Source organism: Desulfuromonas carbonis (genome assembly GCF_054658035.1).
Genome location: NZ_BAAHXR010000003.1, coordinates 55,001 through 109,802, shown reverse-complemented (window position 1 = coordinate 109,802; position 54,802 = coordinate 55,001). Strand labels below are relative to the sequence as shown.

The following is a 54,802-nucleotide window of genomic DNA, read 5'->3' as shown; positions in this document are numbered from 1 at the left end:
GCCGACCAGCACCTGCGGCACCCGCGGCAGTTTGAGGCGCGCCATGGTCGACTCGACCACCCCAATCAGCACGGCCAGCCCCAGCAACCCTGCCAGGAAGACGAGCAGGTCGAGCAGGAGCGAGCCGGTCTGCACCGGCAGCGCAACGCGCACCAGCAACGATCCCAGTACCAGCAGTTTCATCGCGGCGCCGTAGAGGATCATGCCGAAAGCCGGGCCGCTGTGATCGAGCACCATCACCTCATGAATCATCGTCAGTTCGAGGTGGGTGTTGGGATCGTCGAAGGGAATGCGCGAATTCTCCACCAGCAGCACCACGAAGAGGCAGACCAGGATCAGGCCCAGCGAGGCGCCCCCATTGCCCTGCCACTGCGCCGCCAGCTGCGGCCCGAGCATCCCCCCGAGGGAGAGGCTGCCGGCGCCGCGGGCCAGCACCAGCAGCGCAAAGAGGACGGTCGGTTCGGCGAGGCAGGCGAAAGTCACCTCCCGGGCCGCCCCCATCCCTTCGAAACTCGAGCCGGTATCGAGGGCGGCAGCGGCGGTGAAGAAACGGGCGAGGCCGAAAAGATAGACGAAGAGAATCAGGTCGCCACTGAAGGAGATCGGGGCGCCCAGGCCGCCGAAGGGGATCAGCATCGCGGCGAGGAGCGGGACCACCAGGCCGACCACCGGCCCGGCGAGGAAGACCCAGGTGGTGGTGCGGCTGATGACGAACCCCTTGCGCCAGAGGCGGAAAAGGTCGAAGTAGGGCTGCAGCAGCGGCGGCCCGACGCGGCCGGCAAAGAGCGCCTTGGTCTTGGTGATCACCCCCAAAAGCAGCGGGGCAAACAGGAGCAGGATGGCAAGTTGCAACAGGATCCGGCCGATCATCGGTGCAATCCTTTCAACGGCTGAGCAGGGTCAGCAGAACGACCACGGTCAAGGCGATGTAGAACAGGTAGCTGGCGACGAGGCCGTTCTGGATGCCGCGCCGCAGCCGGTAGAGGAGCCGGGCGAGGCCGGAAAAGAGCGGGGTCAGGCCGCGATCGAGGACCGGGTCCGGCGTATGCCCGGCCAACTCGGCGCGCTCGGGAAAGAGGCCGGCCACCCTCCCACCGTGCCGTTCACTGCCGAGAACGAAGCGGAACAGCCGGACCAGTCCGTCGGCAAAGGAACTGGCGCTGTACTGCATGCGCGGGGTGGAAAGGGGATAGCCGCAGCCCCAGGTGCCGCATTGGCGCGGCGCCGCGGCACTGCGCCGGCGCAGCCACCAGCCCACGAGCAGGAGGAGGGCGACAAGCAGCCAGCCGGCGCCACCAATGACCGTCAGCGGCGCCAGCTGCGGGGCGAGGGGGGGGAGTGGCAGCGCCCCGGTCCAGGCCTGCGCGGCCCGTTCCAGCAGCGGGCGCAGGCTCCCCGGCAGCAGGCCGATCCCGGCACAGGCGAGGAGGAGCAGCGCCATCGGCCAGAGCATCACCGGCGGCGCTTCCTGGGCGTGCGCGGCAGCCTCGCTGCGAGCCGTGCCGAGAAAACTGAGGCCGAAGACCTTGACGAAGCAGGCCAGCGCCAGCCCGCCGATCAAGGCCAGGGCCGGCGCGGCAAACAGCGCACCGGGAAGGGGCGATCCGCTCACAGCGAGGGTCTGGAAGGCGCCGAGGTAGATCAGCCACTCGCTGACGAAGCCGTTGAAGGGGGGGAGGCCGCTGATCGCCACCGCGCCGCCGAGGAAGAGGAGCCCGGTCCAGCGCTGACGCCCGAGCAGGCCGCCGAAATGACCGATCTCGCGACTGCCGGTGGCATGGATCATCGATCCGGCGCCAAGAAAGAGGAGCGACTTGAAGAGCCCGTGGTTGGCCACGTGCAGCAGGCATCCGGAGAGGCCGAGGAGCACCAGCTCCGGCTGCCCGTAGCTGCGGCCGAGCAGGGCCAGTCCGAGGCCGAGGGCGATGATGCCGATATTCTCGACGCTGTGATAGGCGAGCAGCCGCTTGATGTCATGCTGGGCCAGGGCGAGAGCCACGCCGAGGATGCCGGAGACCGCGCCGAGGAGCAGCACCGTCCATCCCCACCAGGGGGGGATGGCGGCAAAGAAGGAGGTAAGCCGTACCAGGCCGTAGATGCCGGTCTTGATCATCACCCCGGAGAGGAGGGCCGAGGCGTGGCTGGGGGCGGCGGCATGGGCGCCGGGGAGCCAGACGTGCAGCGGCATCAGGCCGGCCTTCATGCCGAAGCCGAAGAGGGCGAGCAGGAAGACCGCACTGCCGGCCGCCGGGAGGCTGCCGGCCGCCGGCCAGATGCCGCTCCCGCCGCCGGGAGGGAGCAGGGCGAAGAGGCCGAAGAGGGCGAGGGTACCGCTGTGGGTGGCGATCAGGTAGATGTAGCCGGCCCGGCGCGCCTCCGCCTTTTCGTCTTCGGTAGTGATCAGGAAATAGCCCGAAAGGGCCATCGTCTCCCAGGCGAGGAGAAAGAGAAGGCTGTTGCGGGCCGTCAGCAGCAGCAGCATGGCGCCGGCGATCAGGCCGTAGAAGAGGCGCAGCTTGCGGCCGTTGCCCGGATGCCGGTGTTGCGGCCAGTAGCCGAGGCTGTAACAGGCGCCGGTGGCGACGACCAATAGCAGCGGTGCGACAAAGGCCGCCGAGATGGCGTCCAGTTCGAGGACGAAGCGGCCGCCGGGAACGGCCCAGTGGGCGTCGAGAAGCAGACTCTGGCCGCAGAAGATGCCGATCAGGGGCCAGGTGCAGATAAGGACCCCGGTCAGGAGCAGGCCGCAGGCGATCCGCTCGCCACCCTGTCCGTCCCGGGGGAGGAAGAGGCCGGGGATTCCGGAGCCGGCGATCAGCAGTAGTCCGAGGAGCAGCCAGAGCATCCTATCCTCCCCGTTCCATCCAGAAGGTCCAGGCGAGCAGCAGAGTGATCGCCGCGAACATGTAGAGGAGGTAGACCGGCAAGCGTCCCTGCTGCAGCCAGCGCAATCGCTGGCAGCGCTCGGCACACCAGGCGAAGAAGGGTTGCCAGGAATGGACCAGCACCGGGTCGAGAAAGGTCAGGCGCAGCGCCGCCGGTTCTGCCGAAAGGCCGCCGACCCGGCCCCCCTCGGCCGCCGGGGCGAGGCTCCGCGGGAGGATGCCGTGGCTCAGCAGGCCGGAAAAGGCGGCGCCGGTGTAGGCCATGCGCGGCGTCGGCACGGGGTAGCCGCAGCCCCAGGTGGCGGCCGTCGCCTGCGGTCGCACCCGGCGCAGCCAGCGCAACAGCACCCCCGCCGTCAGCAGGGCCAGGATCAGGATGCCGCCGGCGTGGCCAAGCCGGGCCAGGGATGGCGGCAGCAGGAAGAGTTCCGGACCGGGGAGCAACTGGGCCAGGGGGCCCTGCAGCAGGTGGAACACCCCCTGCGGGCATAGGGCGATGGCCATACAGCCGCCGAACAGCAGCACCATGGGCCCAAGCATCAGCGGGGTCGCCTCGTGGGCCCGTCTGGCCGCTTCCTCCCGGCCTTCCCCGAGCAGGCAGATGCCGATCAGCCGGACAAAGGTCACCAGCGCCAGGGCGCCGACGGTGCCGAGCAGGCCGATCAGGAGCAGCGCCGGCAGGGCGATGAAGTTGGTCGGCAGCAGGCCGGCCTGCAGCAGGCCGAGGTAGATCAGCCACTCGCTGATCAGGCCGTTCAAGGGGGGAAGGGCACTGATTGCCAGGCTGCCGCCGATCCAGAGCAGGCCGGTCAGCGGCATGCGGCGCAGCAACCCGCCCATGCGGTTCATGTTGCGCGTGCCAGTGGCGTGAACCAGCGCGCCGGCACCCAGAAACATCAGGCCCTTGAAGAGGGCGTGGTTCCAGATATGCAACATCCCCCCGGCGAAGGCGAGGAGCGCGATGGCAGGATGTCCCTGGGCCTGGGCCACCAGGCCGAAACCGAGACCGAGAAAGATGATACCGACATTCTCGATGGTTGAATAGGCGAGGCAGCGCTTGATGTCAGACTGCAGGCAGGCGAGGGCGATGCCGTAGAGGGCGCCGAGGCTGCCGAGGCCGGCGAGGAGCCAGCCCCACCAGGCCGGCGCCGGCGGCAGCAGGGTGAGGATGCGCAGGAGGCCGTAGATGCCGGTCTTGACCAGCACCCCCGACATCAGGGCGGAGATGTGACTCGGCGCCGCCGGATGGGCGTCGGGGAGCCAGATATGCAGCGGCAGCAGCCCGGCCTTGACGCCGAAGCCGAAGAGGGCGAGGAGAAAGAAACCGGCGGCGTTGGCGGCGGGGAGCTGGCCGAGGGGGGTGAAGGCGGCAAAGTTGAAGCTCCCGCAGTAGACCCCGGCCTCGAGAAAGAGGGCGAGGAGGAGCATCAGTCCGCAGTGGGCAGCAAGCAGGTAGAGCCAGGCGGCGCGGCGCGCCTCGGTGTGGCGATGGTCCCAGGCGACGAGAAAGAAGGAAGTGAGGGTCATGATCTCCCAGGCGGCCAGGAAGAGGACGGCGTTGGCCGCGGTGGCCACCAGCAGCATGGCGGCCAGCAGCAGGTTGTAATGGAACCAGTGGGGGGCCAGCGACCGGGATTTTCCCTCCCCCCGCAGGTAGCTGGCGCCGAAGAGGGCGCAGCAGATGCCGAGGAGCGCGATCGGCAGCACAAACCAGGCCGCCAGCGGGTCGAGCCGCAGGGCGAACACCCCCGCCGGGACCCTCCAGGGGGCGGACCAGGTGAGTTCCCTGCCACCGGCCAGTACCGGCCAGGCCGCGGCCAGGGCGAGGAGGCCGCCGCCGACGCTGCTCAGGGTACCGATCAGGGAGGCGAGGTCCGATCTGCGGCCGGTCAGCAGGGCGCAAAAGGCGCCAGCGGCGAGGAGGACGAAACCGGCGGGGAAACAGGTCATGAGCCGGGCACCTCGTCGGGAGGGAAATAGCCCCAACGGTCGACCGGCAGGTCGGCCCGGTGGCGGCGGCGCCAATCGAAATAGGCCAGCCCGGCGAAAAAGCAGCCGAGGGCAGCCGGGACCAGGGCGGGCACCCCGAAGCGGGCGAACCCGTAGCCTCCCAGCAGGCCACCGCAGAAGAAGCCGCTCAGCAGGCTGCAGAGGAGCGCCAGCTTCCAGAATTCGAGGCGCCGGTAGCGAAGCATCTGGCCAAGGAGGACGCCGATGTCGGTGACCATCCCCGAAACATGGGTGGTGCGGATGATCAGGCCGCAATAGCTGCTGGCCATGGCGTTCTGCAGGCCACAGGCGATGGCGGCGGCGGTGATCCCCTTCATGCTGCCGGTGACGAGGAGCAGGAACGAGAGGCCGAGCACCCCCCCCTCGATCATCATGGCGATGCCGTAACGGCGTCCCGGCACCACCTGGGTGCCGCCGATCAGGGCCCCGCCGAGGATGGCGCCGAGGAGAAAGCCGGCGAAGATGCCGAGGGCGCCGTAGAGATCCTTGAAGTCCCCGGTGGAGAGATCGATGGCGAGGCGCGAGGTGGCGCCGGTCATGTGACTGACCGGGACATGGTAGATGCCGAGCAGGACGACATTGACATAACCGGCGCAGCCGGCCAGCAGCGACCCGTAGAGAAAGACCCAGGGGCGTTCCTGAAACAGCGACGATTTGCGTTTTTCGAGAGAATAGGGCATGACCTGCGGATCGATCCTGCTGTCGGTTAGGGGGTAAGGCGCGCCCGTTTGGTCCCGCGCACTGCCGCTTCGGCCTCGGTGAGGGCGGCAAAGATCGGCTCGCGCCCGGCCTGCTCCTGCAGGGCGTTGCGGAACCCCGGGTCGCGGAGGGCAAAACCGAGCAGTGACAGGAGGTGGAGGTGAATCCGCACGGAGGGGGAGAGGACGGTCAGCAGGATTTGAACCGGCGCGCCGTCGAGGGCCTTGAAGTCGACGGGGTTTTCCAGAAAGCAGAGGGTGACCGAGGGCTTGACGATGTGAACCAGGGGTGGATTGCGGGGGTGGGGGAGGGCAATGCCGGCGCCGATGGCGGTTGAGGCCAGTTCCTCCCGGGCGATCAGGACCTTGCGCAGGTAATCGCGGTCGACCTCGTCGGGGAGGCGCAGATGGCCGACCACGTCGGCGAGCACCTCGTCCTGGCTCTTCCCCTCGATGCGGTAGAAGACGCCGCCGGCTTCGAGGGCTTCGCCCAGGCTCGGCAGCGGCTGCGAACCGGTTTCCGGCTCACTGAAGGCCTCCGCGGAGACCCCCATGCGCCGGGAGGTCGCCCACTCGATCAGTTCCGCCCGGTTGAAGCGGTAGCTTTCATGGATCTTGTAGGCCGGAATGATCTCCTGCTTGATCCAGCGGTAGATGGTCTTTTCCGATACCGACAGCAGCGCGGCGGCGCTTTTAACAGAAAGGTTCATTTTTACCTCATGAATCTTATTTGTCTCATGCGCTGGACAATTATGGACATTACTGCAAGGGGGAGACGAATGTCAATCGGTGTTCTTGGCGAAAACCGAAAAATGTGCGCCGGTTTGGCCGTCATCGCCGCCCGGCGCAAAAGATCACTCCGGGCACCCTTGACAAGGGCGGGGGAAAGCCATTAGATTGGCAACGAATTTATCGACCTGGAGGAACCTGTCATGCCCGTTTACGAATACCAGTGTGAAGCCTGTCAGCAGATTGTCGAAGCCCGCCAGAAATTTTCCGATGCGCCCCTCACCGAATGCCGGGCGTGCGGTGGACCCCTGAAAAAACTGATCTCCCAGACCGGTTTTGCCCTCAAAGGGGGGGGCTGGTACCAGCAGGGGTACGCCGAGGGGAAGGCCAAGCCGGCCGCCTGCGGCGGCGAGGCGACCGGCGGCTGTGCCGGCTGTCCCAAGGCGGCCAACGGTTGACCGCTGCCGGCATCCGATCCTCGGGCGGGAATTCATTTGACCTCTGTTGCGTCCAGCGCTGACGCGCTATACTAATCTCCTTTCAAGGGTGAGCCGGAACCGCCCCCAACCGGGCCGGTCGCATAAGGGTTGCTTTGCATTGCCGGGTACTGCCCGAGGAGGAGCCGATGACACTGGAAGAACTCTGTACGACCCTGGACGTTCAGCTCGCCTCCCGCACCAGCGAAGAAGAGCGGATGAGCGCAGCGGTGCAGGCGCTCTGCCAGATTTACAAGGTCAAGCCCGGGGAGGTCGCCTTCTTCCGCTATTCTCCGGAGGGGCAGTCCCTCTCCTTTCGCTGGCCGCTCCGCCTGGCCAAGACGGGCACCATTCCGCTGAGCTCGGCCGATGCCCTGATCTCCCGGACCGTGCAGGAGAAGAAGGGGTTTATCAACAACCACTTCGCGTCGGCCCGCCACGTCGCCATTTTTGAGCAGATTCGCACCGACCCGGATGCCTCCGAAGCGCCCAAGCCGATCCAGAAGATCATGAGCGTTCCGCTCTGGAAAGAGGAGGCAATCATCGGCGTCCTCCAGGTCTGCCGCAAGGGGGCCGACCAGCAGCTGGCTGGCAGCGATTTTGGCAAGGGGGAGCTGCTGGCACTGACCGAGCTGGCCAAGGTCTGTGGCCGCCACCTCTGATCTTCTGCTCGACCTGAGCCCCAACCTCCCAATACCTGCCGGACCGGAAAGGAGCGGACCATGAGGCTGCGTCGCTGGTGCGGACTGCTGGTCCTGCTGCTGGCAGGTCTGTTCCCCCTTGGCCTCGGCGCCTGTGGTGATCTTGGCTACTATCGCCAGGCCGCCCAGGGACAATGGGATCTCCTCTCCCGGCGGCGCGATATCCAGCGCCTCATCGATGACCCGACCACCGCCCCTGATCTGCGCCAGAAACTGACCACCATCCTCGCGATCCGCGAATTTGCCAGCCGCGAGCTCGGTCTGCCCGACAACGGCAGCTATCGCTGCTATGCCGACCTCGAGCGCCCCTGCGTGGTCTGGAATGTGGTCGCGGCCCCCGAATTCTCCCTGGAGCCCCGCCGCTGGTGCTTTCCGGTCGCCGGCTGCGTCCCCTACCGCGGCTATTATGCCGAGGCCGCCGCCCGGGAGTTTGCTGCCGGCCTTGCCAGCGGTGGCGACGATGTCTACGTCTACGGGGTGACGGCCTATTCGACCCTCGGCTGGTTCGACGACCCGGTCCTTAACACCTTTGTCCAGGGTCCGACCGCTGCGACCGCCGGCCTGATCTTTCACGAACTGGCGCACCAGCAGGTCTATGCCAAGGGGGATGCCGATTTCAACGAGGCCTTCGCCATGACGGTGGAGATCGCCGGGGTCGAGCGCTGGCTCGACCGCTATGGCGATGATGCCGCCCGTCAGGCCCATCAACTCCGGGAAGGGCGCCAGGCCGAGTTCCTGGCCCTGGTCAGCGTAACCCGTGGCCGCCTCGCAGCGCTCTACGGCGAAGAGCTGCCGGCGGCAGAAATGCGGCGCGCGAAGGCGGCGATCCTGGCCGACATGCGCGTCGCCCATGAGCGCCTCAAGGCGAGTTGGCAGGGCTATGCCGGGTATGACCGCTGGTTTGCCGAACCGCTCAACAATGGCCGCTTTGTCGCGGTGAATACCTACCGCCGCCTGCTCCCGGCCTTTCAGCAGCTGCTCGCCGAGCAGGACGGGGACCTGCCGCGCTTTTATGCCGCGGTGCAGACCCTCGCCGACCTCCCGCTAGCGGCACGGCGCCAGCGCCTCGCCGCGCTCCTCGAAAAATCGGCGGGTTAGCCGGCAAACCCAGCCAGGGCGGGCATTTGCGCAGCCTTTTTCTTTACAAGCCGGGAGGGGTTGTGTAGAGTTGACTTCCATTTTCAGGGAGGTGTCAGCAGGTGGAAAAGATTATTGACGGCAAGGCAATCGCCGCCCGGCTGCGCGAGGCGATCGCGGCAGACGTGGCACAACTGAAAGCGTTCGGAACGACTCCCGGGCTGGCGGTGGTGCTGGTCGGTGACGACCCGGCGAGCCGCGTTTATGTATCGATGAAGGAGAAGGCCTGCGAGCAGGCCGGGATCTATTCCGACGAGCACAAGCTGCCGGCGCAGACCAGCGAGGCGCAGCTTCTCGCCCTGATCGACGAACTCAACCGCGACCCCCGCATCGACGGAATCCTGGTGCAGTTGCCGCTCCCCGCTCAGATCGACGAGGGGAAGGTACTCGAGGCGATCTCGCCGCAAAAGGACGTCGACGGTTTCCACCCCTACAACGTCGGCCGTCTGGTGACCGGCAATCCCCTCTTCCAGCCCTGCACCCCCTACGGGGTAATGAAGATGCTCGAGGCGACCGGGGTCGACCTGAAAGGGAAGGAAGTGGTGGTGGTCGGTCGCTCCAATATCGTCGGCAAGCCGGTGGCGCTGATGTGCCTTGCCGAGCACGCCACGGTGACCATCTGTCATTCCCGCACCCGTGATCTCGCCGCCAAGGTGGCAGCGGCCGATGTGGTGATCGCCGCCGTCGGCCGCCCGGAGATGATCAAGGGCGCCTGGATCAAGGAGGGCGCGGTCGTTATCGATGTCGGCGTCAACCGGATCGGTGACAAGAAACTGGTCGGCGACGTCGAGTTCGAGGCGGCCAAAGCGCGGGCCAGCGCCATCACCCCGGTCCCCGGCGGCGTCGGTCCGATGACGATTACCATGCTCCTCTACAACACGGTCGAGAGCGCCAAGCGCCGCGCCGCGGCCAAGGCCTAGAAACGGGGCGGCCCCCCCGATAGCCGGATGATTATCAGCGAACAGAAAAATCCCGCGGAGATTCTTGCCGCCATCGACGGGTTGCAACGACTCTTCCTGGTCGGCTGCGCGGCCTGCGCCACCGCCTGCAAGGCAGGGGGGGAGGAAGAGGTCTTCCGGCTCCAGGAGTGGTTGCAGGAACAGGGGCGCGAGGTGACCGGCAGCATGATCGTCGACGAGGCGTGCCACATCCTGCGCGCCGCCCGCGACCTGCGCCAGCATCGGGCCGCGGTCGACAGCGCCGAAGCGCTGCTGGTTCTGGCCTGCGGCTCCGGTATCCAGTCGCTCTCTGCCAATACCGACTTGCGGGTCATCGGCGGCCTCAACTCACTCTTCCTCGGCAATGTCCGCCGCGTCGGGCAGTACGAGGAGAAATGTTCGCTGTGCGGGGATTGCATCCTCAATGAGACCGCCGGCATCTGCCCAGTCACCACCTGTGCCAAAGGGCTTCTCAACGGCCCCTGCGGCGGCATGGAGCAGGGGCGCTGCGAGGCCGACCGCGAGCTCGACTGCGCCTGGAACCTGATCTTTGAGCGCCTCAAGCGCCAGGGGCGCAAGGGGGTCTTCGCCCGCCCGGTCCCGCCCAAGAACTGGGGGAAGGTCCGCAAGCCGGGAAAATTGAACCTCCGATAGCGAGTGGCGAATTCGCCCAGGCCCTTTCCCACTCAGAACCCAGCTCTCCGAACTTTTCCGAGTCTCCATGTCCCTGCTGCAGCAACAACTGGCCGCCGGCAGCTTTGTTGTCACCGCCGAAATCGCGCCCCCCAAGGGGTGCGACGTCGGCGAGGCGCTGGCCAAGGCGCAGCAGCTCTCCGGGGTGACGGCGATCAACGTCACTGACAACCAGGGGGCGAACATGCGCCTCAGCCCGCTGGCCCTGGCCGGGATGCTGGTGCGGGAGGGGTTCGAGCCGATCCTGCAGCTCACCTGCCGCGACCGCAATCGCATGGCGCTGCAGGCCGATCTGCTCGGCGCTGCTGCTCTCGGCATCGAGAACCTGCTCCTCCTCTCCGGCGACCACGCCCGCTTCGGCGATCACCCCCAGGCGCGGGCAGTCTTCGACCTCGATTCGGTGCAGCTGCTGCAGGTTGCCGACGGCCTGGCGCGGGGGAGCGACATGGCCGGCAAGGCGCTGCGCGGAACGCCGCGCTTCTTCGCCGGGGCGGCGGTGACGCCGGAAGCCGAGCCCTTCGAGCTGATGTTCCAGAAGTTCGACAAGAAGATCAAGAACGGCGCCCGCTTCTTTCAGACCCAGGCGGTTTTCGATACCGATCGGCTCAAGACCTTCATGGCGGCCGCGCGCCCCCTGGGCGTGCCGGTGCTGCTTGGCGTGCTGCTCCTCAAGAGCGCCAGGATGGCCCGCTTTCTCAACGACCATATCCCCGGGGTGCGGGTGCCGGAAAGGCTGATCGCCCGCCTCGAAGGGGCTGCCGACCCCCGCGCCGAGGGAGTCGCCATCGCCCGGGAGCTGGTCGCCGCCGCCCGCGCCGAGTGCCAGGGGGTGCACCTGATGACCCTCGGCGGCGAGGAGCTGATCCCGGAGATTCTGGGATGATTCTGAATGTTGAATTCTGAATTTTGAATTTTGAGTTGAACGCGAAATTCAAAATTTTACCTTGCCCTGCCACGGAGGAACCATGCTGAAGAAGACCCCGTTGAATGATGCGCACCGCAAGCTCGGCGCCCGCATGGTCGAGTTCGGTGGCTGGGACATGCCGGTGCAGTACCGCGGGGTGATCGAGGAACACCTGGCGGTGCGCAACGCCGCCGGCCTCTTCGACGTCTCCCACATGGGCGAGATCGAAGTCCGGGGACCGGGGGCGCTGGCCTACGTCCAGGAGCTGACCATCAACGACGCTGCGCGGCTGGTCAACGGCCAGGTCCAGTACAGCGCCTTCTGCTACCCCCACGGCGGGGTCGTGGATGATGTCACCCTCTACCGCTTCGACGCCGAGCATTACCTCTTCTGCGTCAACGCCGCCAACGCCGACAAGGATTTCGCCTGGATGGAGCAGGTCCTCGCGGAGGGGGACTTCCCCGGCGTGACCCTGCGCAACCTCAGCAACGACTTCGCCCAACTCGCCCTGCAGGGGCCGGCCGCCGAAGCGATCCTGGCCCGGCTCACCGCCACCGACCTCGCCGCGATCCGCTACTATCATTTTGCCGAAGGAGTGGTCGACGGCGTGCCGGCGATCATCTCCCGTACCGGCTATACCGGGGAAGCCGGCTTCGAGCTCTACTTCGCCCCCGCCGCCGCCGAGCAGCTCTGGAATGCCCTGCTCGAGGTCGGTCGCGAGGACGGCCTCGTCCCGATCGGCCTCGGCGCCCGCGATACCCTGCGGCTGGAGATGAAGTACGCCCTCTACGGTCACGAGCTTTCCCCGGAGATCTCGCCGCTGGAGGGGGGTATCGGCTGGATCACCAAGCTCGACAAGCCGAGCTTTATCGGCGCCGCGGCTCTGCGCAGGCAGCAGGAGACCGGCGTGCCGCGCCGGCTGGTCGGGGTGCAGATGACCGAAGCCGGGGTGCCGCGGGCCGACTATCCCCTCTTTGCCGGCGCCGAGCAGGTCGGCGTCGTCACCAGCGGCACCATGTCGCCGGTGCTGCGGGTCGGTATCGCCCAGGCCCTGGTGCGCCCCGACTGTGCCGCGATTGGAACCCGTTTGAGCGTCGGTATCCGCAATCGCCAGGTCGGCGCGGAAGTGGTAAAGACCCCGTTCATCCAAAAATAGACGTCACTATGCGGCGATCGGCCGATCGCCCCGGGGCGCTGCTGCCGCCCCCATCGCCAAGGAGGAGACCATGGAATTTCCCGAAGAGTTGAAGTACACCGAGGAACACGAATGGGTTCTGATCGAGGAGGAGCTCGTCACCGTCGGCATCACGGACTTTGCCCAGGACGCCCTCGGCGATGTGGTCTTCGTTGAGCTCCCCGAGGTCGGCACGATGGTCGAGGTTGGCAAGCCCTTCGGCGTTGTCGAGTCGGTCAAGGCGGTCTCCGATGTCTATGCCCCCGTCTCCGGCGAAGTGGTCGAGGTCAACGAAGAGCTCCCGGACGCCCCCGAGGTGATCAATACCTCTCCCTACGAGGATGGCTGGATGATCAAGATCCGCCTCAGCGATCCGGCCCAGCTCGACGATCTCCTCGACGCCGATGCCTACCAGGAATTTGTCGCCGAGCAGGACTGAAACGCCTCGACCCTCTACCGGGAGATTGCCATGCGTTACCTGCCCCATACCGAGGAGGACGTGCGCCAGATGCTGGCGGCGATCGGCGTCACCTCCGTCGAGGACCTCTTCTGCGAGGTCCCGCCCGCGGTCCGCTTGCAGCGGCCGCTGCAACTGGGCGCGGCCCTGGCCGAGAGCGACCTGCTGCGCGAATTGCAGCGTCTCGCTGCCCAAAATGCCACCGCCGCCGATTACAGCTCCTTTCTCGGCGGCGGCGCCTACAATCATTTCATCCCGGCGGTGGTCGACCAGCTGGTCTCGCGCAGTGAGTTCTATACCGCCTATACCCCCTACCAGCCCGAAATCAGCCAGGGGACGCTGCAGGCGATCTTCGAGTTCCAGACGCTGATCTGCCAGCTGACCGGCATGGACCAGGCGAATGCCTCCATGTACGACGGCGCCTCGGCCTGTGCCGAAGCGGTGCTGCTGGCGGTCCGCGCCACCCGGCGCCGCAAGGTGATCCTCTCGGCCGGTCTGCATCCCGACTACCGCCAGACGGTCACCACCTATGGCAAATACCTCGGCCTCGACCTGGTGGAAGTCCCCTGTGCAACCACCGGGGGGACCGACGCGGCGCAGCTGGCTGCCTTGATCGACGGCGAGACCGCGGCGCTGGTTGCCGGCTATCCGAACTTCTTCGGCGTCATCGAAGACCTCGCCGGTCTCGCTGCCATCGCCCATGGCGCCGGGGCGCTGCTGGTCAGCGCTACCGCCGAGCCGATCGCCCTTGGCCTGCTCAAGTCGCCGGGTGAACTCGGTGCCGACATCGCCGTCGGCGAGGGACAGAGTTTCGGCATCCCGGTCTCCTATGGCGGTCCCGGCGTCGGCTTCTTCGCCGCGCGCCAGAAGTTCCTGCGCAACATGCCGGGGCGGCTCATCGGCCAGACCCTCGATCGCGATGGCCACCGCGGCTTCGTCCTCACCCTGGCGACACGCGAGCAGCACATCCGGCGCGAAAAGGCGACCTCCAACATCTGTTCCAACCAGGGGCTTTGCGCCCTGATGGTCACTGTCTACCTGGCGCTCCTCGGCAAGGCCGGTATTCGCGAGGTGGCGCAGCAGAACCTGGCCAAGGCGGCCTACGCCCGGAAAGGGCTGGCTGCCCTGCCGGGAGTGACCCTCCCCTTTGCCGGACCGAGTTTTAACGAATTTGTCATCGAAACGCCGCGCCCCGCCGCTGACGTTCTCGCCGCCCTCGCCGAGCGCAGCATCCTCGGCGGCGTTGACCTTGGCCGCTACCGGGCCGCGGACGAGCGCCGCATCCTGGTCTGCGTCACCGAACAGAACCGCCGTGAGGAGATCGATGCCCTGGTCACCGCGCTGCAGGAGGTGCTGGCATGAAGAGTCTGGGAACCAGCGGCCTGGTGCTGAACGAAAAACTCCTCTTTGAACATTCCGACCCCGGTCGGCGCGGCTACAGCCTTCCGCCCCTCGATGTCCCCGCGGCCGAGCTGCCAAAGGAACTGGTGCGGGATGCCGTGGCCGGCTTTCCCGAGCTCTCCGAGATCGACGTGGTGCGTCACTTCACGCGCCTCTCGACCTGGAACTACGGGGTCGACTCCGGGCTCTATCCCCTCGGCAGCTGCACCATGAAGTACAACCCCAAGGTCAATGAGGTGGCGGCGCGGCTCCCCGGTCTCGCCGGGGTGCATCCGCAGACCCCGGAAAAGCTCGCCCAGGGGGCGCTGGCGCTGATGTGCCGGCTGCAGGAGGCGCTCGCCGAGATCTCCGGCTTTCCGGCGGTGACCTTGCAACCGGCCGCCGGTGCCCACGGTGAGCTGGCCGGGATGCTGATGATCCGGGCCTGGCACGAAGCGCAGGGAAATGCGCGACGCAAGGTGATCATCCCCGACACCGCCCACGGCACCAATCCCGCTTCGGCGGCCCTCTGCGGTTACGAGGTGGTCCCGGTCGCCTCCGAAGGGGTCCTTTCGGCCGCCGCCGTGACGGCGCTGATGGACGACGAGGTCGCGGCGCTGATGGTGACCAACCCCAACACCCTCGGCCTCTTCGAGTCGGAGATTCGCGAGATCTGCGCGGTGGTGCATGCCAAGGGGGGACTCGTCTACTGCGACGGCGCCAACCTTAACGCCCTGATGGGGATCGCCCGGCCCGGCGACATGGGGATCGACGTCATGCACTTCAACTTGCACAAGACCTTCTCTACCCCCCATGGTGGCGGCGGACCGGGGTCCGGACCGGTCGGCGTGACCGCGGCCCTCGAACCCTTTCTCCCCTCGCCGGTGGTGGTGCAGGAAAAGGACGGCTACCGTCTCGACAGCGACCGTCCACAGTCGATCGGCCGAATGCGCTCTTTCTATGGCAACTTCGGCATCATGGTGCGCGCCTATGCCTATATCCTGGCAATGGGGGGAGCCGGCCTGCGCCGCGCCAGCGAGCTCGCCGTCCTCAACGCCAACTACGTACGCGCCCGCCTCGAGGGGGCCTTCCACCTGCCGCACCGCAAGCGCTCGCTGCACGAGGTCGTCTTCTCCGATCGCGACCTGAAAGGGGACTGCCATACCCTCGACCTCGCCAAGCGGCTGATCGACTATGGCTATCACCCGCCGACCATCTACTTCCCGCTGGTGGTCAAGGGGGCGATCATGATCGAGCCGACCGAGACCGAATGCATGGAGGTCCTCGACGAGTTCTGCGACGCCCTGCTCGCCATCGCGCGCGAGGCGGAAGAGAACCCCGAGCTTCTCCACGCGGCGCCGGTGCGGACCCGCACCCGGCGTCTCGACGAGACGAGCGCGGCGCGCAATCCGATCCTGAAATGGGAAGATGCATAGTACCCAGTAACCCATAATCTTTCGTGTCTTGCTGGTTATTTTTCGCGCCAGCTGCGTTTTGGTGTTCGCTGTTTAGCTATGGCTAGACAGCGAACATCATGCCTTGCTGACACGAAAAATCCCTGCGCAATCTTCCGAAATCCTATGAGTTACAGGGTACTTGAAAACCGAAGGGCCCCGTCAGGGGCCCTTTTCAGTTGTTGCCGAAGATGTCGCCGAAGCGGGTGGAGTGGGAGCGCAGGAGGCTGTAGCGGAAGAAGGCGAAGACGTTGAGCTGATCTTCTTTGTAGGAGCGGGGGAGTTCGCCATAGGGACCGCCGCGGCGCACGGCGGCGATCGCCTCATTGTCGAGGAGCGGCGAGCCGGAACTCTCCTTGAGCTCGACCTTCAGGACGGTGCCGTCGCGGCGGAAGGTGATCTTCAGCAGGCAGACCCCCTCCTGCCCCGCTTCGGCGGCGCGGGGCGGGTAGTTCCAGACCCGGTAGATACCGTCCTTGAGCCGGCGAAAGAAGGAATTGAGCAGGTCCTGCTCGGTGTCGAGCCAGACCGCGTTTCCTTCGGCCACTTCCTCCCGGGCTTTTTCCCGTGCCTCATTCACTGTTCTGGCAGCGGTACTCTGGGGCAGGGTGATCAATTTTTCCAGCGATGGTGGGCTGGGCTGGAGGGGCGCTTCCGGGGCCGGGGCGGTTTCCGACTGGGCCGGGTGCGGTTCGGTTTTGGCCGGGGCGGTTGTCACTGGTTGCGCCGGGGTCGCTGGCGTCTGCGGCCGGGGCGAAAGTGGTTGGGCCGGGGTCTGGGGCTTGCGATCCTCGAAATCGGCGCCGCGGGGGGCGGTCTCCTTCTCAACCTGCTGGTCGCTGGGACCGAGCCGTTGCGCCGGTTTGGTACGCGGCTGGTTGGGGGTTTCGGGAAGCTCCAGTTCCCGCTCCCGGGGCTGGGTTGGGCGCATTTCGACGACCACCGGCGGCTCGTCAACCGGCGTCGCCGGCAGCAGGCTGTGGCGAGGAACCAGGTAGAGCAGCAGCAGGTGCAGCAGCAGCGAGAGGATCAAAAAGCCGATCAACAACGGATCGGCGCGGTGATTGAGGTCCATAGGCTCCGCACGGGCCCGGTTCGATCCGGGCGCTTGGTCCGGGCCATTATACATGATCCCAACCCCCTGCGGCCAGCGAACAATCGCCCCTTTGGCAACGGCTGGAAAAGGGTTGACCGCATTCGGGCCTTCGGTTATAAAAGAAGCCTTATTCAAACCCCGTTTTGGAGGAGAATGTCATGCATTTAGTTGACCAGATCAAGGCCAAGGCCCGCACCAACCTGCAGACCGTGGTCCTGCCGGAAGGGTACGACGACCGCATGGTGGAAGCGGCCGGCCAGATCGTCGGTGATGGTCTCGCCCGGGTGGTGCTGCTCGGCAATCCCGCGACCCTCACGGCAAAAGCCCAGGAGCTCGGAGCCTCGCTGGCCGGGGTCACCCTGCTCGATCCGAAGACTGCCCCCCAGCTGGAAAGCTATATCGATGAACTGGTGGAGCTGCGCAAGAAGAAGGGGCTCAGCCGCGACGAAGCCCGCGCCCTGCTGACCGCGGACGACAACCTCTATTTCGGCTCGATGATGGTCCGTCGCGGGGATGCCGGCGGCGCCGTGGCCGGCGCTTTCAATACCACCGGCGACGTGCTGCGTGCCGCCTTCCAGGTGATCGGCACCGCCCCCGGCATGAAGACCGTCTCCTCGGTCTTCCTGATGGTCACCAGGACCCCGGAGTTCGGCGAGAACGGCACCATCCTCTTCGCCGACTGCGCCGTCAATCCGAACCCCGACGCCCAGGCGCTGGCGGAGATTGCCGTCGCTACCGCTCGCAGCTGCAAGAGCTTCCTCGGCGCCGAGGCGCGGGTGGCAATGCTCTCCTTCTCGACCAAGGGGAGCGCCAGGCACGACGACGCCGACAAGGTCCTCAAGGCCCTGGAGATCGCCAAGGGGCTCGACCCGGAGCTGCAGATCGACGGCGAGCTGCAGGCCGATGCCGCTCTGCTCCCCAAGGTCGGCGCCAAGAAGGCGCCCGGCTCGTCGGTCGCCGGCAAGGCGAACACCTTGATCTTCCCCGACCTCGACGCCGGCAATATCGGCTACAAGCTGGTAGAACGCCTCGCCGGCGCCGAAGCGGTCGGCCCGATCATCCAGGGCCTGGCCAAGCCGGTCAACGACCTCTCCCGTGGCTGCTCGGTGGCGGACATCATCAGTGTCGCGGCGATCACCGCGGTGCAGGCGCAGGGGTGATGAAAGGCAATTTTGAATTTTGAAATTTGAATCTCAGGTGGGTCGAATTCCCCGAAGCTTGCTTCGATGAAAGCGATCAATCTAAACTTTTGATACCCCGTAGCTTGCTGCGGGGAGATTCATTTGTGAGTTGCAAGATAAAAAGCGGCCGGCGGGGATTCCCGCCGGCCGCTTTAATTTCGGCTCAGTTGGGGGTGTCGATCAGGCGACGCGGCGCAGCAGGCCGCTGGCCCAGGAGAGGCCGACGCCGAAGCCGCTGATGGCGATGGTCTTCACCGCCGGGTCGGCCAGTTCCGATTGCAGCAGCAGTGGAATGGTCGAGGCGCAGCTGTTGCCGAAATCGCAGATTGCGTAGGGGACCTTGGTCAGGGGGACACCGAGCTTGCGGGCGATGGTCTCGACGATGATCTTGCTCCCCTGGTGGAAGAGGAAACGATCAATGTCGGCGATGGCGATGCCGTTTTTGGCGGCCATCTTTTCAATATCGGGGGGGATGGTCTTGGCGGCGAAGTTGAAGACCGCCCGGCCGTTCATGAAGAGGACGCCGTCGCGGGCGATCAGCTTGTCGAATTCGCTTCCCAGGGTGCCAAAGGTGTAGTGTCCGGGAACGAAGCGCGCCTCGTTCGAGATCAGGGTGGCGCCGGCGGCGTCGCCGAAGAGGAGGGCGGTGTTCTTGTCGTCCGGGCTGACCACCTTGGAATAGGGGTCGGCGGTGATCAGGACCCCCTTGCGCAGGCCGTTGGCGGCCATGAAGGCGGTGATGGTGGAAAGCCCGTAGACAAAACCGCTGCAGCCGAGGGAGATGTCGAAACAGGCACAATTCTCCGCCAGGCCGAGCCGGCCATGCACCAGCGCCGAGGTGTGGGGAATGGTGAAGTCGGGATTCTGGGTGACGACGACCAGCGTCTCCACCTCTTCCCGGCGCAGACCGCTGCGGGCCTCGAGGTCGGCGTAGGCTTTCAGGCAGAGGTCCGAAGTCTCTTCCTCGGGCCCCTTGCGGGAGACGCTCCTGACGCCGATCTTCTCCTCGATGAACTGGTCATCGATGGCGAACTGTTCCTTGCGGTCGTAATTGGAAATCCGGTTTTCCGGGATGTAACTGCCGATCTCTGCAATGCCGAGCATGCTCATAAATCCAGTCTTGGGCCAGGGTGAACCTGGGAGATAAAGGGGCCGGCGGCGCGCCGCCGGCCTCTTTGGCGTAGGGCATCAGGGAACGGACCGATTATTTCCGCTGGAAATCGGGACCGGAGAAGGAATAGGAAAAATGCATGTGGTCGGTATAGGTCCCCTCGAGGATCGCCACCACATCTTCGGTAAAGACCAGCTCCTCGTCGGTGGGAATGACGAAAACCTTGACCCGGGATTCCGGCGTGGTGATGACGCTCTCGCGTTTGCGGGTCATGGTGTTGCGGTTCTTCTCCTTGTCGAGAATGATCCCCATGAACTCGAGCCCTTCCAGGGCCATTTCGCGAATCAGCCAGCCCATCTCGCCGACACCGGCGGTGAAGACCACGGCGTCGACGCCGCCGAGGGCCGCCGCATAGGAGCCAATGTACTTTTTCAGCCGGTAGGCCTCAATCTCCAGGGAGAGCTTGCAGCGCTCATCGCCCGCATCCGCCCCCTCGATGACGTCGCGGCGGTCGGTGTACTGGCCGGTGACGCCGAGGACTCCCGCCTTCTTGTTGAGGATGGAGTCGAGCTCCTTGGCAGAAAGGCCTTCTTTTTGCTGGATGAACATCGGGATGGCCGGATCGATGTCACCGCAGCGGGTCCCCATCACCGCCCCTTCGAGGGGGGTGAGGCCCATCGAGGTATCGACGGAGACCCCCCCCTTGATCGCCGAATGGGAGACCCCGTTGCCGATGTGCATGGTGATGATGTTGCAGTCCCTGGGGTCTTTGCCGAGGAGCACCGCCGCCCGCTTGGAGACGTAGAGGTGGCTGGTGCCGTGAAAACCGTAGCGCCGCACGCTGTGTTTTTCGTACCACTCGTAGGGGAGGGGGTAGATAAAGGCGTGGCGCGGCATGGTCTGGTGAAAGGCGGTGTCGAAAATGGCGATGTGGGGGACGTCGGGAAGGTTCTCCTTGGCCGCCTCGATGCCGGAGATGTTGGGAGGGTTGTGCAGCGGCGCGAGGTGCTGAACTTCCTTGATGGCATCGAGGACCGAATCGTCAATCATCACCGAGCGGGCGAACTTTTCGCCGCCGTGCACCACACGATGGCCGACGGCAGAAATCTGGCTCATGTCGGTGACGACGCCATAGCGCTCGCTGGTCAGGGTCTTGATGATCAGGTGAATGGCCACCTTGTGGTCGGGACATTCGTACTCTTCGCGGTACGTCTCCCGCCCGGGAACTTCGTGGATGATGAACGAATCGCCGATCGTCACCCGTTCAACCATCCCCTTGGCGATCACCTCTTTGCGTTTCCAGTCAAACAGCTGGTATTTGACTGACGAACTGCCGCAGTTCAATGCAAGGATATCCACTGAAAAAGTACCTCCTCCGAATTTTCTGGTGATATTGATGCCGAGTGCTGAAGGTGCTGAAAAGATGTTTTATTTCCGCCCGATTCGGGACAGCCAAGTCGCTGCCGGGGCAGTGGAAGTGCCGGAAGCGTATTGTGGAAAACCGGAAAAAATGTTTTAAAAGACTAGCGGAAAGGGGAGTGAAATGCAAGGTTTTTATCGGTTTGCCGGCGGTCCCGGGGGGTGGACAGCAACGCCCGATTCGTGTAGGATGCGGAAAACTGCAAAACAACGTATCCCAGCTTATGGCAGAGGAGGTGAATCCAATGGCCTATACCATTAATGCCGAATGTATCAACTGCGGCGCCTGTGAGCCGGTCTGCCCGGTCGAGGCAATCAGCGAGCAGGGGGATGCCCGTGTCATCAATGCCGAGACCTGCATCGATTGCGGCGCCTGTGTCGACACCTGTCCCGTTGATGCCATCGATGCGCCCTGAGTAAGACCCTTCCGGGGTGGCTGCTGCCACCCCGGAAACTTTTCAGTCCAGCTTTGCAGCAATAACCCCGAGGTGATCGATGTTCGGACTTGGTTCTACGGAACTGATAATTATCCTCGTTCTGGTGCTGGTCATTTTCGGAGCCGGCAAGCTTCCCGAGATCGGTGGTGCCCTGGGGAAGGGGTTGCGCAGCTTTAAAAAGGCGGTGCAGGATCCGAATGAGATCGATGTAACGCCCGATCGTGAAAAGGATGGCAAGCGTCCCGGCCCCTAGCCCGCTTTCCCTCCCCTCCCGAAACGCCGCAAGCCGCACCAATTGGTGCGGCTTGCGGCGTTTCGGGAGCAAACAGGCGCTGCGCTTACTGCTTGCTCCCCGCGATCGAGTCCCCGGGCTCGACATTGAATTCGGAGAGGTCGGCGGGCAGGTCGCTGAAGACGATGGTGAAGGGGATGCTCTTTCCCGGACCCACATTGAGGTTGGAAAGGGAGTCGCCGAACTGGTTTTCGGTCCGCTCCCGGAGCTTGGCGAGGGGCAGGGTCTTGAGCTCATTTTCCGACAGGGCGTTGCCGCAGAAAACGGTCTGCTCCCGCAGCAGGGCGCCGCTCCGGTTGAAGAGGCGTCCCTTGACCGCCAGGGCCGAGCGGGGCTCGCTGTAGCCGTTGACCGCCTGCCCCTGGATGACAAAGAGCTGGCCGGCTTCACGGTTGTTGACAAAGATGCCGCTCGGATCGGTGACCTTGATCTGGCTTGCGGCTGGCGAGGCAGTTTCCTGGGGCAGGAACCGCTTGATCAGAAAGTCAATATCCGGGAACTGGCCGAGCCAGTAGTAATAGCCGGTAGCGCCACACAGCCCGAGCAGAATAAGGACCAGCAGCCAGGTGAAGATTCCGCTTCCCCCCTTTTTCTTGCGGCGGGCATGCTTTGACCGCGTTGGCTTGGCCCTGACCGCCGCCGGCCGTGGCGGGGAATCGTCTTCCGGCGGGGGCACGGCAGCTGCCGGTGCCGGTTTCGCCGCCGCCGGCGCTGCTGCGGCCGGGCTAGGTTCGTCCGGGGCAAGGTCGGCCGAACTGAAGTCGAGGTCGTCGGTTCCCGCCTCGTCTGCGGCGAAGTCATTGCTCCCCCCGAAGTCGAATTCGTCGGGAGCGCTATCCCCGAAGGCGAACCGGTCCGGTGCCACTGCGGGCGCTTCGCTCTCACCCCAGGAGAAGGTGTCTGCTTCGCCGTCGGCAGAGAAGTCGGCAATGCTCCCCTCCGCGCTCTCCTCGAAGGCGAGTTCGTCATTGACGCCACTTCCGAGGCCCCCGGCGAGATCGACGTTGCCAGCGTCGGCCGGTGGGGCATCGTCAAATGAGAGGGAGTCAAATTCCAGGGGAGGGAGAGGCGCGGTTCCTTCCGTACCTTCTGCGCCGAACGAAAAATCCTCCGGCGCCGGCGGGGCGCCGGCAGCGAAATCAAACTCGTCGCTGGCGGCGGTTGCACCCTCGTCGAAGGGAAGGTCATCGCCAGCCCTGCCGGGTTCATCGCTGAAGGCAAATTCATCGACGCCAGGCGCGCCCCCGGTCGCAGGGGTTGGCTCCTCCTCGCCCTCGTCGACGAAGATAAATTCATCATTTTCCGCATCAGCAGTTGCCCCAGGCGCCGCGGGGGTGAAGTCGAAGGCTTCATCGATCGCGGCGCCGGACCTTTCCCCGTCGTCATGCGTATTTTCAGGCGCAAACTCGGCAAACTCATCCTCGGCCGGCGGCGGGGGGGGGGATTCATTCCCGGTCGCTTCGAAATCGCTCCAGTCGTCGAAACTATCCGTCGTTTCCGTATTCCCGGGGGGCGTCGCCGAGGGTTCAGGGGCCGTCGCGGGCGCCGGTTCGGGGACGGGCGCGGCAGCATTCGTCAGCTCCGGTTCCGGTGGCAGGACGGTGAAAATCTCCCCGCACTTGGAGCACCTTACCTTGGTCCCCTGAGGTTTGATCTTGTCATCGGCCAGCCGGAAACGGGTCTGGCAGGCGCTGCATTCAATAACCATTCAAGCCTCCCTGGGCGTCATTCAGGCGCCTTCTACCAGGTAAATATCGGGAAGGTTGCGGTGCCGCTCATCAAAATCGAGCCCGTAACCGATAATGAAACCGTCGTCGATGGCAATGCCGACGTAGTCCGGTTGAATATCGACCTCCCGTCGGCAGCGCTTGTCGATCAGCGTGCAGATACTCAGGCTGCGCGGGTTGCGCTGCAGCAGGCGATGATAGAGGGATTCCAGCGTCAGGCCGCTGTCGACGATATCCTCGACGATGATGACATCCTTCCCGGCAATGGGGAGCTCGAGATCCTTGCGCATTTCGATGATTCCCGAGCTTTTGGTTTCGGAGCCGTAGCTCGCCAGGCGCACGAAGTCGATAACCGTCGGCACTTCGATGGCGCGCACCAGGTCGGCGAAGAAGAGGAACGAACCCTTGAGAACGCCGACCATGAGGAGCTCGCGGCCCTGGAAATCGCGACTGATTTCCGCACCAAGGCGGGCAACCTGGGCGGCGATCTCCTGGCGTGAATAGAGGAGCTTGAAATTTGCTTCCGGCATGCCTGTTCCTTGCTTGAGTCGGAGGTCGAATTTGGCCGATATTCTATAGCAAGATGCCGCATTTATGTCAATTTATTCGCAAATCCTCCCCGGACTGGTCAAGCAGGGGGGGCTGTGCTATGATCGCGGCGGTAAATCGGTTTGGAGTCAAGTCCGGATTTATTCGTTTCGCTACGAGGTGCCCCGATGAAAAAGTTGATATTCGCAGCGCTATTGCTGGTCCTGCCGTTGCCCTCTCTGGCCGCGGCCCCCAGGCTGATGGTCGAGAACCTGGATTTTGATTTCGGGCAGGTCTACCAGGGCGACCGGGTCGATCACGTTTACCAGTTCCGGAATGCCGGTGATGCCACCCTTAATATTGAAAAGGTCCGCAGTTCCTGCGGTTGCACCGCTGCCCTGGTTTCGGAGAAGGCAATCCCGCCGGGCCAGAGTGGGGAGATCAAGGCCTCCTTCGATTCGACCCGGTTCCGGGGACGGGTCAACAAGAGCATCTACCTTTACACCGATGACCCCGCGCATCCCGAGGCCCGGTTCAACCTTAGCGGCGAAGTCCTCGAGCGGCTGACGGCTAACCCGGCGCAACTTGTTCTTACGAACCTGGCTGCTGGCGTCGAATCGAATGCCGAATTGACGATCACCAATCATGGGACCGAAACCCTCCAGCTGGAGGCGATACAGGCCTCGGTCCCGGCCCTGAGCGCCACCCTCGAGCGTTCGACGCTCCCCCCCGGGGAGTCGACCCGCTTGCTGGTCAAGGTTTTGCCGGGCGCCGGTGACACCCGCTTAAGCGGCTACCTTTTCGTCCGCGCGGCCAGCCCGCACTCCCTCGAACTGCGTATCCCGGTCCAGGCGCAGGTCCGCTAAAGAGCGGTCCCCGCATTGCTGGCGCTGCCAAGGCGATATCAAGGATCGCGCTGGTCCAGCCGTGCTTCCGCGTAATCGAGGATGGCCTCTTCCAGCCGCCAGCCGTTGAGGTCGTTCATTTCGCGCAGACAGGAGGGGCTGGTCAGGTTGATTTCAAGCAGATAGCCGTCGATCAGGTCAATGCCGGCGAGGTGGATTTCCCGTTGCCGCAGCCAGGGTCCGACCTGGGCGCAGATTTCCCGCTCCCGCGCGCCGAGGGGAACCGCCTCGCAGTGGCCACCGGCGTTGATATTGGAACGAAACTCCCCCGCCGCCGGTCGCCGGCGGACCCAGCCAAGGATTTCACCTCCCAGCAGCAGAATCCGGATGTCCCCCTCCGTGGCCCCATCAAGGTATCGCTGCCCCTGAACAAAGCGGCGTCCCTGATCGGTTGCCGCAGCCAGGCGCTTGGCCAGGCCCGAATCCCCCTTTGCCAGCAGGACAATCCCCCTGCCGCTGCATTCCTCCAGCGGTTTGACGACCACCTCTCCGTGGCCGGCAACGAAGGCGGCCAGCTCCGAAACCGACCTGGTGACCAGCGTTGGCGGGAAGAGCTCCGGGAATCGAAGCGGCGCCAGTTTTTCGCAATGGTTGCGCAAACTGGCGGCCGGGTTGATCTGCAACACCCGCGGCGGCAGGAAGTCGAGCAGGTAGGTCGCGTGCAGGTAGGCGAGATCGACCGGTGGGTCCTTGCGCATCCAGACCAGATCGACGTCCCGCGCGAGGTTCAGGCGCCGGTCAGGCCCCGGCGCCAGGCTTCCGTTCGCTGCAAAACAGGCCTCGCGCGCCGTTGCCTGCAACTGCCCGGTGGCAAGGTGGAGGTCGTCGAGGGTGGCGGCAAAGACCTGCTGGCCCCGGCGCAAACTTTCCCGCATGATGGCGAAGCTGGTATCGGTCGGGGGATCGAGCTGTTCCGGGGGGTCGAGGATGAAGAGGGCGGTCGTCGGCATGGCAGAATCCTTTCCCGCAGGTTGAAAGGAGCCGAGCACCGTTTATAATCTAGTGCGATTTGGCGGTGAATGCAACCGCAGGGCCCTGGCAGGAAGAATTTGAAAGCGGGAGGTACAATGGACAACCTGGAGGTTTCGCCGGCACGCCGACGCTTCTTTCTGACGGTGATTCTCGGTGGTGTCGGCGCCGTCCTGGCCGGGGCTGCCGGCTGGCCCCAGTTCCGTTTCCTCAGCCCGTCCAAGGGGGAGGGGGAGGGGGGCAAAACAACGATCGGCCGCGACAAGGTACCAGTTGGCGGCGCCCATTTCTTCAACTTTCATGGTCATCCGGCGGTTGTGGTTCAACCCCAGCCCGGACAATTCATCGCCCTGACAGCGGTCTGCACCCACCTCGGCTGTATCGTCAAGTGGGAGGTGGACAAGGGCGATTTCCTCTGCCCCTGCCACGGCGGGCGCTATTCGCCCGACGGCCAGGTGACGGCCGGACCGCCCCCCAAACCTCTCGAATCCTATGCTGTGCAGATCCAGGGTGACCAGTTGCTGGTCGGATAGGAGCCGTCATGCCCCTCGTCAGGAAAGTTGTCGACTGGGTCGACGTTCGCCTCGGCGTGCGCGACCTGCTGGAACAGAATCTCAGCGGCTATCTTCTGCCAAAGAATGTCAACGTCTGGTACAGCCTCGGCTCGGTGCTGCTGGCCCTGTTCGGATTGCAGATCGCCACCGGCTTCCTGCTGCTGATCTATTATGTGCCCGATACGACCAAGGCCTTTGAGAGCGTCGTGCGCATCATGAACGATATCCCCTATGGCTGGCTGATCCGCTACCTGCACATGGTCGGCTCCAACATGATCATCGTGGTTCTGCTGCTGCACATGTTGTCGGTCATGTTCATGGGGAGCTACAAGCGCCCGCGGGAAATCACCTGGCTCTCCGGGTTCCTCCTCTTCAACCTCGGCATGGGGCTCTGTCTGACCGGCTACCTCCTCCCCTGGAGCCAGCTCTCCTTCTGGGCGACCACCATCGCGACCGATGCCGCCGGCACCGTGCCGGTGATCGGTGGCCGGCTGGTCGAGTTTTTGCGCGGGGGGACTTCGGTCGGGGACCCGACTCTCGGCCGCTTCTTCGCCCTGCATGTCATGGGGATGCCCCTCCTGCTCGGCGCCGGCATCGGTCTGCATCTCTTCTGTGTCCGGCGCATCGGCATCTCGCAGCCGCCCTTCGGACCGGAAGCCAAGCCGGCCGAAGTCGGTGGCTATTTCCATCACGAAGAGCACCCCGGCGGCATCCCTTTCTTCCCCAACTACACGGTGGAAGATGGGGCGATGGTCTGCTTCTTTCTCGCCCTGATCTGCAGTGTGGTCTTCTTTGCCCCGCAGCTTTTCATGCCGGAGGAAGCGCTGGTCCCCGCCGACCCCTTCAGCACTCCGGCCCATATCAAGCCCGAGTGGTACTTCCTCTGGGCCTATCAGACGCTGAAAATATTCCCGACCAAGTTGACCGGACTCGCCGCCCAGGGAGCATTCATGACCTTTCTCGCCCTGCTCCCCTTTATCGACCGCGGCGCCGAGCGGCGGCCGGCCCGGCGACCGCTCTTTGTCACCTGTTTCGTGCTCGGCATTCTGCTCTTTGTCGGTCTCTCCATCTGGGGGCATCTGTCATGATACGGTTCAAGCGCATTCTGGCCCTTGCCCTGTCGGCTCTCCTTTTCGGCGCCGGCCTCGCTCTCCCCGCGCCAGCGTTTGCTGCCGAGATCAGCTGCATCCAGTGTCATGCCCCACAACCGGGGGCACTGGGCGCTCCGGTCAAGGACTGGCAGGGGAGTGTTCACCAGCAGAACGGTATTGCCTGCAATGACTGCCATGGCGGCGACCCGACCCTGCTGTCGATGGAAGCGATGAGTCCGCAGCGTGGCTTTCTCGGGGTTCCCGCGCCGGAGGCGATCCCGGACTTCTGTGGCCGCTGCCATATCGGGGTCAAGGAAGATTATCTCGCCAGTGCCCACGGCCAGGCCCTTGGCAAGGGGGGGCCGCAGTGCGTCACCTGTCACGGCAATCACGCCATCCAGCGCGCCAGTTCCGATTTGATCAATCCCAAGGACTGCAGCCGTTGCCACGAGTACGGTCGGGCCGAAGAGATGAAAAAGGCCGTGGTCGAAACCGACCGGATGATCTCCGGGCTGCAAACCGAATTGCAGAATCTGCATCGGATCGGCATCGCCACCCAGGAGATGGAAGGGCAGGTCTTTGCTGCCCGCAACGACTTCCATCGCCTTTTTCATACCGTCAAGGTCGAAGTCGTCCACGCTAAAACGGCCGCCGTCCAGGCCAGGTTGAGCGATGTCCGGAAAGCTGCCGATGCGATCCGCCTCGAACTGGACCAGCGGCGGATCTTCGGGGCCGGGGTGGTGGGACTGTTGATCCTGGCGGGAGTCCTGCTGTTGCTGATCCGCAGGACCTATCATGAGGAGGAGCGGGGTGGCTGATCAGTTCAGGACCGTCGCCTTCAAATCGAGATAAGCGCGCTGGATGTTGGCCGGGGTCAGGCGCTGGTAGCCCGCCCAGTCCCGGTAGGCCGGAAGATCGAACTCGGCGACCGTCTTTTCCAGCGAATCGCCGCGCTCCAGGTGTTTGAGCACCTCGGAGAGAAAGCTTTTCAGATAGTCGCGAAATTCCAGGATCACCTCCGGCTTGCTGACCGGACCAAAGCCGGGAATGACCTGGCTGATCTCCATGCGGGCCATGAACTCGAGGGCCAGGACCCAGTCGGTCATATGGCCGTCGCCGATGTAACCGACACTGTGAACGTAGACCAGGTCGCTGGGGAATAGGATTTTGCTCTCGGGAAGGTAGACCAGGGTGTCACCGTCGCCGTGCCCCTTGCCGAGGTTGGTCAGGATCACCGTCTTCCCCTTTCCCGCCTTGAGGGTAAGCCCCTCGCTGAAAAAGAGGGCCGGGTACTCGATGGAGCGGACCTCGCTGGAGAGGATTTGCCAGGTCTGGACCGACATCACCGCCTCACAGCCGGCCGGCAGGTCGAAATCGACGGCGGTGTAACCGCGGTGGTGGTGGGGAAGAATGAAATAGCGCAGCGGCAGGTCGGTGACCCCGGCGATGGCGCTGACGAGGTCGGCCGCTCCCGCCTTGGACAGGTGGGCGCCGCCGGCGATGACATACTGGTCGCCAACCACGAAAAAGGCATTGGAGGTGGCGTCACTTCCGGCCACGGCGATGGCGGCGAAGACCCCCTCGGCGAGTCGTTCGACCCGGTAACTTTCGGCTCCCGGAGCCGGAGTGGCGGCAATCAGCAGACCGAACAGGACCAACCAGCAGTAACGCAAGCAAACCTCCCTCAACAGGCCGGCGGTCAGTATAGCAGCAGCGGGCCGTATGGGGCAAGCGGCCGGCGATTAGCTGTTGCATTTCGGTCCGGGATGGAGTATAAATCCCACTTCACTGCGCCCGTAGCTCAGCTGGATAGAGCGTTGGCCTCCGGAGCCAAAGGCCACAGGTTCGAATCCTGTCGGGCGCGCCAAACAAAATCAAGGAGTCAGCGGATTATGCGCTGGCTCCTTTTTTGTCCTGGCGCTGGTTGCCGATCTCCAGCCTCCGGGTAAACTGGCCTTGTCTCCATTATGACAGGAGTGGTCATGACCCTGGAACGCAAGACAATCGACGAACTGGTCAGCCGCCGCCACGCGGTGGAGAAGGTCGCCGGTGACCTTGGCCTGGTGCAGAAGGGGGCCCACTACTATTGCCCCGGCTGTCAGCCCCGGCGCCAGGGAACCCCGGAGCTGGTGATCAAGGATGGCCATTTCCAGTGCTTTCGCTGCGACGCCAGTGGCGACGTCGTCGGTCTGGTCAAGCTGGCCCGCCGCTGCGATCTCGATACGGCCATCGCCTGGCTGGAGCGGGAAACCGGCCTGCCGCCCGCCCCCTAAGCCAACCTCAGGGCCGCCCACCAGGCGCCGCCAAGCAGGGCGGCGCTCACTCCCCCCAGCAGCCAGTCGAAGCGTGCTCCGGGCGCGCCCTGTTCCCGCCCCATTCCCGCCGGCAGACCGAGAATCATGCCCCAGAAAAATCCGCCCAGGTGCGCCAGAATGTCGGTGTTGCCGTCACCGGTGCCGAGGAGCGCCAGCAGCCCCAGGGCCGCCGCCACCGGCAGGACCCGGTCCCGCAGTCGGGCCCGACGACCGCGGACCAGCGCCAGCCCGGCCAGGAGACCGAGCCCGCCGAAGAGCGCCGTCGAGGCGCCGATGGAGATATGCGAAGGGGCCTGAAACAGGCAGTTGCTGAGGTTGCCGAGCGCCCCGCTGGCCAATACCAGTGCCCACCCGGTGCCGCTGCCAAGCTCCCGGCAAAGACGGAGGACCAGCGGTGCTCCGAGCAGCAGGTTGCCGAGGAGATGGAGATTGTCGGCGTGCAGGGTCAGGGCGGTCAGCGGCCGCCACCAGTCGCCGGCCAGGATGAGCGCACTGTTGGCCGCCCCTGCCGCCAGCCAGTTGGCGCTGCTCAGCCCGAGGCTGGTAAAGCCGCCATGAACCAGGACGTGGAAGAGTGCCAGCAGGGCGAGGATGGAGAGGGTCGCGTAGCCGGTGGGAGCCGGCACGGAGGCGGGGGAGACCAGCAGCGGCGGCCAGTCGCGGTTTTCGTCCCGGTAGAGGGCGAGCTCGCGGCAGGCCCGGGCATGAAAACTCGCCGGCACTTCCAGGTGGCCGGCCCCTTCGCCGGAGACGACCTGAAAGGGGATGCCGCGCGCTTCCAGGACCAGGGCGCAGACGCGCAGCGCCTTCTGTGCGCCATCGGGAAGATCGGCCTGTGGCGGCAGGGCTTGCAACGGTTCTTCACGAATTGTTTCGGGGCTGGTTGGCGGCATCGCTCTCCTCGCGCCCAGTCTAGCAGCCTCGCCTGCTGACGTCATCCCTCCAGATCGTCTTCTTGATTGCAGCGCTCTCTTGCGGTGCTAGAATGAAGGCTGGCAGGGAGCGTTAACAGTATTTAATCGCAGGACGGGGTATGCTGGCCGTGATGGCGGAACTATTCGATTGGCTAAACCGGACCTACCGGGTCCATGGACCGCTTCGCGGTGCGGACGGCGTTGTGCGCCTTGGCCCTGTTACGGCCTGGCCGGAACTTCCTGCTGCGGATTTGCCGCTGCTGCCGCCGAAAAAATATCTGCTCCCCCCGGTCGAAACTCTCTGGAGCGAATCCGATGCCCCGCCGGCGCCACAAGCCGAAACCCGGCCCCTCGCCCTGGTCGGCATCGCCGCCTGCGATCTGGCCGGCATCGCCTACCTCGATCGGGTTCTGGCCGAGGATCCCTCCTATCGTTCGCGGCGGGAAAGTCTCTTCCTGGTCGGTTGCGCCTGTGAGCCCGGCCAGGACTGCTGCTGCCCGCCCTGGGCAAGCCCGCCCCCCTGCGACCTCTTCCTGACGGCGGCGGGCGCCTACTTCGGGTCCCCCGCAGGCCGCGACGGTGCGGCGGCGGTGGGTCTTAACGCCGCCCCCCTGAGCGCGCTGCCCGTCTTACCCTCCTCCCGCCCCCGGGAGCGCAGCCCCGAATTTGCCGAGCGTTTCGTTGCCAGTCGGGAGTTGCCGTTGTGGGCCGAGACGGCGCGGCGCTGCCTCTCCTGCGGTGTCTGTTCCGCCGTCTGCCCGACCTGCTACTGTTTCGATGTCGTCGATCGCGTCGACGCCGCGGGGAGCGCAACCCGCAGCCGGATCTGGGACAACTGTTTTTTCACCAGCCACGCCCTGGTGGCCGGTGGCCATAACTTTCGCCCCGATCGCGCCGAGCGACTCCGTTTCCGCTGTGAGCACAAGTGGTTCGGGTTTGGTGATGACCGCGGGCGGGCCGCCTGCGTCGGCTGCGGCCGCTGTCGCCGGGCCTGTCCGGTGGAGATCGACATCGAGCTGCTGGCGCAAAGTATCGATGGCGGAGGTGCGCCATGACCATCGACTTTCTTCCCGTACCGGCGCGCCTGGAGACCCTCGACCGTCGCGTCCCCGATCACCACGTTTTCCGGATTTACTGCAGTGAGGAGCTGCCGCTCCGTCCCGGCCAGTTCGTCGAAATCTCCCTCCCCGGGATCGGCGCCTTTCCGGTTTCCCCCGCCCGCTGCGGGGATGGCTACAGTTTCGATACCTGCATCCGCCGCGCCGGCCGGGTCACCGACGCGCTCTACCGGTTGCCGGAAGGGGCCGCTATCGGTCTGCGCGGACCCTTTGGCAACGGCTTCCCCCTCGCCGATTTCCGGGGCGAGGACGTGCTGCTCATCGCCGGTGGCTTGGGGATGGCGCCGCTGCAGGGTCTGTTGCAGGTGCTGGTCGAGGAGAGGTCGGCGTTTGGGGAGATCATCCTCCTTTACGGCAGCCGCGACCCGGAGCTGCTGCTGTTCCGCGCCGAACTCGAAAAACTGGCGCGCCAGGGGCAGCTGCGCCTGCGTTTTTCCGTCGATTTTGCCACCGAACTCCCCTGGGCCGGCGAAGGCCCGGTCTGCCGGCTCGGGCTGGTCGGTGAACTCCTGTCCGACCTGGTCTTTGTCCCCGAGCGCACCGTCGCGGCCGTCTGTGGCCCGCCGGTGCTGTATGGCTGCGTCCTCGAAGAACTGGCCGGACTCGGCATGGCGCCGGAGCGGATCTTTGCCACCCTGGAGCGCCGCATGAAATGCGGGGTGGGCGTCTGCTGTCACTGTGTAACCGCGGGGCGCTATATCTGCCGCGAAGGACCGGTCTTCTCCCTGCGCCAGTTGCGGGGCATGGAAGGAGCCATCTGATATGTCTTCCAGCACCCCCCTGGTTTGCGGCTTTGCCCGCCTCACCTCCTGCAGCGGCTGCCAGCTGACCCTGCTCAACATGACCGCCGACCTCGTCCCCCTGGCGGCGCGCCTCTCGGTCGTTGCTTTTTCCATGGCCTCATCGGCCCCCGACCCCGGCGGCGCCCTGGATGTGGCAGTGATCGAAGGCTCGGTCTCCTCACCGGCCCAGCTTTCGACCCTGCTCGCCCTGCGGCGCCGTGCCGACCGCCTGGTCGCGGTCGGTGCCTGTGCCCTCAGTGGCGGCGTCAACGCCCTCGCCAGCGGCGATCGCGATGCGCTGGTGGCTTCGGTGTACGGCGCGCCGGAGGCGGTCGAGGAAAGCTTCCCGCCGCAGCCCCTCTCCCGCTTCGTCCAGGTCGACCTGGAGATCCCCGGTTGCCCGCCGGAAGGGGCGGAGCTGGTGGCGCTCTTTGGCTCCCTGGCCCGGGGCGGCCTGCCGGCCGCTAGTGACTACCCGGTCTGCATGGAATGCCGGCAGCGGGAAAATCTCTGCCTCCTCATCGAGCGCCGTATTCCCTGCCTCGGGCCGGTAATCCGGGCCGGGTGCCAGGCCCGCTGCCCCAGCTTCGGGGTCGCCTGCGAGGGGTGCCGGGGGATGGTGGCGGAGGCCAACCGCGGCGAGGAATTCCGCCTGCTGCTCGAAACCGGGCTGAATGAGCGGGAGATCCGGGCACGGCTGAGACGGTTCGGGGAGGAGGCATGAGCGTCCTGCATTTGACACCGCTGACCCGGGTCGAGGGACATGGCCGCGTCGATCTGGTACTCGAGGCGGGAAAACTGGTCGATGTCCGGCTCGCCCTCGAGGAGTCGCCACGGCTCTTCGAAGCACTGCTGGTCGGTCGCCATTGTCGCGAGGTGCCGGCCCTGGTCTGCCGGATCTGCGCCATCTGCTCCGCCGTTCACCGGGTGGCCGCCGCCATGGCCCTGGAGGCGGCGATGGGGATTGCCATCCCGCCGCTGGCCCGGGGGATCCGTGAACTGCTGCTGCTGGGAGGGCATATCGAGAGCCATGCCCTGCACCTCTTCTGCCTGATTCTTCCCGACCTGACCGGCCACGCCAGCCTGCTCGACCTGGCCCGTGCCGGCCACCCGCTGGCGGCGGCCGGGCTCGAATTGAAGGCTTTTGGCAACCGCATCCAGGCCCTGGCCGGGGGACGGCCGATCCACCCGGTCAATGTCGAGATTGGCGGTGTCCTCAGCACTCCCGATCCGGGCGCCCTCGCCGCCTTGGCTGAGGAGAGCCGCGCGCGGCAGGCAGAGCTCGAAACCTTGCTCGGCATCTTTTGCCGGGAGGAGAATTATCCCGCCCATGCGGCGGCCATCGGCACCCGGATGGCGGTTGCCGCCCCTGGCCCGTTGCCATTGTGGGGGGAGGAACTGGTCCTGGGCGACGGTCGGCGGGTTGCGGCGGCAGCGTGCCGGGAACTCTTTGCCGAGGTGGTCGTCGGCTATTCCCACGCCAAGCAGTCGGGAAGCCGCCAGCACCCCCTGCTGACCGGTGCGCTGGCCCGGGAGGAGATGGCCGGGGATGAGGCAATGGCGGGGTTCGGCATTCATGGCAACAACGTCGCCCAGGTCCAGGAACTCGGCAAGGCCCTGGCGCGGGTGGCGGCACTGGCGCAGGAACTGGCCGGGGCCAAGCCGGGAGAAGTGACCCTTGCCGACTGGCAGGCGGATGCAGGAATCGGAACCGCCCTTTGCGAAGCGCCGCGCGGACTCTTGCTCCATCACTATGTGGTCGATGATTTCGGCCGCATTGCCAAAGTCGACATCGTCACCCCGACGGCAATCAACCAGGCGGCGCTGGAAGCCCAGTTGCTGGCCGACCTGCAGGGAGTTAGTGATGAAGCGGTGCTGCTGGAGCGGGCCGGACGCATAGTGCGTGCCTACGATCCGTGCATCTCCTGCGCGGTGCACCTGCTTAAGGTAGTCTGAAGGCTGGCTGGGTCAGAAGGGGGTGCGGGCGAAATGGCGCTTGGTGGCGTCCTGCAGCTTGCTGACGGCGTGGAATGACTCCCGCAGCAGGTCCTGCTCGTTGCGGGTCAGGGTGGCCGGGTCGAGGAAGTGGCCCGGTTCGCTACCCGCCTCGATCAGGGCGATCTCGTTGCGCAGGCGCAGGAAGATCAGCGCCTCGAAAGCGGCGCGGATATGTTCGGCGGTCTCCGCCGAAAAGACATTGCGCTCGACCAGCGCCTTGAGGCGGTCGAGGGTGGTGATTTCGTGCAGTTCCTTCTCCAGAGCGAACATCCGGATGCAGTCGACGATGTAGATGCTCCCCCCCTGCTTGACCGACAGCTCCCCCTTGTGCGGACCGCTCTTCTCCACCAGAAAACGGCCGAGGAGGCCAACCGGCACCTTGTAGCGCAGGTCGAGGGCCATCATGTGGTAGAGAAAGGCCTGGAACTCGCGGATCTCGCGGTTGACCACCTCGCGCAGGCTCTGGGCGAGGGCCGGGTCGCCAGCCAGCGGCGCGAAATCGAAGAAGATTGACGAATAGCGCACCTTCTGCGGTTCGGGGTCGTTGACCCAGTCGCGGATACGGGCCTGCCAGTCCTGCAGCCGTCCCCGCCAGAGCGGGTTGCTGGCCATGACGTTGCCGCTGCAGAGGGGATAGCCGACCTGGTGCAGGGAGGTGACCACCTTCTCGGCGAGGGGGATGAAGAAGGCATCGATTTCCGCCATCCTGGCGTCCGGCACGTTCTCGAAGATGAAGCCGTGGTCCTGGTCGGGGCTGAGCAGCATCTCGCGCCGGCCGCCGCTCCCCATGATCAGGAAGCAGTAGCGTACCTGCGGCGGCTGATGCCCCTCGGCGGCCATTTCGGCCAGGCAGAGGTCGAAGACCCGCTTGATGATGCCGTGGTGGATGTAGCTGAGGATCTCCATCACCTCGGGGGTGCTGCGGGTTTCCGAGAGGAGGGTGCGGGCGACAGTGACGATCTCCCGGCGGATGGCCGCGAGTCCCGCGATGGTCCCTTCCTCGCGGATGTTGCCGAGGAGCAGCATCGCCTTCTGGCTGCGGTAGCGGAGCAGGTCGCGCAGACTGACGATGCCGACCGGTTCGCCGCGATCGACCACCGGCAGGTGCTTGAGGCGATGGCCGGTCATGTAGGCCATCGCCTCGTACATGTAGGTCTCCGGGCCCATGCCGTAGGGGTGGGGTTGCATGATTTCACGGGCCGTGATCTGGCGCGGATCGACATTCTCCGGGGCGATGACCTTGGTGACCAGGTCTTTGCCGGTGATGATGCCGAGGATCTTGCGGTTTTCGTCGGTCACCAGGACCGAGCCGATCTTCTTTTCCGTCAACTGGCGGGCGACCTGCTGGGCACTCTCCTGCGGAGCGCAGCACTCGACCGGGGAGACCATGATCTCCGACAGGCGCTTCTTGAAGGGGTAGGCCTCCATCTGCGTCAGCGCCTTCTGGCCATGGTCGCGGACGATGTCCGAGTAGAGGTCCCGCACCCGCGAGAGGACCAGGCGGGTAAAGTAGCCGCCGACCTGCGGGTAGTCGCGCTGCAGGCGGCGCAGAATCTCCTGCGGGATCAGGTAGCAAGAGGTCGGTTTCAGGGTCCTGGCGCCGCCGGTGTAGGGCTCGCCGGTAAAGATCGGGGTGCCGCCGAAGAACTGCCCCTCCTTGCGGTAATCGACGACCATATCGATGCCGCCCGGGGTGAGCACGGTGATTTCGACCAGTCCCTCCTTGATCAGGTAGAGGTAACCGGTCGGGGCATCATTCTGCTGGAAGATGAAGGTGCCGGCCGGAAAGGTCGATACCACGGCCGCCGCACTCAGCTCCTGAAACAGGGCTTCGGGGAGGGTATTGAAGGGCTCGGTTTCGCGGAGGTGATGGATCAGGCTCATAACCGGGGACCTGGTGGCGCTGGGGCGAAAATCGAATCAAGTCCGTGCTGGACAGCTGTCCGGCACGCTGCGGCGGACGGCTGAAAATTTACCACGAAGGGTAGGGCAAGTAAACGCAATTTCAGTCGCTTTCTCCCTGCCGGGCGCGGTTCGACCCCCGATCGAGGAGCAGGGCGCAGACGAAGCAGAAGATGCTGGCCGCCATCAGCTCGGCGATGTGGACGAAGAAGTTGCGGGTCATCAGCAGATCGACCCCCATCAGGAGCATGCCGAGGACGGCAAAGCCCATGGCCCAGCGCTGGCGTCCGCCGGGCAGCCGCATCCTGGCGTTCTGGTCGGCAGCAGTCATCTCAATGCACCGGCCCGCTTCGGGATGGCGTCTCCTCGACGTAGCCGGGGAGGTTGTGCAGCTTGCGCAGGATATTGTCCATTTTACCGGCCGACTCTTCCGTGACCCGGGAGTGGGTCAAGTTGGAGACAAGGATATTGATGAGAAAGGCGAGCGGGCAGACGATCAGGGCCGAAGAGGTTGCCGGCAACAGCCCGTCGGCGCCGAAAAAGGGGATTCTGGCGATCCACCCCGCCATGGCGATCAGGGTCATCCCGAGGCCCCAGACCATCCCGGCGAGGGCTCCATACTTGTTGGCCCTGCCGTACCAGACGGCCAGAACGACGGCGGGGAAGATGGTGTTGCCGGCGATGGCAAAGGCCATGGCAACGATCTGGGCGATCAGCGCCGGAGGGTTGAGGGCGGTCAGGATTACGATGCCGCAGAGGATGGCGGTAAAGATGCGGCCGACATGGAGGGCCTGGCGGTCGGTGCAGCCGGGCCGGAAGATCGTCGCGTACCAGTCGTGGGCGATCGCCGAGGCTCCGGCGACCAGCAGTCCGGCGACGGTGGAGAGCCCTGCCGCCATCGCGCCTGCCGCCAGGTAGCCGATAAAGGCGATCCCCAGCCCCGCCTTTTCCGGGGCGGAGAGGATAATGACGTCGGCGACTGCCTGGCCGCCGAGGGGATTCCAGAACTTGCCCATCGCTGCGTAGACCGGCGACGACCAGTAGAGCAGGCCGATGAAGAAGAGCCCCCAGAGGACCGACTTGCGGGCGACATCCTCGTTCTTGACGGTATAGAAGCGGATCATGATGTGGGGGAGGCCGGCGGTGCCAACCATCAGGGTGAAGACCAGGGCGATGAACTGGTAGAAGTTGCCGCCGCCCCAGGGGAGGTAGGCCTCGCGCACCTGCTCGATCTCGCCCGGCGTCAAATGGCCGGTTGCGACCTTCCCCTGCATGATATCGGAGAGGATGCTGCCGTACTCGAGCTGCGGCAGGATGCCGGCGCCGCCAGCCTTGCGGATCAAAATCCAGAGCGGGATCATGAAGGCGGAGATCAGCACCACGTACTGGATCTGCTGGTTACGGGTGACGCCGGCCATGCCGGAGATCAGCAGATATGCACAGACGACGCCGGCGGCAAAGAAGACGCTGGCATTGTAATCCATGCCGAAGATCCAGCCGCAGATCAGGCCGATCCCCTTGAACTGGGCCGTGGAGTAGGTGATGGCGATGATTACCGTGACGGCGGCGGCGATCAGGCGCACCGAGTGGCAGTCGTAACGGTCGCCGAGGAACTCGGGAATGGTGTACTTGCCGAAACGGCGGATCTGGGCCGCGAGCAGGCAGAGCAGGAGGACATAGCCGCCGGTCCAGCCGATGATGTAGCCGAGACCGAACCACCCCTTGAGATAGAGTAGACCCGCCACCCCCATGAAGGATGCGGCGCTCATCCAGTCCGAGGCGATGGCGGCGCCGTTGCCGTACTTGCCGATGCCGCGACCGGCGACCCAGTAGCCCGAGGTCTCGTTGACCCGGGAGAGGAAGCCGACACCAATGTAGACGCAGAGCAGGGCCACCATGATGATCGCCGGAACCAGTTTGAAGCCCGGTTCGATCTGGAAGATCTCCTCACCGGCGGCGAAGGCGGCGGGGGTGGCGAGCAGGACCAGGCCGGCAGCGGTCAGCAGGGGAGTAAAAATAGAGCGTCTCATCGCCCGGCTCCCTTTCCTGCCGCCTGGCGGCGCTGCGGCGTGATGCGCTTGTCCCACAGCAGGCAATAGAGTTTGCACAGCAGGATGTAGCCGATGGTACAGCCCTGGGCGATCAGCCAGTAATGGAGCGGAAAACCGAGAAAGCGAGCCCGGGTCAGGAACGATTCCCCGAGCCCCGAGGGGTCGCCGAGGCCGGCGACGAATATCAGCAGTGGAACGCCGAAGCTGAGCAGTGCCCAGACGGCGAGGACCGACGCGGCGACCGCGACCTCCTGGCGGATGCCCGGGGTGGAAGGACGGAAAAAGTTGACCTGGACACGCTCGCGACCGGACATGGTGGCTCCTTCGTCTGGTTGGAATCGGTAGCTCCCCTGGGTCCGCCAGTATACCCGAAGCGGCAGGCCAAGGCCATGTTCTTGATACTAGTGCAGGCCCCCTCCATAGATACCGGACCATCCGGTATCCTTTGAGAAACAAGAAACCCTCTCAAAGAAAGGAGCCTGCACCATGAAATTCTACACGAAACAGCACCAATTCTATTGCGGCGTCGATCTGCATGCAGACGCCATGTACGTCTGCATCCTTGATGCGACCGGCGAGGTGGTGGTTCATCAGAACATCCCGACCAAACCGAAAAACTTCCTGCGACTGATCAAACCCTACCGCTCCGGCATCGTGGTCGGCTGCGAGTGCATGTTTACCTGGTACTGGCTGGCCGATCTGTGCACCGAGCAGGAGATTGACTTCGTCCTCGGTCATGCCCTCTACATGAAGGCAATTCACGGCGGCAAGGCCAAGAACGATCGCATCGATTCCCACAAGATCGCCGTACTGCTGCGCGGCGGTTCTTTTCCGCTGGCCTATACCTACCCCAAGCCGATGCGGGCGACGAGGGACTTGCTGCGCCGCCGCAATCATCTCGCCCGCAAACGGGGCGAACTCTTCGCCCACATCCAGAACACCGCCACCCAGTACAACCTCCCCGAGCCGCTGGGACGTATCGCCAAACCGAGCGAGCGCGGTGATCTGCTCAAAAAGTTTCCCGATTCGGTGGTACGTCGCATGGTCGAGGTCGACCTGCTCACCATCGAACATTACGAACAGCTGCTGGATCGACTGGAGCGGGAACTGGAGCGCATCGCCACCGGTCATGATCCGATCAACCTGGCGCTGCTCAAATCGATTCCCGGGGTCGGCAAGATCCTCGGCATGGTGATGCTCTACGAGATCGAGGACATCGCCCGCTTCCCCCGCGAGCAGGACTTTGCCTCCTATTGCCGGCTGGTCAAGCCGGGCAAGGAATCGAACGGCAAGCATTATGGCCATTCGGGCAAGAAGATCGGCAACGCCCATCTGCGCTGGGCTTTTGGCGAGGCCGTGGTGCTGATGCTCAAAGGGAACAAGCCGGCTCAAACCATGCTGCAACGCCTGGCCAGCAAGCACGGCAAGGGGAAAGCCCTGGCCATCCTGGCCCATCGTCTCGGTCGTGCCGTCTATTACATGCTCAAAAATCAGGTGCCCTTCGACCAGGACAGGTTCCTGCGCAAGGCCGCCTGACGCGGAGGGGGCGGATCAGCCAGACCGTCTAACTGGAGGCAACCACAGCGGCGAGATAAGCTCGGCGGCCATAAGCAAGCGCAGACTTCTGGGCCAACAGCCCGACTTGGGCCGCATCATCCGCCAACTTCCGCCAGCCGGTTTGTTTTGATTGGAGGTCCGCCCCGCTCCAACAGCTTGCGCGATGGTCCAAAGGGCCCGCGCCGGATTCTGCCCCTTCCCCGATCCCGCACCTAACTGCGGCCATCGGCACCAAGATGGACCTCGCTATTTTGATTGGGACGGCATGAGGGCACGAGCGTGATTCCAGGCGGCAGGGAGAACCAGGTCGACAAAGACCGGCCCCTGCATCAAGAGCCTCGATAAGTGTTTGGAGCAGAATTCGTCTGCAGCCAGAAGAGAATCCCAAGCCGGAACCCGGTTGGCTCTTAAGTGATCAGTCGCATGTCAAAGAACGGGAGGGAAAACCTTTTTCGTTATCGGACTTTTTTACCCTTGACGGCCGGGGGCCTGATAAGTGTTGGGCTGCAACGCTATTGCGCCAAAATGGCCCCGGGATTTTGCTGTTGCAGGCGCTCCAGCAGTGGCTGGTCGGCTTCGAGAAAGGGGAGTGACAATAGTTCGCAGGGGAGGAGCCAGCGGTGTTCCGCCACCTGCAGATCGCGAATGCGGTGGTGCTCCGGATGGCAATGGTAGGCGAGAATCAGCACCGGCCCCCAGTCGTAACGGTGGAAGACGACGTCGAAGATGGCACCGACCCGCACCGGCAGGTCGAGCTCTTCGAGCAGTTCCCGGCGCAGCGCCTGCGCCGGCGCTTCTCCTTCTTCGAGCTTGCCGCCGGGGAACTCCCAGAGACCGCCATGGCGGGCCTGATCGGGCCGCCGGGTGACGAGAAACCGGCCGTCCTTTTCAATGATGGCGGCGGTAACCAAAAGGGGCATGAGGGGGTGACCTTTCCGGCGCCGCAGCCTTCAGGGCTGGGGCGCGACCGGCGTTTTTTGCTGACAGGCAGCGAAGGGATGTGCTAATAACGAGCCGCTGGCAAGCACTCGCTCACCCCTGGAAGGGAACGACCCGGACGATGTTCAAGCTCTCCGACAAGGGGCGCGGAATCCGTGACATGTTCGATTCCATCGCGCCCCGCTACGATCTGCTCAACCGTCTCCTCTCCCTCGGCATCGACCGGCGCTGGCGGCGCTTTGCCGTAAGACAGCTGGAAATTCCGGCGGCGGGACGGGTCCTCGACGTTGCGACCGGGACCGGCGATGTTGCGCTGGAGATTGCCGCCCGCACCCCCTCCTCGGTGCATATCGTTGGCGCCGACTTCACCCAGGGGATGCTGGTCCATGGCTTGGAAAAGGTGGCTAGTTCACCCTACCGCGAGCGGATTTCCCTGGTTAACGCGCCCTGCGAGGAACTACCCCACCCCGACCAGGTTTTCGACGGCGTGACCATCGCCTTCGGCATCCGCAACGTGGTCGATCGCCCCGCCGGGTTGCGGGAGATGTTCCGGGTGCTGCGTCCCGGCGGCCGTGTTGTGATCCTCGAATTCTCCAACCCGAAGAGCCGCTTCTTCAAGGCCCTTTACTACTTCTATTTCCGCCGCCTGTTGCCGATGATCGGCGGACTCTTCTCCCAGCGCAGCGCTTACCAGTATCTCCCCGACTCGGTCCTCGAATTCCCGGACCAGGAGGCATTCAAGGGCCTGATGGCGGCCGCCGGGTTCAGCGGGTTGCGCCACTTCGACCAGACCTTCGGCATTGCCACCGTCTACGTCGGTGTCCGCGAAGCCTGAGCCTCCCTGTTACTTCCCGCCCTGTAACAACCCCCCGACATCGTCAACCATTTTTCCCGGCAGACCGAAGACGCGGCGAAAAATTCCCAGCACCTTGCCGGAGACGGAGCTGATCGGGATCGGTCTCACCTCGGGATCAATGGTAGCCCCCTTGATGGAAAAGTGCGCGGTGATCAAGGCCTTTTCGTCGCCAGCCAGTACCCAGCCGGCGATGGGGATGTTGGTGATGATCTTGTCGACGGTGCGCAGCGGCTTGACCCCCATCACCGCATCGAGGCGCTGCCGGGCCAGATCGAGTTGCCCGACCAGGGAGAGGTTCATGGCGTTGCTCTCGACGAAAAGGTCCTCGCTGCTCAGAATCCCCCGGTCGAGTTTAAAGGTTCCGCTCAGCCTGCCAAAGGGCATTCCTTCCCGGTCCATGTCGGGAAGTTTCAGGGCCAGAATCTGCGAGACGTTAAGGAGCGAAAAGACCTTCGACAACGATTTGAACTCGCGCAGCACGCCGTTGCGGATTTCAATGCTGAACCCGCCCAGGGAGGTCGGCAAAAATTCGCTGCCGGCGATCCCCTGCAGGTAGAAGTCGCCGCGCAGGCTCCCTTTGACCAGGCTCGACTGCTTCAGCAGTTGCTGATGAACCACCTCCGCGGCGATCCCTTCGGCATGACCGGAAATGTGCAGCCGTGGCGGCGAATTTTCGACCGGTTCGACCAGGACCTGGCCAGTGACGAAACCGGGCCCGATCCGGCACTGCAAGGGATGGATCACCAGGGTTCGATCGGCGAAGGAGATTTCACCGCGCGCCTCCTCGAAGTCCATGCCGCCGATGATGCCGCGCCGGGCGAAGGCACGGATCAGCAGTTCGGGGAGGGGACCGTGGTGGGGCGGAACGTGCAGCGCAGGGGCCTCTGGCGACCGGCTCCAGAGTGCAATCACCTCGTCGATGTTGCCGTAATCGGCTTCGATATCGAGGGTGACTGCGGCCGGCCCCTGGAAGTGACTTACCGCGCCGCGCACCTCGGCTTTGGTGCCGCCATCGAGATGGGTCGTCACCCGCGTGAATTCGAGCCGGTCCGGGGCAACGGCCAGTTCGGCGTCGATATCGCGCAGGATTGCCTGGTCGGAGTAGAAGATCAGGTCATCGGCGTGCATCGCGCGCGCCTGCAGGTGGACGCTGCCGCTGGGCGCCGTGAGGTCGGGGAAGCTGCCGGATGCGGTAAAGGAGGAGCGGCCGATGCGCCCGGTCAGCCCGGCAAAGGAGGCCTGCCCCTGGTTGAAATGAAGGGAGCCGCTGAGATCGTTTAGGTCAGCGATAATGCCACCGAGGTAGAGCCCGGCGCCGTTGAGATTGAGGTTGCCGCGCGCCTGTTGCAGTTTGCCGCCCGCGCCCTGCAGGGAGTATTCGCCGGAGAGCAGCCCGCGAAGCTGGAGCGGTTTAAGGAGTGGCGCCCGTTCCGGGAGGTCCGCGAGGGCGACCGGCGCCAGCCGCAGGTCGAGGCGGAAGCGGTCGCTTTGGCCGAACGCGAAGCTGCCGTCGGCACTGACATCGAGCGGCGGACAGTGCAGGCGCCCGTAGTTGAGTGCCAGTTGCTGCTCGGCATAGTCACCGGAGAGGAAGAGTTCCGTGGCGATGCCGGCCGGTTTGGTGAAGAGGTTGCGGAAGTGAATCTTCAGTTGTCGCAGGTCGGCATGGGCGTCGAAGTGGGGCTGGTCGAGCTGGCCGCCGAGGGTGACCCGCAGGGGAAAGGTCCCGGTCAATTCGAGATCGGCTGGGGTCATGCCGGCAAGCCGGGTTCCGAGCCAGGCGGCGCCGAACTCGCCGGTCGCCACTGCTTCGATCCGCGGTGGCCCGGCGGCCTGCCAGGTGACCCGGCCGGAGAAGCGCAGCTCGTTGCCGGCCAGGTCGCCGGAACCATCGCGGACGGCCAGAGCCAGGGGGGTCAGCTCCAAATCGCCGGCGAGGTTTTCCATCTCGCCGATCCGGGGCAGCTTCAGGGCAAGACCGTTGAGTTTTGCTTTTATCGAATAGTGGGTGACCGGCGGACCGCCGCTGGGGTCCGGTTGCTGCTGGAAGGTGAGGGCGAGCTGCTGAAGCTGGCCGCCAGTCATGCTGGTGCGCAAGGAATTGACCAGCGGATTTTCCCCGGCGGGAAGGATTCGTCCCAGGTCCGGAAGGGGGAGCTCGGTCCCCTGTAGAGAGAGGTTGATGGCCGTTCCGTTGGTCGCCGGTTCGACGGTAGCCATGCCTTGCAGGCGCTGGCCGTCGAGTTCGATCGCCAGCGGCTCAAAACGCATCGCCGCCCTCTCCGGGGTCCAGCGGGTCGTGAGATCAAGGGTGCTGAAGAGAGCGGAGCTGCCGGGACCGTTCGGGGAATCAAGGCGGAGCTCAGCCCCGGTGAGGGCGAGGTCGATGGCCAGCCCGGTTTTTGGAATCCCCTGCAGCCGGGCCGTTAACCCGACCTGCCCAGAGATCCCCCAGTCGGGGGCGGGTGCCGAAGCCGGCATCAGCCAGCCGGCGGGAAGGTTGTGGAGGGAACCCTGCAGGGAATAGTGGGTTTCCAGCCAGAAGGGAAAGGTGTCCCCCGGTCTCAAGGTTCCGGAGATTTCAAAGGGGGCAGTTTCCTCCCCTCGAACGAGGCGCCCGGCGAGCTCAAGGGTTCCCGACCTGCCGGGAGCGAGGTCGCTGAGGTGCCCGTTCAGCGCTTTGATCGCCAGAACCCTGGCAGCCTGCGGCTGGCGCGGATCGACGAGGAGCAGGCTGCCGTTGCGCAGGGTACAGTTGCTGAAGCCGAGCCGTTCAAGAAGTTGCGGGTCGAAGGGCGCCGGTTCGGGCGCGGGCGTTCCCGCGTCGACCGGGGCCTGGCGGGTCAGGGTGAGGACCGGTTGGTCGAGGTAGAGGTCGCGGGTCTGCAGGCGGCGATGCAGCAGCTCTTCCAGGTCCAGGCGCAGATAGAGGTGGCCGATCTGCAGCCGCATTGCGCTCTCGGGGGTACCGACTTCGACATTGCGAACATCGATAGCCGGTCCGTGCCGCAAGCTGAGGCGGATCTTCCCCATCTGCACCGGGCGCTTGAGTGCAGAGCTCAAACTCTCCTGCAACTCGGCGCGGTAGCTGTCGAGATCGAAACTGGTCAGCAACCAGGCCAAAAAGGCGCCGAACGCCAGCAGCAGGGCGAACAGGAAGGTCAGAAAGGGGTGACGCCGCACGCGAAAAAACCTTTCGGCAGATCGTGCCAAGATGGGGCCGGCGATGAAATTTAAAGAAGAATCGTTGGTCCGCCAGCGCCAAGGGGCGGCGGCAGCTGCAGCCCGAGCCTGTCGAGCAGCTGCGCCAGGTCGCCGGGGAGGGCGAGTTCGGCCACCAGCGGCTCTTCGCCGAAGGGGTTGGCCACGACCAGCTGCCGGCAATGGAGGAAGAGGCGGCCAAGGCCTGGCAGTGCTCCTCCCCGGTAGCGCTCATCGCCGGCAATCGGGTGCCCAGCGTCTGCCAGTTGGCGGCGCAACTGGTGACGGCGGCCGGTCAATAGCTGCAGTTCGAGCAGGGAGAGGTTGCCATTGCCGGCGAGGCATCGGAATCGGGTTGTTGCCGCGTAATCACGTCCCCTGACCGGTACCGGCGAGTCGAGGGTCCCTTCGGTCGGGGTCCTCCCGGCCACCAGGGCCAGGTAACGCTTGCTGGTCGGCCCGTTCATGAAGACGCCGCCGAAAGCGGCAATCGCCTGGCGTCCCTTGCCGAACAGGACCGGGCCGGAGGTTGCCGCATCGAGGCGGTGGACCGGTGCGGTGCGAAAAGTCTGACGCCGCTGGCGCAGGAGCTGCTCAACCCGCAGGCCGAGATGATCCGTTTCGTGGCCGACCCCGCGGTGGACGGCCACTCCTGCCGGTTTGGCGACGATCAGCGCCTCCCGGGTCTCGACCAGGATGGTGAGCGGCGGCAGGATGCCGGCAAGCAGCTCCTGGAGCCGGCGGTTCTCCGGGAGTGCGATGGCGTCCCCCGGTCGCAGGGAGGCATCCGCGGCGAGCGCTCGCCCGGCAACCCGGATTTCGCCGCGGCGCAGCAGTTGGCGCAGGTAGCCGGAGGGAATTCCGGGCAGGCGCTGCTGCAGCCAGGCGCCGACGGAAATGCCGTTTTCATCCTCATGGACGGTAAGGTCGATCATCGCGCCTCATCATACCCCTCGCTGCCGATGCAGGCAAGCCGGAAGGCGGGTAGTTTCGGCAGGTAAAAAGCACCGGGCAAGGCCCTTTACAGGATCGGGATGGCTTGCTAACATGGCGCGCCACCCCGGTCCAGGCGGACCCCACTCTCTGCAGGCGGTCGACGTTCTCCCAAATGAAAATCAAACGGGTCGAAATAATCGGATTCAAGTCCTTCGTCGACCGGGTCAGCCTCGACTTTCAAGCCGGCGTGGCCGGTATCGTTGGCCCCAACGGTTGCGGCAAGAGCAATATCGTCGATGCCATCCGCTGGGTGATGGGGGAGCAGAACGCGAAAAACCTGCGTGGCCGCGCCATGGAAGATGTGATCTTCGGCGGCAGTGAATCCCGCAAGCCGCACGGCATGGCCGAAGTGTCGATGACCTTTGCCAATGAAGACGGTATCGGCCCCCCGGCCTTTCGCGACTACGCGGAAATCATGGTGACCCGCCGCCTTTATCGCAACGGCGACAGCGAATACCTTATCAACAAGACCCCCTGCCGGCTTCTCGATATCAGTGAACTCTTCATGGATACCGGGGTCGGCGCCCGCACCTATTCGATCATCGAGCAGGGGAAGATCGGGCAGATCCTCAGTGCCAAACCGGAGGACCGGCGTTCGCTGATCGAAGAAGCGGCCGGAGTGACCAAATTCAAGTCGCGCAAGAAGGCGGCGTTGCGCAAGATTGATGCCACCCGCCAGAACCTGGTGCGCCTCAGCGACATCATCGCCGAGGTCCGCCGCCAGACCAGCAGCCTCAAGCGCCAGGCCCGCAAGGCGGAGCGCTTTCGGGAATACCGGGAGGAGTTGCGCGGCATCGAGACCCGTTTTGCTGCCGGCCGTTACCGCCAGTTGCAAGCCGCCCTGGCCGCGGATGGCAGCCGCGAGGTCGCTCTGCAACAGCGGCTGGCGGCCCTCGAAGCCCAGCAGCAGGGGGAAGAGCTGGCGCTGGACGAGGCGCGTCTGCAACAACTGGCGCGGGAAAAAGAGCTGGCCGCCGTCCAGGAGCGGGTCTTTCACCTCAGCAGCGAGTTACAGAAGACCGAGTCCCGCATCGAGCTGGCCGACAACCAGATCCGCAACCAGACCCTGCAGCATGAGCGACTGGCGGGAGAACTCGCCGATGTCGCCCGCCGCCTCGAAGAGCTCGATCAGGAAGAGGCGACCCTTCGCGGCAGTCAGGGGCAGCTTGGTGCCGACCTGGCGCGCGAGGCCGGGCGCCTCCAGCTTGCCGAGCAAGACCTCGCCCGTTCGGTGGCCGAGGAAAACGAGCGCCAGCAGCTGCTCGAAGAAGCGCGGGCCGCTCTTTACCGACTCCTCACCGACCTGACCCGGTACTCCTCCCAGCAGGAGGACGCCGAACGCCGCCTGGCCGGTCTCGACCAGCGCAGCGGTCGAAGCCGGGCCGAGGTCATCGGTGTCCGTGAGCAGATGGAAGAAATCCGGCGCCAATGCGAAGCGCTGGAAGGGTCCCTGGACAGCTTCCGGCAACGGCGCGAGGCGCTACTCGCCGAGCGGGAAGAGTGCCGGGAAGCGCTGCTTGCGCAGCGGCGGCGCAGCGAGGAGAATGAGGCGACTCTGCTGGTTCGGCGCGAGGAGCATAACCGGGCCCGATCCCGGCTCGAGTCCCTGCAACAACTGGAGCAGAACCTGGAAGGATACGGCCGTGGCGTGCGCCTGGTCCTCGGCGATGACGAGCTGCGGCAATCCTTCGCCGGCATGGTCGCCGATGCCCTGGAGGTTGCCGCCGGTTACGAAGCGGCGGTCGAGGCGGTGCTCGGGGAGCGGTTGCAGACCATCCTGGCCCCCCGGACCACGGAAGTGGCAGCGGCCTTCGACCGCTTGCGGGCGGCGGACAGCCGCTGCAGTTTTCTTCTCCCCGGTTTTTCTCCGGCGGCGACGGGAGCGGTACCTGGCGGGCAGCCCCTCGATTCCCTGGTGACGTTGCGACCGGATTTCGCTCCCCTGGTTGGCAGCCTGCTGCAGGGAATCTGGGTCGTCCCCGACCTGGAGCCCTTTCTCCACGGCGGACTTCCGGAAGGGACGACCCTGGTGACAGCAGCGGGAGAGGTGTTGACCGCGCGCGGCGAATTGACCGGCGGCGCGCGCACCGCCCTCGACCAGGGGCTGCTGCATAAAAAACGCGAGATGAAGGAGTTGGCCGGGCAGGTCGCCGCATTCAGTCGCCAGGTGGAAGGCCTGCAACGGGAGCGGGATGACCTGCGCCAGGCCATGACCGCGAGCGATGAGCAGTTGCGCGAGCTCGAGGCTGCCCTGCACCGCAAGGAACTCAAGCTTGTCGATAGTGAAAAGGACCTGGTGCGGCTGCGCGGTGAGCTCGATCGCTTCGAGGAACGGCTCGAAGTGTTGAGCCTGGAGGAGGCGCAGCTCCATGAGGAGCATGAGGAGCTGCAACGCCTGCTCGGCACAGCCGCCCAGGGACGCCTTGAACTGGAGGCCGGTAAACTCGCGGCCGAGGAGCGGGTCGGACGGCTCCAGGAGGAGCTGTTGGCGCTGCGGCGGCAGAGCGAGGCCGCCCGGGAGCAGGTAACCGCGCTGAAGATGACGGTGGTCAGTCTGCGGGAACGCGAAGAGGGAAGCCGCAGTGGCATCGAACGCCTCGCCCGGCTGCGCAGTGAACTGCAGGGACGCCGGGCGCTGATCCTCGCGCGCCAGGGGGAGGGGGAGCAGGAGCAGCAGACCCTGCGGGAGACGATCGAGCGCGCCCGGATTGAGCTCGACCTGCTTTACCAGAGGCGTGAGGAGGAGAAGGAGGGGCTCGACCAGCGCCGCGACGGGTTCGAGGAGTTCGGCGCCGGAATTCTGCTGCGGGAGGAGGAACTGCGTGCCCTGCGCGGCCGGGTCAGTCAGGCCCGCGACGAGTTGGGCGGGCTGCAGCTGGCGGGGCGTGAATTGCAGCTGGAGGCGGAGCATTTGCGGCAGACGATCCTCGACCGCTACCGGGTCGATCTCGGCACTCTGCCGCCTGCCGAGCCGCAAGGGGAGGATGTCGCCGCGGGTGAGCGTCGCCTCGAAGAGTTGCGGCGGCTGATCGACGAGATGGGCGAGGTCAACCTCACTGCCATCGAGGAATACGAGGAGTTGGAAGAACGACACCTCTTCCTGACCACCCAGCAGGAGGACTTGCGCGAGTCCCTCAACGGCCTGCAGACGGCGATTGCCCGCATCAACCGGACAACGCGCAAGCGCTTCCGCGAGACCTTTGACCAGGTGAACGCCAAGTTCCGCGAGGTCTTTCCGCGCCTCTTCCGGGGTGGTCAGGCGGAACTGCGGCTGACGGACGAAGAGGACCTGCTCGAAACCGGCATCGATATCGTGGTCCAGCCGCCAGGGAAGAAGCTGCAGAATGTCAGCCTCCTCTCCGGTGGCGAGAAGGCTCTCACTGCGGTGGCCCTGATCTTCTCGATCTTCCTGATCAAGCCCTCCCCCTTCTGTATCCTCGACGAGGTCGATGCGCCCCTCGACGATGCCAATATCGGACGCTTCAACGAGCTGGTCGGTGAGATGGCCGGCATGTCGCAATTCATTATCATTACCCATAACAAGCGGACCATGGAAATAGCCGATTCCCTCTATGGCGTGACGATGGAAGAGCCGGGCGTGTCCAAGCTGGTGTCGGTCCGGATCAACGAATTCTGAAAGTCGAAAGATGCCGTTCAAATCCTTGCTGGGAAAATTGGTCGATAGCGTCCCTGGTGCCCAGGGAGCCATCATCGTCGATTGGGAGGGGGAAGCGGTCGATCACGTCTCCCGCATCGACGAGTATGAGCTGAAGATCCTCGGTGCCCATAAGGGGGTAATTCTTGAGCATCTGCGTTCGGCCGTCGCCCGCCTGGAAGGGGCCGACCTGGAGGAGATCATTGTCTCCACGGCCCGGGTCGAGACCCTGATCATGCCGGTCACGCGGGAATATTTCCTGGTCTTGACCGTAGCGCGGGGGGACGCGCTGGGACGCGCCCTCTTTGAAATGCGGCGTTGTGTCGTACAGCTGCGCCGCGAGATCGATTAACCTGAAACCCCTTGACCCGCCTGCGGCGGGTTGCACTGGAGCCTGTTCCCTGATGCTTTCGCTCGATAGAATACTCGGTCCGCTGCAGGGCCTGCTGGCCGCCATTGGAGTGGCCGAAGCCAATCGGCCCCTGGTCGCCCTGGTTCTTCTTTATGTTGTCGCCGTGCTGCTGGTGGTCGGCTTGCTCCTCGTCGTCTGGCGTCTGCGCCGCCGGGTGACGCCGGATGCCGGCTCTGCACAGCCTCCGGTTGCTGCGCCGCCGGCCACGGAAGCACCCGAAGCCGCACCGGAGGAAGAGGCGGCGGGGGAACCCTCCGGCGCCACCGAACCGACCCGGGCCGCCACGGCGGAGGAAATCGCCCCGCTTGCGCCGGCCCCAGCGCCAGAGCTCACCCTGTTCGAACGGATGCGTGCCGGACTGGCCAAAACCCAGGCTTCCGTGGTCGGCCGTCTCGACACCCTGCTACGCGGCCGTGAGGTCATCGACGCCGACCTTTTTGAGGAGCTGGAGGAAATTCTGGTGACGGCCGATTTCGGCGTGCGCACCAGCCAGGAACTGATTGCCGCCATTGAGAGCCGGATTTCCCGGGAAGGCAAGGGGGACCCGAGCCAGGTCCGCCAGTTTTTGCGGGAAGAAATCCGGTCGCGTCTCTTTCCGAAAGCAAAGCTCGCGGCGCCATCGTCGCCACCCCAGGTGATCATGCTGGTCGGCGTCAACGGCGTCGGCAAGACCACCACCATCGGCAAGCTCGCCCGCCAGTATGCCGATCAGGGGAAGAAGGTCGTCCTCGGCGCCGGCGATACCTTCCGCGCCGCGGCAGCTGAGCAGTTGGCGATCTGGGGTGAGCGCTCGGGGGTCGATGTCATCCGGCACGCCGAAGGGAGTGATCCGGCCGCGGTCGCCTTCGACGCCGCCAAGGCAGCGCTGGCGCGCCAGGCGGATGTTCTGCTGCTGGATACTGCCGGGCGCCTGCACACCAAGGTCAATCTGATGGAGGAACTGAAGAAGATTCGCCGGGTGCTGGCGCGGGAGATCCCTGGCGCGCCCCATGAAACACTGCTCGTCCTCGATGCCACCACCGGCCAGAACGCCCTTTCCCAGGCCCGGCTCTTCCGGGATGCGGTCGAAGTGACCGGACTGGTGCTCTCCAAGCTCGATGGGACCGCCAAGGGGGGAATCGTCGTGGCGATCGGTGCCGAGCTGGGGCTGCCGGTTCAGTTCGTAGGGATCGGCGAAGGGGTGGAGGATTTGCGTCCCTTCGACCCCGATCTCTTTGTCGAGGCGCTCTTTCCGGCCGAGGAAAGGCCTTGACTAGGCGGTTCTCTTTCCCGTAGTATGGGCCCACGCTGGAGAAGATAACCCGTGGATTTAACCGTCATTGTCCGCCTGGAAGAGAAGGTCGACCAGCTCCTCGATGAGCTGCAGACCCTGCAGGAGGAAAATCTCCGCCTGCGGGAGCGTCAGGCGCGCCTGGAAGAGGAACGCCAGGTCTTTCGGCGCGAGCTTGACCTGGTACTTGGCAAACTGCCGGCGAAGGAGCGCAGGGCGCCTTGAAGCAGAGTGTCCAGGTGACAATTCTCGGCCAGCAATATACGCTGCGCAGCGAGTCTGACCCCGCTGAGGTACGGCAGATCGCCGAGTTCGTCGACCGTCGGGTCGCCGAGGTGCAGAGCGCCGCACGGACGGCAGACAGCTACACCGCCGTTGTTCTCGCACTGCTCAATGTCGCCGGGGAGCTCTTTGCTGCCAGGCGCCAGGCGCCTGCCGGGGGTGATGAAGGTGCGGAGGAGCGGTTGCAGAAGTTGCTGGCCCGCATTGAGGCCGCCTGTGCTGCGCCGCCTCCGGTGAAACCCGGGAGTTGAATAATTAGGATACAGGCAACAGGTTCTCTGTAAGGAGACTTCAGATAGATTGGCTGATGGTACACGCCTCCCGCTTTACGGGAGCTTCTCGATCCGGATCCATGAACGACGTTTCGCGCAGGTTCGTTGTCAACCTCTCGCCAGACCCTCCTGCCTTTCGGGCAGGGACTGATTGTATCGGCCGGGACACCCGCCTGGGACCGTCTCACCGGCAACAGGGGTCGCGGGGCGCCTCTGGCGTTGCCGCACGGGGTCGGTCAGGGCCAGGAATTGAGCTGACGTAGTTCGGAAAGCAGCGCCGGATCCTCTCACCATTCCATCCGAAGCTTCTCCTACAGGGATTGCCCGGTTCAGCGGGGGGTCTCTGCCATGCCCAAAACCTCCATTCGGCAAACCGTCCTGAATCGGCGGCGTCTTCTCGCCGCGGAAGTGTGCCTCGCCGGCAGTCTGCAGGTGCAGCAGCGGCTGCTGGCACGGCCGGAATTTTCGGCGGCGGAATCTGTCGCACTCTACAGTGCCGTCGCCGGCGAAGTTTTCACGGATCTCGTTTTTGACGTGGCCCGGCAGCAGGGGAAGAGTGTCGTTTTCCCCCGCGTCTGCAGCGCCGGTCTGGAGTTTTACCGGGTCGAAGGGCGCGACATGCTGGCGCCGGGCGCTTTTGGCGTTCTCGAACCGGCAGCCGGGGCAGTGGTTCCGTTGGCGGCCATCGATCTCGCCGTCATTCCCGGTGTCGCCTTTGATCTTCTCGGGCATCGCCTCGGTTACGGCAAGGGGTATTACGACAGGACTTTCTGCACCGCGACGGAGCGGCCCCTGCTGGTCGGATTTGCTTTTGATCTGCAGGTGGTGGGCCAGCTGCCGCGGGAGGGGCACGATGTCCGCCTCGATCTACTGGTAACCGAAACGCGGGTCATTGATTTTCGTCAATAATTGCCACCAGCGCGGGCTGGCGCCCGAAGCTGGCAACCTAAACAACACGTGAGGAGGGACGGACCTTGCAAATAGAACTGATCGTCGTTGCTATCGTCGCCGCACTCGCCGGCGGTGTCGGTCTCGGGATGCTGTTGCGGCGCAAAAGTGCCGATTCCCAATTGTCTGATGCCAGGGCCGAAGCGGTGCTGCTGCTTGAAAGCGCCCGCAAGGAAGCCGAAACCCTGCGCAAGGATGCAGTTATCCAGGCCAAGGACGCGGTGATCCAGGCGAAGAGCGAGTGGGAACAGGAATCCCGGGAACTGCGCAAGGAGATCCTGGCCCAGGAGAAGCGTCTGCTGCAGAAGGAGGAGAACCTTGACCGCAAGGCGGCCCAGCTCGACGGGCGCGAAGAGGATTTCTTCAAGCGGGAGCGGCAGCATGCCGAGAACGAGGAGGCTCTGGCCACCCGCGAGAAGCAGGTCGGCGAGCTGATTGCTGAGCAGCGGCTGCAGCTGGAGCGGATCTCCGGGATGAGCTCGGAAGAGGCCAAGGAAGTTTTGATGCAGGGGATGGAGAGCGAAGCCCGCCATGACGCTGCCAAGCGCATCAAGCAGATCGAGGATGATGCGCGGGAGAGCGCCGACAAGAAGGCCAAGGAGATCCTGGCCCTGGCGATTCAGCGCTATGCCGGCGATTATGTCGCCGAGAAGGCGGTCAGCGTGGTCCCCCTGCCGACCGACGAAATGAAGGGGCGGATCATCGGTCGCGAAGGCCGCAATATCCGGGCGATCGAGGCGGCCACCGGCATCGACCTGATTATCGACGATACGCCGGAAGCGGTGATCATCTCCGGGTTCAACCCGGTGCGCCGCGAAGTGGCCCGGCTTGCCTTGGAGCGGCTGATCGTCGATGGCCGGATCCATCCGGCGCGGATCGAGGAGGTGGTCAACAAGGCACAGCAGGAGGTCGACGAGGCGATTCGCGAAGCGGGCGAACAGGCAACCTTCGACGTCGGTGTCCATGGCATCCATCCGGAGATCATCAAGTTGCTGGGGCGGTTGAAATACCGGACCTCCTACGGGCAGAACGTGCTGCAGCACTCCCTGGAGGTCGCCTTCCTTTGCGGGATCATGGCTTCGGAGCTTGGAATCAACGTCAAGCAGGCGAAGCGGGCCGGCCTGCTGCATGATATCGGCAAGGCAGTCGACCACGAGATCGAAGGGTCGCACGCCGTCATCGGTGCCGACCTCGCCCGCAAGTACGGCGAGACGGCAAAAATCGTCCACGCCCTGGCCGCCCATCATGAGGACGAGAAGCCCGAAACGATCCTCGCCGTGCTGGTCCAGGCTGCGGATGCCCTCTCCGGCGCCCGCCCCGGCGCCCGCCCCGGCGCCCGTCGGGAGATGCTCGAAACCTACGTCAAGCGTCTCGCCGACCTGGAGCGGATCGGAACCTCTTTCCCCGGCTGCACCAGCTGTTTTGCCATCCAGGCGGGACGGGAGATCCGCGTCATGGTGGCGAGCGAAGAGGTGTCGGACACCCAGGCCTATGTCCTGGCGCGCGACATCGCCAAGAAGATCGAAAACGAAATGACCTACCCGGGGCAGATCAAGGTGAACGTGATCCGCGAAACCCGGGCGATCGAGTTCGCCAAGTAGTTACGCCTCCCTGGTCGCCAGGGCCACGAGCAGTGCTTTTGTTGAGGTCAGTGTGAAAATTCTTTTTATCGGGGATGTGGTTGGACGTCCGGGCCGCACGGCCCTCGAAGCGCGGCTCGGAAGATTGATTGACCGCCATGCCGTCGACCTGGTGGTCGCCAATGGCGAAAATGCCGCTGCCGGCTTCGGCCTGACCAACGATGTCGCCAGGGACCTGTTCAGCTTTGGCATCGATGTCCTCACCTCGGGCAATCACATCTGGGACAAGCGCGAAATCTACGACCAGCTGGAAAATGACTCGCGACTGCTGCGCCCGGCCAATTACCCGGCCGGATTGCCGGGGCGTGGAGTGGGGATCTACCGCACCGCCGGCGATATCCCGGTTGGTGTCATCAATCTCGAGGGGCGGGTCTTCATGAACAACCTCGACTGCCCCTTCCGTGCGGCCGATGCCCTGGTCGAAGAGCTGCGCCGGCAGACCTCGGTGATTCTCGTCGACTTCCATGCCGAGGCGACCAGCGAAAAAGTCGCCCTGGGGCACTACCTCGATGGGCGGGTGTCGCTGGTGGTTGGCACCCATACCCATGTCCAGACTGCCGACGAGCAGATCCTCCCCGGTGGGACCGCCTACCTGACCGACGCCGGCATGACCGGCAGTCGTGATGGGGTCATCGGCATTCGCAAGGAGCTTTCCATTGAACGTTTCCTGACCCAGGTCCCGGTTCGGTTCGAGGTCGCCAAGAAGGACCCGGTTCTGTGCGGGCTGGTGGTGGAGATCGATGAAGGG

General features: G+C 64.8%; 53 protein-coding genes and 1 tRNA gene (2 of these 54 cut by a window edge). 34 read left to right on the top strand and 20 right to left on the bottom strand.

Going from position 1 to position 54,802, the window contains the following annotated elements:
• The 5 genes in view from ACYQ8E_RS07500 to ACYQ8E_RS07480 are tightly spaced (at most 26 nt apart) and all read right to left on the bottom strand, a layout consistent with a single transcriptional unit that may run on beyond the window.
• Window positions 1–870 carry the 5' portion of a respiratory chain complex I subunit 1 family protein gene (locus tag ACYQ8E_RS07500; RefSeq protein WP_459860552.1) on the bottom strand. Its footprint begins 45 nt before the window's first position, so the window shows 870 of its 915 coding nt (coding positions 1–870); the start codon lies at window positions 868–870; its stop codon lies off the left edge, out of view.
• A 13-nt stretch (window positions 871–883) separates the two neighbouring features.
• Window positions 884–2,845, bottom strand: a complete 1,962-nt coding sequence (locus tag ACYQ8E_RS07495; RefSeq protein ID WP_459860551.1) for a proton-conducting transporter transmembrane domain-containing protein — start codon at window positions 2,843–2,845, stop codon at window positions 884–886.
• 1 nt (window position 2,846) lies between these two features.
• Window positions 2,847–4,835 carry a proton-conducting transporter transmembrane domain-containing protein gene (locus ACYQ8E_RS07490; protein WP_459860549.1) on the bottom strand — a complete coding sequence of 663 codons (1,989 nt, stop codon included), beginning with the start codon at window positions 4,833–4,835 and terminating at the stop codon, window positions 2,847–2,849.
• Window positions 4,832–5,575: a YoaK family protein gene (locus ACYQ8E_RS07485; protein ID WP_459860547.1), complete on the bottom strand. Its 744-nt coding sequence runs from the start codon at window positions 5,573–5,575 to the stop codon at window positions 4,832–4,834. Before ACYQ8E_RS07485 ends, ACYQ8E_RS07490 begins: the two co-directional genes overlap by 4 nt.
• A gap of 26 nt (window positions 5,576–5,601) precedes the next feature.
• The gene (locus tag ACYQ8E_RS07480; protein WP_459860545.1) at window positions 5,602–6,303 is read right to left on the bottom strand and encodes a PTS sugar transporter subunit IIA; all 702 of its coding nucleotides are present in this window, start codon (window positions 6,301–6,303) and stop codon (window positions 5,602–5,604) included.
• Window positions 6,304–6,525: 222 nt separating this feature from the next.
• Between ACYQ8E_RS07480 and ACYQ8E_RS07475 the strand changes: the two genes are divergently transcribed.
• The 10 genes from ACYQ8E_RS07475 to gcvPB all read left to right on the top strand — a co-directional run bounded on the left by ACYQ8E_RS07475 (window position 6,526) and on the right by gcvPB (window position 15,618).
• Window positions 6,526–6,780, top strand: coding sequence for an FmdB family zinc ribbon protein (locus ACYQ8E_RS07475; RefSeq protein ID WP_066727986.1), 255 nt, complete (start codon window positions 6,526–6,528; stop codon window positions 6,778–6,780).
• Window positions 6,781–6,947: 167 nt separating this feature from the next.
• Complete coding sequence (locus ACYQ8E_RS07470) at window positions 6,948–7,460, top strand: GAF domain-containing protein (protein WP_066727985.1); 513 nt, start codon at window positions 6,948–6,950, stop codon at window positions 7,458–7,460.
• A 60-nt stretch (window positions 7,461–7,520) separates the two neighbouring features.
• A complete protein-coding gene (locus ACYQ8E_RS07465; protein ID WP_459860543.1) occupies window positions 7,521–8,597 on the top strand; it encodes an aminopeptidase in 1,077 nt (358 codons plus the stop codon).
• A gap of 101 nt (window positions 8,598–8,698) precedes the next feature.
• A complete protein-coding gene (folD, locus tag ACYQ8E_RS07460) occupies window positions 8,699–9,556 on the top strand; it encodes a bifunctional methylenetetrahydrofolate dehydrogenase/methenyltetrahydrofolate cyclohydrolase FolD (RefSeq protein WP_459860541.1) in 858 nt (285 codons plus the stop codon).
• Window positions 9,557–9,583: 27 nt separating this feature from the next.
• Window positions 9,584–10,228, top strand: coding sequence for a methylenetetrahydrofolate reductase C-terminal domain-containing protein (locus tag ACYQ8E_RS07455; RefSeq protein ID WP_066727983.1), 645 nt, complete (start codon window positions 9,584–9,586; stop codon window positions 10,226–10,228).
• A gap of 67 nt (window positions 10,229–10,295) precedes the next feature.
• Window positions 10,296–11,150: a methylenetetrahydrofolate reductase gene (locus ACYQ8E_RS07450; protein WP_459860539.1), complete on the top strand. Its 855-nt coding sequence runs from the start codon at window positions 10,296–10,298 to the stop codon at window positions 11,148–11,150.
• Window positions 11,151–11,232: 82 nt separating this feature from the next.
• Window positions 11,233–12,327, top strand: coding sequence for a glycine cleavage system aminomethyltransferase GcvT (gene gcvT, locus ACYQ8E_RS07445; RefSeq protein ID WP_459860537.1), 1,095 nt, complete (start codon window positions 11,233–11,235; stop codon window positions 12,325–12,327).
• Between the two features lie 70 nt (window positions 12,328–12,397).
• Window positions 12,398–12,784: a glycine cleavage system protein GcvH gene (gene gcvH, locus ACYQ8E_RS07440; protein WP_066727980.1), complete on the top strand. Its 387-nt coding sequence runs from the start codon at window positions 12,398–12,400 to the stop codon at window positions 12,782–12,784.
• Between the two features lie 30 nt (window positions 12,785–12,814).
• Entirely contained in the window at window positions 12,815–14,164 is a 1,350-nt protein-coding gene (gcvPA, locus tag ACYQ8E_RS07435) for an aminomethyl-transferring glycine dehydrogenase subunit GcvPA (protein ID WP_066727979.1), read from the top strand.
• Window positions 14,161–15,618, top strand: a complete 1,458-nt coding sequence (gcvPB, locus tag ACYQ8E_RS07430) for an aminomethyl-transferring glycine dehydrogenase subunit GcvPB (protein WP_066727978.1) — start codon at window positions 14,161–14,163, stop codon at window positions 15,616–15,618. The genes gcvPA and gcvPB overlap by 4 nt, the downstream gene beginning before the upstream one ends.
• Before the next feature lie 193 nt (window positions 15,619–15,811).
• On the opposite strand, the gene ACYQ8E_RS07425 is transcribed toward gcvPB, so the two are convergent.
• Entirely contained in the window at window positions 15,812–16,711 is a 900-nt protein-coding gene (locus ACYQ8E_RS07425; protein WP_066727977.1) for an energy transducer TonB, read from the bottom strand.
• Between the two features lie 179 nt (window positions 16,712–16,890).
• Between ACYQ8E_RS07425 and pta the strand changes: the two genes are divergently transcribed.
• Window positions 16,891–17,892, top strand: a complete 1,002-nt coding sequence (gene pta / locus ACYQ8E_RS07420; protein WP_066727976.1) for a phosphate acetyltransferase — start codon at window positions 16,891–16,893, stop codon at window positions 17,890–17,892.
• A 201-nt stretch (window positions 17,893–18,093) separates the two neighbouring features.
• Here pta and ACYQ8E_RS07415 read toward each other — a convergent pair whose 3' ends face one another.
• Both ACYQ8E_RS07415 and ACYQ8E_RS07410 read right to left on the bottom strand, forming a co-directional pair.
• Complete coding sequence (locus ACYQ8E_RS07415; RefSeq protein ID WP_066727975.1) at window positions 18,094–19,017, bottom strand: 3-oxoacyl-ACP synthase III family protein; 924 nt, start codon at window positions 19,015–19,017, stop codon at window positions 18,094–18,096.
• A gap of 100 nt (window positions 19,018–19,117) precedes the next feature.
• Complete coding sequence (locus ACYQ8E_RS07410; RefSeq protein ID WP_231875425.1) at window positions 19,118–20,377, bottom strand: acetate kinase; 1,260 nt, start codon at window positions 20,375–20,377, stop codon at window positions 19,118–19,120.
• On the opposite strand from ACYQ8E_RS07410, the gene ACYQ8E_RS07405 reads away from it, so the two are divergent.
• The 3 genes from ACYQ8E_RS07405 to ACYQ8E_RS07395 all read left to right on the top strand — a co-directional run bounded on the left by ACYQ8E_RS07405 (window position 20,259) and on the right by ACYQ8E_RS07395 (window position 21,133).
• The gene (locus tag ACYQ8E_RS07405) at window positions 20,259–20,543 is read left to right on the top strand and encodes a hypothetical protein (protein ID WP_231875434.1); all 285 of its coding nucleotides are present in this window, start codon (window positions 20,259–20,261) and stop codon (window positions 20,541–20,543) included. The genes ACYQ8E_RS07410 and ACYQ8E_RS07405 overlap by 119 nt on opposite strands.
• A 145-nt stretch (window positions 20,544–20,688) precedes the next feature.
• Window positions 20,689–20,859, top strand: coding sequence for a ferredoxin family protein (locus ACYQ8E_RS07400; protein ID WP_066727973.1), 171 nt, complete (start codon window positions 20,689–20,691; stop codon window positions 20,857–20,859).
• 79 nt (window positions 20,860–20,938) lie between these two features.
• Window positions 20,939–21,133, top strand: coding sequence for a twin-arginine translocase TatA/TatE family subunit (locus ACYQ8E_RS07395; RefSeq protein ID WP_066727972.1), 195 nt, complete (start codon window positions 20,939–20,941; stop codon window positions 21,131–21,133).
• 85 nt (window positions 21,134–21,218) lie between these two features.
• Here ACYQ8E_RS07395 and ACYQ8E_RS07390 read toward each other — a convergent pair whose 3' ends face one another.
• Window positions 21,219–22,880 (bottom strand): zinc-ribbon domain-containing protein, encoded by a 1,662-nt coding sequence (locus ACYQ8E_RS07390; protein WP_459860533.1) that lies wholly within the window; start codon window positions 22,878–22,880, stop codon window positions 21,219–21,221.
• Window positions 22,881–22,901: 21 nt separating this feature from the next.
• Window positions 22,902–23,429, bottom strand: coding sequence for a hypoxanthine phosphoribosyltransferase (gene hpt, locus ACYQ8E_RS07385; RefSeq protein ID WP_066727970.1), 528 nt, complete (start codon window positions 23,427–23,429; stop codon window positions 22,902–22,904).
• A gap of 186 nt (window positions 23,430–23,615) precedes the next feature.
• On the opposite strand from hpt, the gene ACYQ8E_RS07380 reads away from it, so the two are divergent.
• Complete coding sequence (locus ACYQ8E_RS07380; protein WP_066727969.1) at window positions 23,616–24,293, top strand: DUF1573 domain-containing protein; 678 nt, start codon at window positions 23,616–23,618, stop codon at window positions 24,291–24,293.
• Between the two features lie 38 nt (window positions 24,294–24,331).
• On the opposite strand, the gene gshB is transcribed toward ACYQ8E_RS07380, so the two are convergent.
• Complete coding sequence (gene gshB / locus ACYQ8E_RS07375) at window positions 24,332–25,282, bottom strand: glutathione synthase (protein WP_066727968.1); 951 nt, start codon at window positions 25,280–25,282, stop codon at window positions 24,332–24,334.
• A gap of 117 nt (window positions 25,283–25,399) precedes the next feature.
• Between gshB and ACYQ8E_RS07370 the strand changes: the two genes are divergently transcribed.
• The 3 genes from ACYQ8E_RS07370 to ACYQ8E_RS07360 are packed head-to-tail and all read left to right on the top strand — an operon-like array spanning window position 25,400 to window position 27,764.
• Entirely contained in the window at window positions 25,400–25,834 is a 435-nt protein-coding gene (locus ACYQ8E_RS07370) for a ubiquinol-cytochrome c reductase iron-sulfur subunit (protein ID WP_459860530.1), read from the top strand.
• Between the two features lie 8 nt (window positions 25,835–25,842).
• The gene (locus tag ACYQ8E_RS07365) at window positions 25,843–26,943 is read left to right on the top strand and encodes a cytochrome b (RefSeq protein WP_066727966.1); all 1,101 of its coding nucleotides are present in this window, start codon (window positions 25,843–25,845) and stop codon (window positions 26,941–26,943) included.
• Window positions 26,940–27,764 carry a multiheme c-type cytochrome gene (locus ACYQ8E_RS07360; RefSeq protein ID WP_157471895.1) on the top strand — a complete coding sequence of 275 codons (825 nt, stop codon included), beginning with the start codon at window positions 26,940–26,942 and terminating at the stop codon, window positions 27,762–27,764. The genes ACYQ8E_RS07365 and ACYQ8E_RS07360 overlap by 4 nt, the downstream gene beginning before the upstream one ends.
• Here ACYQ8E_RS07360 and ACYQ8E_RS07355 read toward each other — a convergent pair whose 3' ends face one another.
• Window positions 27,765–28,619 carry an MBL fold metallo-hydrolase gene (locus ACYQ8E_RS07355; RefSeq protein ID WP_066727965.1) on the bottom strand — a complete coding sequence of 285 codons (855 nt, stop codon included), beginning with the start codon at window positions 28,617–28,619 and terminating at the stop codon, window positions 27,765–27,767.
• 117 nt (window positions 28,620–28,736) lie between these two features.
• On the opposite strand from ACYQ8E_RS07355, the gene ACYQ8E_RS07350 reads away from it, so the two are divergent.
• Together ACYQ8E_RS07350 and ACYQ8E_RS07345 are read left to right on the top strand one after the other, a co-directional pair.
• Window positions 28,737–28,813 (top strand) — tRNA-Arg (locus tag ACYQ8E_RS07350).
• Between the two features lie 115 nt (window positions 28,814–28,928).
• Window positions 28,929–29,219 (top strand): CHC2 zinc finger domain-containing protein, encoded by a 291-nt coding sequence (locus ACYQ8E_RS07345; protein WP_066727964.1) that lies wholly within the window; start codon window positions 28,929–28,931, stop codon window positions 29,217–29,219.
• On the opposite strand, the gene ACYQ8E_RS07340 is transcribed toward ACYQ8E_RS07345, so the two are convergent.
• A complete protein-coding gene (locus tag ACYQ8E_RS07340; RefSeq protein ID WP_066727963.1) occupies window positions 29,216–30,154 on the bottom strand; it encodes a rhomboid family intramembrane serine protease in 939 nt (312 codons plus the stop codon). The two genes, ACYQ8E_RS07345 and ACYQ8E_RS07340, sit on opposite strands and share 4 nt — an antisense overlap.
• Before the next feature lie 140 nt (window positions 30,155–30,294).
• Here ACYQ8E_RS07340 and ACYQ8E_RS07335 point away from each other — a divergent pair, with 140 nt between their 5' ends.
• The 4 genes from ACYQ8E_RS07335 to ACYQ8E_RS07320 are packed head-to-tail and all read left to right on the top strand — an operon-like array spanning window position 30,295 to window position 34,031.
• Window positions 30,295–31,230: a 4Fe-4S dicluster domain-containing protein gene (locus ACYQ8E_RS07335; protein WP_066727962.1), complete on the top strand. Its 936-nt coding sequence runs from the start codon at window positions 30,295–30,297 to the stop codon at window positions 31,228–31,230.
• Window positions 31,227–32,054, top strand: coding sequence for an FAD/NAD(P)-binding protein (locus tag ACYQ8E_RS07330; RefSeq protein ID WP_066727961.1), 828 nt, complete (start codon window positions 31,227–31,229; stop codon window positions 32,052–32,054). The genes ACYQ8E_RS07335 and ACYQ8E_RS07330 overlap by 4 nt, the downstream gene beginning before the upstream one ends.
• 1 nt (window position 32,055) lies before the next feature.
• A complete protein-coding gene (locus ACYQ8E_RS07325) occupies window positions 32,056–32,799 on the top strand; it encodes an NADH-quinone oxidoreductase subunit B family protein (protein ID WP_066727960.1) in 744 nt (247 codons plus the stop codon).
• Complete coding sequence (locus ACYQ8E_RS07320) at window positions 32,796–34,031, top strand: nickel-dependent hydrogenase large subunit (RefSeq protein WP_066727959.1); 1,236 nt, start codon at window positions 32,796–32,798, stop codon at window positions 34,029–34,031. The genes ACYQ8E_RS07325 and ACYQ8E_RS07320 overlap by 4 nt, the downstream gene beginning before the upstream one ends.
• Window positions 34,032–34,043: 12 nt before the next feature.
• Here ACYQ8E_RS07320 and ACYQ8E_RS07315 read toward each other — a convergent pair whose 3' ends face one another.
• The 4 genes from ACYQ8E_RS07315 to ACYQ8E_RS07300 form a co-directional block, all read right to left on the bottom strand.
• A complete protein-coding gene (locus tag ACYQ8E_RS07315) occupies window positions 34,044–35,957 on the bottom strand; it encodes a putative nucleotidyltransferase substrate binding domain-containing protein (RefSeq protein ID WP_066727958.1) in 1,914 nt (637 codons plus the stop codon).
• 121 nt (window positions 35,958–36,078) lie between these two features.
• A complete protein-coding gene (locus ACYQ8E_RS07310) occupies window positions 36,079–36,306 on the bottom strand; it encodes a hypothetical protein (RefSeq protein ID WP_066727957.1) in 228 nt (75 codons plus the stop codon).
• Window position 36,307: 1 nt separating this feature from the next.
• The gene (locus ACYQ8E_RS07305) at window positions 36,308–38,005 is read right to left on the bottom strand and encodes a VC_2705 family sodium/solute symporter (RefSeq protein ID WP_066727956.1); all 1,698 of its coding nucleotides are present in this window, start codon (window positions 38,003–38,005) and stop codon (window positions 36,308–36,310) included.
• A complete protein-coding gene (locus ACYQ8E_RS07300) occupies window positions 38,002–38,340 on the bottom strand; it encodes a DUF4212 domain-containing protein (RefSeq protein ID WP_066727955.1) in 339 nt (112 codons plus the stop codon). Before ACYQ8E_RS07300 ends, ACYQ8E_RS07305 begins: the two co-directional genes overlap by 4 nt.
• Window positions 38,341–38,512: 172 nt before the next feature.
• Between ACYQ8E_RS07300 and ACYQ8E_RS07295 the strand changes: the two genes are divergently transcribed.
• A complete protein-coding gene (locus ACYQ8E_RS07295) occupies window positions 38,513–39,562 on the top strand; it encodes an IS110 family RNA-guided transposase (protein WP_066723639.1) in 1,050 nt (349 codons plus the stop codon).
• Between the two features lie 533 nt (window positions 39,563–40,095).
• Here the strand turns inward: ACYQ8E_RS07295 and ACYQ8E_RS07290 are convergent.
• On the bottom strand, window positions 40,096–40,503 hold the full coding sequence (locus ACYQ8E_RS07290; protein WP_066727954.1) for a (deoxy)nucleoside triphosphate pyrophosphohydrolase: 408 nt from the start codon (window positions 40,501–40,503) through the stop codon (window positions 40,096–40,098).
• Between the two features lie 140 nt (window positions 40,504–40,643).
• Between ACYQ8E_RS07290 and ubiE the strand changes: the two genes are divergently transcribed.
• Window positions 40,644–41,357 (top strand): bifunctional demethylmenaquinone methyltransferase/2-methoxy-6-polyprenyl-1,4-benzoquinol methylase UbiE, encoded by a 714-nt coding sequence (gene ubiE, locus ACYQ8E_RS07285; RefSeq protein ID WP_066727953.1) that lies wholly within the window; start codon window positions 40,644–40,646, stop codon window positions 41,355–41,357.
• Between the two features lie 9 nt (window positions 41,358–41,366).
• Here ubiE and ACYQ8E_RS07280 read toward each other — a convergent pair whose 3' ends face one another.
• Together ACYQ8E_RS07280 and ACYQ8E_RS07275 are read right to left on the bottom strand one after the other, a co-directional pair.
• A complete protein-coding gene (locus tag ACYQ8E_RS07280) occupies window positions 41,367–44,561 on the bottom strand; it encodes a YhdP family protein (protein ID WP_066727952.1) in 3,195 nt (1,064 codons plus the stop codon).
• A 50-nt stretch (window positions 44,562–44,611) separates the two neighbouring features.
• Window positions 44,612–45,514 carry an RluA family pseudouridine synthase gene (locus ACYQ8E_RS07275; protein ID WP_066727951.1) on the bottom strand — a complete coding sequence of 301 codons (903 nt, stop codon included), beginning with the start codon at window positions 45,512–45,514 and terminating at the stop codon, window positions 44,612–44,614.
• 173 nt (window positions 45,515–45,687) lie between these two features.
• Between ACYQ8E_RS07275 and smc the strand changes: the two genes are divergently transcribed.
• From smc to ACYQ8E_RS07235, 8 genes are all read left to right on the top strand, one after another.
• Window positions 45,688–49,212: a chromosome segregation protein SMC gene (smc, locus tag ACYQ8E_RS07270; protein ID WP_066727950.1), complete on the top strand. Its 3,525-nt coding sequence runs from the start codon at window positions 45,688–45,690 to the stop codon at window positions 49,210–49,212.
• Window positions 49,213–49,222: 10 nt separating this feature from the next.
• Window positions 49,223–49,582, top strand: a complete 360-nt coding sequence (locus ACYQ8E_RS07265) for a roadblock/LC7 domain-containing protein (protein WP_066727949.1) — start codon at window positions 49,223–49,225, stop codon at window positions 49,580–49,582.
• Window positions 49,583–49,634: 52 nt separating this feature from the next.
• On the top strand, window positions 49,635–50,894 hold the full coding sequence (gene ftsY / locus ACYQ8E_RS07260) for a signal recognition particle-docking protein FtsY (RefSeq protein WP_066727948.1): 1,260 nt from the start codon (window positions 49,635–49,637) through the stop codon (window positions 50,892–50,894).
• A 51-nt stretch (window positions 50,895–50,945) separates the two neighbouring features.
• Complete coding sequence (gene zapB, locus ACYQ8E_RS07255) at window positions 50,946–51,137, top strand: cell division protein ZapB (protein WP_066727947.1); 192 nt, start codon at window positions 50,946–50,948, stop codon at window positions 51,135–51,137.
• Entirely contained in the window at window positions 51,134–51,445 is a 312-nt protein-coding gene (locus ACYQ8E_RS07250; RefSeq protein ID WP_066727946.1) for a cell division protein ZapA, read from the top strand. Before zapB ends, ACYQ8E_RS07250 begins: the two co-directional genes overlap by 4 nt.
• 369 nt (window positions 51,446–51,814) lie before the next feature.
• A complete protein-coding gene (locus ACYQ8E_RS07245; protein WP_066727945.1) occupies window positions 51,815–52,375 on the top strand; it encodes a 5-formyltetrahydrofolate cyclo-ligase in 561 nt (186 codons plus the stop codon).
• A gap of 65 nt (window positions 52,376–52,440) precedes the next feature.
• A complete protein-coding gene (gene rny, locus ACYQ8E_RS07240) occupies window positions 52,441–54,015 on the top strand; it encodes a ribonuclease Y (RefSeq protein ID WP_459860522.1) in 1,575 nt (524 codons plus the stop codon).
• A gap of 52 nt (window positions 54,016–54,067) precedes the next feature.
• Window positions 54,068–54,802 carry the 5' portion of a TIGR00282 family metallophosphoesterase gene (locus ACYQ8E_RS07235; RefSeq protein ID WP_082820346.1) on the top strand. 48 nt of this gene lie beyond the right edge of the window, so 735 of the gene's 783 nt are visible here — the first part of the coding sequence; the start codon lies at window positions 54,068–54,070; its stop codon lies off the right edge, out of view.

Bases quoted from the DNA above. Each gene is read 5' to 3' on its own strand.
- ACYQ8E_RS07495 (WP_459860551.1), bottom strand. From the start codon at position 2,845: ATGCTCTGGCTGCTCCTCGGACTACTGCTGATCGCCGGCTCCGGAATC.
- ACYQ8E_RS07490 (WP_459860549.1), bottom strand. From the start codon at position 4,835: ATGACCTGTTTCCCCGCCGGTTTCGTCCTCCTCGCCGCTGGCGCCTTT.
- ACYQ8E_RS07485 (WP_459860547.1), bottom strand. From the start codon at position 5,575: ATGCCCTATTCTCTCGAAAAACGCAAATCGTCGCTGTTTCAGGAACGC.
- ACYQ8E_RS07480 (WP_459860545.1), bottom strand. From the start codon at position 6,303: ATGAACCTTTCTGTTAAAAGCGCCGCCGCGCTGCTGTCGGTATCGGAA.
- ACYQ8E_RS07475 (WP_066727986.1), top strand. From the start codon at position 6,526: ATGCCCGTTTACGAATACCAGTGTGAAGCCTGTCAGCAGATTGTCGAA.
- ACYQ8E_RS07470 (WP_066727985.1), top strand. From the start codon at position 6,948: ATGACACTGGAAGAACTCTGTACGACCCTGGACGTTCAGCTCGCCTCC.
- ACYQ8E_RS07465 (WP_459860543.1), top strand. From the start codon at position 7,521: ATGAGGCTGCGTCGCTGGTGCGGACTGCTGGTCCTGCTGCTGGCAGGT.
- ACYQ8E_RS07455 (WP_066727983.1), top strand. From the start codon at position 9,584: ATGATTATCAGCGAACAGAAAAATCCCGCGGAGATTCTTGCCGCCATC.
- ACYQ8E_RS07450 (WP_459860539.1), top strand. From the start codon at position 10,296: ATGTCCCTGCTGCAGCAACAACTGGCCGCCGGCAGCTTTGTTGTCACC.
- gcvT (WP_459860537.1), top strand. From the start codon at position 11,233: ATGCTGAAGAAGACCCCGTTGAATGATGCGCACCGCAAGCTCGGCGCC.
- gcvH (WP_066727980.1), top strand. From the start codon at position 12,398: ATGGAATTTCCCGAAGAGTTGAAGTACACCGAGGAACACGAATGGGTT.
- gcvPA (WP_066727979.1), top strand. From the start codon at position 12,815: ATGCGTTACCTGCCCCATACCGAGGAGGACGTGCGCCAGATGCTGGCG.
- gcvPB (WP_066727978.1), top strand. From the start codon at position 14,161: ATGAAGAGTCTGGGAACCAGCGGCCTGGTGCTGAACGAAAAACTCCTC.
- ACYQ8E_RS07425 (WP_066727977.1), bottom strand. From the start codon at position 16,711: ATGGACCTCAATCACCGCGCCGATCCGTTGTTGATCGGCTTTTTGATC.
- pta (WP_066727976.1), top strand. From the start codon at position 16,891: ATGCATTTAGTTGACCAGATCAAGGCCAAGGCCCGCACCAACCTGCAG.
- ACYQ8E_RS07415 (WP_066727975.1), bottom strand. From the start codon at position 19,017: ATGCTCGGCATTGCAGAGATCGGCAGTTACATCCCGGAAAACCGGATT.
- ACYQ8E_RS07405 (WP_231875434.1), top strand. From the start codon at position 20,259: ATGATGAACGAATCGCCGATCGTCACCCGTTCAACCATCCCCTTGGCG.
- ACYQ8E_RS07400 (WP_066727973.1), top strand. From the start codon at position 20,689: ATGGCCTATACCATTAATGCCGAATGTATCAACTGCGGCGCCTGTGAG.
- ACYQ8E_RS07395 (WP_066727972.1), top strand. From the start codon at position 20,939: ATGTTCGGACTTGGTTCTACGGAACTGATAATTATCCTCGTTCTGGTG.
- ACYQ8E_RS07390 (WP_459860533.1), bottom strand. From the start codon at position 22,880: ATGGTTATTGAATGCAGCGCCTGCCAGACCCGTTTCCGGCTGGCCGAT.
- hpt (WP_066727970.1), bottom strand. From the start codon at position 23,429: ATGCCGGAAGCAAATTTCAAGCTCCTCTATTCACGCCAGGAGATCGCC.
- ACYQ8E_RS07380 (WP_066727969.1), top strand. From the start codon at position 23,616: ATGAAAAAGTTGATATTCGCAGCGCTATTGCTGGTCCTGCCGTTGCCC.
- gshB (WP_066727968.1), bottom strand. From the start codon at position 25,282: ATGCCGACGACCGCCCTCTTCATCCTCGACCCCCCGGAACAGCTCGAT.
- ACYQ8E_RS07370 (WP_459860530.1), top strand. From the start codon at position 25,400: ATGGACAACCTGGAGGTTTCGCCGGCACGCCGACGCTTCTTTCTGACG.
- ACYQ8E_RS07365 (WP_066727966.1), top strand. From the start codon at position 25,843: ATGCCCCTCGTCAGGAAAGTTGTCGACTGGGTCGACGTTCGCCTCGGC.
- ACYQ8E_RS07360 (WP_157471895.1), top strand. From the start codon at position 26,940: ATGATACGGTTCAAGCGCATTCTGGCCCTTGCCCTGTCGGCTCTCCTT.
- ACYQ8E_RS07345 (WP_066727964.1), top strand. From the start codon at position 28,929: ATGACCCTGGAACGCAAGACAATCGACGAACTGGTCAGCCGCCGCCAC.
- ACYQ8E_RS07340 (WP_066727963.1), bottom strand. From the start codon at position 30,154: ATGCCGCCAACCAGCCCCGAAACAATTCGTGAAGAACCGTTGCAAGCC.
- ACYQ8E_RS07335 (WP_066727962.1), top strand. From the start codon at position 30,295: ATGCTGGCCGTGATGGCGGAACTATTCGATTGGCTAAACCGGACCTAC.
- ACYQ8E_RS07330 (WP_066727961.1), top strand. From the start codon at position 31,227: ATGACCATCGACTTTCTTCCCGTACCGGCGCGCCTGGAGACCCTCGAC.
- ACYQ8E_RS07325 (WP_066727960.1), top strand. From the start codon at position 32,056: ATGTCTTCCAGCACCCCCCTGGTTTGCGGCTTTGCCCGCCTCACCTCC.
- ACYQ8E_RS07320 (WP_066727959.1), top strand. From the start codon at position 32,796: ATGAGCGTCCTGCATTTGACACCGCTGACCCGGGTCGAGGGACATGGC.
- ACYQ8E_RS07315 (WP_066727958.1), bottom strand. From the start codon at position 35,957: ATGAGCCTGATCCATCACCTCCGCGAAACCGAGCCCTTCAATACCCTC.
- ACYQ8E_RS07310 (WP_066727957.1), bottom strand. From the start codon at position 36,306: ATGACTGCTGCCGACCAGAACGCCAGGATGCGGCTGCCCGGCGGACGC.
- ACYQ8E_RS07305 (WP_066727956.1), bottom strand. From the start codon at position 38,005: ATGAGACGCTCTATTTTTACTCCCCTGCTGACCGCTGCCGGCCTGGTC.
- ACYQ8E_RS07300 (WP_066727955.1), bottom strand. From the start codon at position 38,340: ATGTCCGGTCGCGAGCGTGTCCAGGTCAACTTTTTCCGTCCTTCCACC.
- ACYQ8E_RS07295 (WP_066723639.1), top strand. From the start codon at position 38,513: ATGAAATTCTACACGAAACAGCACCAATTCTATTGCGGCGTCGATCTG.
- ACYQ8E_RS07290 (WP_066727954.1), bottom strand. From the start codon at position 40,503: ATGCCCCTTTTGGTTACCGCCGCCATCATTGAAAAGGACGGCCGGTTT.
- ubiE (WP_066727953.1), top strand. From the start codon at position 40,644: ATGTTCAAGCTCTCCGACAAGGGGCGCGGAATCCGTGACATGTTCGAT.
- ACYQ8E_RS07275 (WP_066727951.1), bottom strand. From the start codon at position 45,514: ATGATCGACCTTACCGTCCATGAGGATGAAAACGGCATTTCCGTCGGC.
- smc (WP_066727950.1), top strand. From the start codon at position 45,688: ATGAAAATCAAACGGGTCGAAATAATCGGATTCAAGTCCTTCGTCGAC.
- ACYQ8E_RS07265 (WP_066727949.1), top strand. From the start codon at position 49,223: ATGCCGTTCAAATCCTTGCTGGGAAAATTGGTCGATAGCGTCCCTGGT.
- ftsY (WP_066727948.1), top strand. From the start codon at position 49,635: ATGCTTTCGCTCGATAGAATACTCGGTCCGCTGCAGGGCCTGCTGGCC.
- ACYQ8E_RS07245 (WP_066727945.1), top strand. From the start codon at position 51,815: ATGCCCAAAACCTCCATTCGGCAAACCGTCCTGAATCGGCGGCGTCTT.